General features: G+C 69.7%; 52 protein-coding genes and 1 pseudogene (1 of these 53 running past the window's edge). 33 read left to right on the top strand and 20 right to left on the bottom strand.

Features of this window, described 5'->3' with window-relative positions; all coding sequences use genetic code 11:
• The 3 genes in view from VFS34_03885 to VFS34_03875 are tightly spaced (at most 5 nt apart) and all read right to left on the bottom strand, a layout consistent with a single transcriptional unit that may run on beyond the window.
• A protein-coding gene (locus VFS34_03885) for an efflux RND transporter permease subunit (protein HET9793580.1) crosses the window boundary here: on the bottom strand, positions 1 to 1,193 show its 5' portion. Its footprint begins 1,999 nt before the window's first position; 1,193 of the gene's 3,192 nt are visible here — the first part of the coding sequence; its start codon is at positions 1,191 to 1,193; its stop codon lies beyond the left edge, outside the window.
• On the bottom strand, positions 1,190 to 2,212 hold the full coding sequence (locus VFS34_03880) for an efflux RND transporter periplasmic adaptor subunit (GenBank protein HET9793579.1): 1,023 nt from the start codon (positions 2,210 to 2,212) through the stop codon (positions 1,190 to 1,192). Before VFS34_03880 ends, VFS34_03885 begins: the two co-directional genes overlap by 4 nt.
• Positions 2,213 to 2,217: 5 nt before the next feature.
• Entirely contained in the window at positions 2,218 to 3,555 is a 1,338-nt protein-coding gene (locus tag VFS34_03875) for a TolC family protein (GenBank protein HET9793578.1), read from the bottom strand.
• 120 nt (positions 3,556 to 3,675) lie between these two features.
• Here VFS34_03875 and VFS34_03870 point away from each other — a divergent pair, with 120 nt between their 5' ends.
• A complete protein-coding gene (locus tag VFS34_03870; protein HET9793577.1) occupies positions 3,676 to 4,038 on the top strand; it encodes a metalloregulator ArsR/SmtB family transcription factor in 363 nt (120 codons plus the stop codon).
• 58 nt (positions 4,039 to 4,096) lie between these two features.
• On the opposite strand, the gene VFS34_03865 is transcribed toward VFS34_03870, so the two are convergent.
• Complete coding sequence (locus VFS34_03865; GenBank protein HET9793576.1) at positions 4,097 to 4,573, bottom strand: nuclear transport factor 2 family protein; 477 nt, start codon at positions 4,571 to 4,573, stop codon at positions 4,097 to 4,099.
• Positions 4,574 to 4,670: 97 nt separating this feature from the next.
• Between VFS34_03865 and VFS34_03860 the strand changes: the two genes are divergently transcribed.
• Positions 4,671 to 5,753, top strand: a complete 1,083-nt coding sequence (locus VFS34_03860; GenBank protein HET9793575.1) for a PQQ-dependent sugar dehydrogenase — start codon at positions 4,671 to 4,673, stop codon at positions 5,751 to 5,753.
• Here the strand turns inward: VFS34_03860 and VFS34_03855 are convergent.
• Genes VFS34_03855 through VFS34_03845 form a run of 3 tightly spaced genes read right to left on the bottom strand, consistent with a single transcriptional unit; the run spans position 5,725 to position 11,634 of the window.
• Positions 5,725 to 6,441, bottom strand: coding sequence for a hypothetical protein (locus VFS34_03855; GenBank protein HET9793574.1), 717 nt, complete (start codon positions 6,439 to 6,441; stop codon positions 5,725 to 5,727). The two genes, VFS34_03860 and VFS34_03855, sit on opposite strands and share 29 nt — an antisense overlap.
• On the bottom strand, positions 6,438 to 7,211 hold the full coding sequence (locus tag VFS34_03850) for a DNA-formamidopyrimidine glycosylase family protein (protein HET9793573.1): 774 nt from the start codon (positions 7,209 to 7,211) through the stop codon (positions 6,438 to 6,440). Before VFS34_03850 ends, VFS34_03855 begins: the two co-directional genes overlap by 4 nt.
• The gene (locus VFS34_03845; protein ID HET9793572.1) at positions 7,204 to 11,634 is read right to left on the bottom strand and encodes a DEAD/DEAH box helicase; all 4,431 of its coding nucleotides are present in this window, start codon (positions 11,632 to 11,634) and stop codon (positions 7,204 to 7,206) included. The genes VFS34_03850 and VFS34_03845 overlap by 8 nt, the downstream gene beginning before the upstream one ends.
• A gap of 54 nt (positions 11,635 to 11,688) precedes the next feature.
• Here VFS34_03845 and VFS34_03840 point away from each other — a divergent pair, with 54 nt between their 5' ends.
• Positions 11,689 to 12,984 carry an arylsulfotransferase family protein gene (locus VFS34_03840; GenBank protein ID HET9793571.1) on the top strand — a complete coding sequence of 432 codons (1,296 nt, stop codon included), beginning with the start codon at positions 11,689 to 11,691 and terminating at the stop codon, positions 12,982 to 12,984.
• Between the two features lie 57 nt (positions 12,985 to 13,041).
• Here VFS34_03840 and VFS34_03835 read toward each other — a convergent pair whose 3' ends face one another.
• The 5 genes from VFS34_03835 to VFS34_03815 all read right to left on the bottom strand — a co-directional run bounded on the left by VFS34_03835 (position 13,042) and on the right by VFS34_03815 (position 17,572).
• Positions 13,042 to 13,218 (bottom strand): hypothetical protein, encoded by a 177-nt coding sequence (locus tag VFS34_03835; protein ID HET9793570.1) that lies wholly within the window; start codon positions 13,216 to 13,218, stop codon positions 13,042 to 13,044.
• Positions 13,219 to 13,344: 126 nt separating this feature from the next.
• Positions 13,345 to 13,587 carry a carboxymuconolactone decarboxylase family protein gene (locus VFS34_03830; protein HET9793569.1) on the bottom strand — a complete coding sequence of 81 codons (243 nt, stop codon included), beginning with the start codon at positions 13,585 to 13,587 and terminating at the stop codon, positions 13,345 to 13,347.
• Between the two features lie 114 nt (positions 13,588 to 13,701).
• Positions 13,702 to 14,787 carry a VWA domain-containing protein gene (locus tag VFS34_03825; protein ID HET9793568.1) on the bottom strand — a complete coding sequence of 362 codons (1,086 nt, stop codon included), beginning with the start codon at positions 14,785 to 14,787 and terminating at the stop codon, positions 13,702 to 13,704.
• Between the two features lie 213 nt (positions 14,788 to 15,000).
• Positions 15,001 to 15,759 (bottom strand): aldolase/citrate lyase family protein, encoded by a 759-nt coding sequence (locus VFS34_03820; GenBank protein ID HET9793567.1) that lies wholly within the window; start codon positions 15,757 to 15,759, stop codon positions 15,001 to 15,003.
• 259 nt (positions 15,760 to 16,018) lie between these two features.
• A complete protein-coding gene (locus VFS34_03815) occupies positions 16,019 to 17,572 on the bottom strand; it encodes a magnesium chelatase (protein ID HET9793566.1) in 1,554 nt (517 codons plus the stop codon).
• Between the two features lie 152 nt (positions 17,573 to 17,724).
• Between VFS34_03815 and VFS34_03810 the strand changes: the two genes are divergently transcribed.
• The 27 genes and pseudogenes from VFS34_03810 (at position 17,725) to VFS34_03680 (ending at position 40,920) form a co-directional block, all read left to right on the top strand.
• Entirely contained in the window at positions 17,725 to 18,744 is a 1,020-nt protein-coding gene (locus tag VFS34_03810) for an N-acetylmuramoyl-L-alanine amidase (protein HET9793565.1), read from the top strand.
• A complete protein-coding gene (locus VFS34_03805; protein HET9793564.1) occupies positions 18,741 to 19,763 on the top strand; it encodes a rod shape-determining protein in 1,023 nt (340 codons plus the stop codon). The genes VFS34_03810 and VFS34_03805 overlap by 4 nt, the downstream gene beginning before the upstream one ends.
• 14 nt (positions 19,764 to 19,777) lie before the next feature.
• A complete protein-coding gene (locus tag VFS34_03800; GenBank protein HET9793563.1) occupies positions 19,778 to 20,875 on the top strand; it encodes an SPOR domain-containing protein in 1,098 nt (365 codons plus the stop codon).
• Between the two features lie 4 nt (positions 20,876 to 20,879).
• Positions 20,880 to 21,965, top strand: coding sequence for an SAM-dependent methyltransferase (locus VFS34_03795; GenBank protein HET9793562.1), 1,086 nt, complete (start codon positions 20,880 to 20,882; stop codon positions 21,963 to 21,965).
• Positions 21,966 to 21,988: 23 nt separating this feature from the next.
• Positions 21,989 to 22,345: an NADH-quinone oxidoreductase subunit A gene (ndhC, locus tag VFS34_03790; protein HET9793561.1), complete on the top strand. Its 357-nt coding sequence runs from the start codon at positions 21,989 to 21,991 to the stop codon at positions 22,343 to 22,345.
• A gap of 13 nt (positions 22,346 to 22,358) precedes the next feature.
• Entirely contained in the window at positions 22,359 to 22,844 is a 486-nt protein-coding gene (locus VFS34_03785; GenBank protein HET9793560.1) for an NADH-quinone oxidoreductase subunit B family protein, read from the top strand.
• Between the two features lies 1 nt (position 22,845).
• Positions 22,846 to 23,418 carry an NADH-quinone oxidoreductase subunit C gene (locus VFS34_03780; GenBank protein HET9793559.1) on the top strand — a complete coding sequence of 191 codons (573 nt, stop codon included), beginning with the start codon at positions 22,846 to 22,848 and terminating at the stop codon, positions 23,416 to 23,418.
• A 202-nt stretch (positions 23,419 to 23,620) separates the two neighbouring features.
• Positions 23,621 to 24,700, top strand: a pseudogene (locus VFS34_03775) (NADH-quinone oxidoreductase subunit D).
• Entirely contained in the window at positions 24,697 to 25,836 is a 1,140-nt protein-coding gene (gene nuoH, locus VFS34_03770) for an NADH-quinone oxidoreductase subunit NuoH (protein HET9793558.1), read from the top strand. Before VFS34_03775 ends, nuoH begins: the two are co-directional and overlap by 4 nt.
• Positions 25,833 to 26,312: an NADH-quinone oxidoreductase subunit I gene (locus VFS34_03765; protein ID HET9793557.1), complete on the top strand. Its 480-nt coding sequence runs from the start codon at positions 25,833 to 25,835 to the stop codon at positions 26,310 to 26,312. The genes nuoH and VFS34_03765 overlap by 4 nt, the downstream gene beginning before the upstream one ends.
• A gap of 4 nt (positions 26,313 to 26,316) precedes the next feature.
• Positions 26,317 to 26,871: an NADH-quinone oxidoreductase subunit J gene (locus tag VFS34_03760; protein ID HET9793556.1), complete on the top strand. Its 555-nt coding sequence runs from the start codon at positions 26,317 to 26,319 to the stop codon at positions 26,869 to 26,871.
• A 22-nt stretch (positions 26,872 to 26,893) separates the two neighbouring features.
• Positions 26,894 to 27,199 carry an NADH-quinone oxidoreductase subunit NuoK gene (gene nuoK / locus VFS34_03755; GenBank protein HET9793555.1) on the top strand — a complete coding sequence of 102 codons (306 nt, stop codon included), beginning with the start codon at positions 26,894 to 26,896 and terminating at the stop codon, positions 27,197 to 27,199.
• Positions 27,200 to 27,203: 4 nt separating this feature from the next.
• Complete coding sequence (nuoL, locus tag VFS34_03750) at positions 27,204 to 29,396, top strand: NADH-quinone oxidoreductase subunit L (protein ID HET9793554.1); 2,193 nt, start codon at positions 27,204 to 27,206, stop codon at positions 29,394 to 29,396.
• Positions 29,397 to 29,410: 14 nt separating this feature from the next.
• Positions 29,411 to 31,081 (top strand): NADH-quinone oxidoreductase subunit M, encoded by a 1,671-nt coding sequence (locus tag VFS34_03745; GenBank protein HET9793553.1) that lies wholly within the window; start codon positions 29,411 to 29,413, stop codon positions 31,079 to 31,081.
• Entirely contained in the window at positions 31,078 to 32,514 is a 1,437-nt protein-coding gene (locus tag VFS34_03740; protein HET9793552.1) for an NADH-quinone oxidoreductase subunit N, read from the top strand. The genes VFS34_03745 and VFS34_03740 overlap by 4 nt, the downstream gene beginning before the upstream one ends.
• A 226-nt stretch (positions 32,515 to 32,740) precedes the next feature.
• Positions 32,741 to 32,971 carry an AtpZ/AtpI family protein gene (locus VFS34_03735; protein ID HET9793551.1) on the top strand — a complete coding sequence of 77 codons (231 nt, stop codon included), beginning with the start codon at positions 32,741 to 32,743 and terminating at the stop codon, positions 32,969 to 32,971.
• A complete protein-coding gene (locus VFS34_03730; protein HET9793550.1) occupies positions 32,968 to 33,357 on the top strand; it encodes a hypothetical protein in 390 nt (129 codons plus the stop codon). Before VFS34_03735 ends, VFS34_03730 begins: the two co-directional genes overlap by 4 nt.
• Before the next feature lie 39 nt (positions 33,358 to 33,396).
• Positions 33,397 to 34,155 (top strand): F0F1 ATP synthase subunit A, encoded by a 759-nt coding sequence (gene atpB / locus VFS34_03725; GenBank protein HET9793549.1) that lies wholly within the window; start codon positions 33,397 to 33,399, stop codon positions 34,153 to 34,155.
• Positions 34,156 to 34,201: 46 nt separating this feature from the next.
• Positions 34,202 to 34,513 (top strand): ATP synthase F0 subunit C, encoded by a 312-nt coding sequence (locus VFS34_03720; protein ID HET9793548.1) that lies wholly within the window; start codon positions 34,202 to 34,204, stop codon positions 34,511 to 34,513.
• Between the two features lie 298 nt (positions 34,514 to 34,811).
• Positions 34,812 to 35,447 (top strand): sigma-70 family RNA polymerase sigma factor, encoded by a 636-nt coding sequence (locus VFS34_03715; GenBank protein HET9793547.1) that lies wholly within the window; start codon positions 34,812 to 34,814, stop codon positions 35,445 to 35,447.
• Between the two features lie 118 nt (positions 35,448 to 35,565).
• Entirely contained in the window at positions 35,566 to 36,150 is a 585-nt protein-coding gene (locus VFS34_03710) for a zf-HC2 domain-containing protein (GenBank protein ID HET9793546.1), read from the top strand.
• On the top strand, positions 36,060 to 37,139 hold the full coding sequence (locus VFS34_03705; protein HET9793545.1) for a hypothetical protein: 1,080 nt from the start codon (positions 36,060 to 36,062) through the stop codon (positions 37,137 to 37,139). Before VFS34_03710 ends, VFS34_03705 begins: the two co-directional genes overlap by 91 nt.
• A gap of 105 nt (positions 37,140 to 37,244) precedes the next feature.
• Positions 37,245 to 39,419, top strand: coding sequence for a HAMP domain-containing methyl-accepting chemotaxis protein (locus VFS34_03700; protein ID HET9793544.1), 2,175 nt, complete (start codon positions 37,245 to 37,247; stop codon positions 39,417 to 39,419).
• Positions 39,416 to 39,736: a hypothetical protein gene (locus VFS34_03695; protein ID HET9793543.1), complete on the top strand. Its 321-nt coding sequence runs from the start codon at positions 39,416 to 39,418 to the stop codon at positions 39,734 to 39,736. Before VFS34_03700 ends, VFS34_03695 begins: the two co-directional genes overlap by 4 nt.
• Positions 39,737 to 39,866: 130 nt before the next feature.
• A complete protein-coding gene (locus VFS34_03690; protein HET9793542.1) occupies positions 39,867 to 40,175 on the top strand; it encodes a hypothetical protein in 309 nt (102 codons plus the stop codon).
• A gap of 11 nt (positions 40,176 to 40,186) precedes the next feature.
• Positions 40,187 to 40,597 (top strand): phage holin family protein, encoded by a 411-nt coding sequence (locus VFS34_03685; protein ID HET9793541.1) that lies wholly within the window; start codon positions 40,187 to 40,189, stop codon positions 40,595 to 40,597.
• Positions 40,594 to 40,920: a hypothetical protein gene (locus tag VFS34_03680; GenBank protein ID HET9793540.1), complete on the top strand. Its 327-nt coding sequence runs from the start codon at positions 40,594 to 40,596 to the stop codon at positions 40,918 to 40,920. Before VFS34_03685 ends, VFS34_03680 begins: the two co-directional genes overlap by 4 nt.
• Here the strand turns inward: VFS34_03680 and argS are convergent.
• Positions 40,882 to 42,927: an arginine--tRNA ligase gene (argS, locus tag VFS34_03675; GenBank protein ID HET9793539.1), complete on the bottom strand. Its 2,046-nt coding sequence runs from the start codon at positions 42,925 to 42,927 to the stop codon at positions 40,882 to 40,884. The genes VFS34_03680 and argS overlap by 39 nt on opposite strands.
• A 55-nt stretch (positions 42,928 to 42,982) precedes the next feature.
• On the opposite strand from argS, the gene VFS34_03670 reads away from it, so the two are divergent.
• From VFS34_03670 to VFS34_03660, 3 genes are all read left to right on the top strand, one after another.
• Positions 42,983 to 43,450, top strand: coding sequence for a YraN family protein (locus tag VFS34_03670; protein ID HET9793538.1), 468 nt, complete (start codon positions 42,983 to 42,985; stop codon positions 43,448 to 43,450).
• Positions 43,451 to 43,517: 67 nt separating this feature from the next.
• Positions 43,518 to 43,733 (top strand): hypothetical protein, encoded by a 216-nt coding sequence (locus VFS34_03665; protein ID HET9793537.1) that lies wholly within the window; start codon positions 43,518 to 43,520, stop codon positions 43,731 to 43,733.
• Positions 43,730 to 45,010: a phospholipase D-like domain-containing protein gene (locus tag VFS34_03660; GenBank protein ID HET9793536.1), complete on the top strand. Its 1,281-nt coding sequence runs from the start codon at positions 43,730 to 43,732 to the stop codon at positions 45,008 to 45,010. The genes VFS34_03665 and VFS34_03660 overlap by 4 nt, the downstream gene beginning before the upstream one ends.
• A 238-nt stretch (positions 45,011 to 45,248) precedes the next feature.
• On the opposite strand, the gene VFS34_03655 is transcribed toward VFS34_03660, so the two are convergent.
• From VFS34_03655 to VFS34_03625, 7 genes are all read right to left on the bottom strand, one after another.
• Positions 45,249 to 46,586 (bottom strand): ATP-binding protein, encoded by a 1,338-nt coding sequence (locus VFS34_03655; protein ID HET9793535.1) that lies wholly within the window; start codon positions 46,584 to 46,586, stop codon positions 45,249 to 45,251.
• Positions 46,587 to 46,605: 19 nt separating this feature from the next.
• Positions 46,606 to 47,967 carry a sigma-54 dependent transcriptional regulator gene (locus tag VFS34_03650; GenBank protein ID HET9793534.1) on the bottom strand — a complete coding sequence of 454 codons (1,362 nt, stop codon included), beginning with the start codon at positions 47,965 to 47,967 and terminating at the stop codon, positions 46,606 to 46,608.
• Positions 47,968 to 48,100: 133 nt separating this feature from the next.
• Positions 48,101 to 48,763 carry an ABC transporter ATP-binding protein gene (locus VFS34_03645; protein HET9793533.1) on the bottom strand — a complete coding sequence of 221 codons (663 nt, stop codon included), beginning with the start codon at positions 48,761 to 48,763 and terminating at the stop codon, positions 48,101 to 48,103.
• Positions 48,764 to 48,792: 29 nt separating this feature from the next.
• The gene (locus VFS34_03640; protein ID HET9793532.1) at positions 48,793 to 51,195 is read right to left on the bottom strand and encodes an ABC transporter permease; all 2,403 of its coding nucleotides are present in this window, start codon (positions 51,193 to 51,195) and stop codon (positions 48,793 to 48,795) included.
• Entirely contained in the window at positions 51,188 to 53,629 is a 2,442-nt protein-coding gene (locus VFS34_03635) for an ABC transporter permease (protein ID HET9793531.1), read from the bottom strand. The genes VFS34_03640 and VFS34_03635 overlap by 8 nt, the downstream gene beginning before the upstream one ends.
• A gap of 73 nt (positions 53,630 to 53,702) precedes the next feature.
• Positions 53,703 to 56,195, bottom strand: a complete 2,493-nt coding sequence (locus VFS34_03630; protein ID HET9793530.1) for an ABC transporter permease — start codon at positions 56,193 to 56,195, stop codon at positions 53,703 to 53,705.
• Positions 56,196 to 56,197: 2 nt separating this feature from the next.
• On the bottom strand, positions 56,198 to 57,311 hold a 1,114-nt coding region (locus VFS34_03625; protein ID HET9793529.1), incomplete at its 5' end, for an FtsX-like permease family protein.

Here is a 57,311-nt window from a genome sequence, read left to right as displayed (position 1 = left end):
GTGACGCGGTTCAGCGTGTAGCCGAAGAGGTAATACACGAAAAGGGTCAGCGCCAGCGTGACGGGGACGGCGATCGCGACGACCACGGCGCTTCGCCACCCCATCGCGAGCGCGATCAGGATCGTGACCGAGAGCGTCGCGAGGAGCAGGTGCTGGACGAGCTCGTTCGCCTTCTCGTCCGCGGTCTTTCCGTAGTCGCGGGTGATCGAAACGCGGACGCCGGCGGGGAGGAGGCGCGACCGGAGCGCGTCGACCTTCGCGAGGACCCGGCGCGAGAGGAGGGTGGCGTTCGTGCCCGGCCGCTTCGCGACCGAAATCGTGACGGCGGGGGCGAGCGGCGTCTTCCGGTCCCCCGCGAGGACGTAGTCGGCCGTCTCGGCCGGGCCGTCGACGATCCGCGCCACCTCGGCGAGCGTGATGGGAGCCCGCCCCCGGACCCCCACGACCGCCCGCGCGACGTCGCGGCCGTCGGCGAAGAGCGCGCCGCTTTCGATCCGGACGACGCGTCCGTCCTCCGTGGCGGAGCCCGCGGGGAGCCTCGCCTGCGCCCCGGCGAGCGCCGCGCGCACGTCCTCCCACGTGAGGCCCGCGGCCGCCAGGCGCCCGGGGTCGGGCTCGACGCGGACGACGCGCGGCGCCCCTCCGGTGACCGCCACGCGGGTCGTGCTCTCGACTTCCGCGATCTCGTGCGCGAGCTCGTCCGCCAGGGGGCGCAGCGTCGCGGGCGTCTCGCGCTCGCCGGAGACGGTGAGCGTCAGGAAGGGCACGTCGTCGATCGACCTCAGCTCGACGACCGGCGCGGGGACGCCCGGGGGAAGCTCCGCGCGAAGGCGGCCGAGCCGTTCGAAGACCTTCACGAGGGACGTCTCGTTCGATTCGTTGACGCGGAATCGCACGGTGACGAGCGCTCCGTCCTCCCGCGCGGTCGAATAGACGTGGTCGACGCCGGCGATTCCCCACATCGCTTTCTCGATCGGCTCGACCACCCGCCGCGAAACCTCCTCCGGAGGAGCGCCGGGGTCCGCGGCGAAGACGTCGACCATCGGCACGCGGATCTGGGGCTCCTCCTCGCGCGGCGTGACGGCGAGCGACAGGAAACCGAGCCCGATGGCGCCCGCGATCAGGAGCGGCGTGACCTTGCTGTGCAGGAACGTCCGCGCCAGCGCCCCGGCGATGCCGCGCCGGTCGCTCATCGCGGAACGGCCTCCACGGGCGCCCCGTCGGTCAGCCCCTCGGGCGCGAGCGCGACGGTTTCGCCGGGGGCCAGCCCCGCGCGAACCGCGACGTCGCCCCCTTCGCGCGGCCCGGCGTCGATCCAGCGGAGCGTGGCCCGCCCCGCGGCGACGACGAAGACGCCCGTCAACCCGCCTCGCTCCACGATCGCGGACGCCGGAACGAGCCGGCGAGCCGGAGCGGCCGGATCGGGGATCTCGAGCGCGGCGAACAGGCCGGATTTCAGCCGTTCGTCCCGGGGGAGATCCGCGCGGACGAGAAAGCGATGGGTCTGGGGGTCCCCGGAGGGAGACACCGCGCGGACCGTCCCGGGGAGCGTGGCGAGGATCCCGTCGACGCGGACGGCCACCGGCGTCCCGGGCCGCAGCCTCCCGGCCGCGTCGGCCTCCACGGAAGCCTGAGCCTCGAAACCGGCGTCCGACTCGACGACGAGGAGCGGCTGGCCGGGGGAGACCCGGTCTCCCGCGTGGATCGGCACGGCCGCGACGGTCCCGGAGAACGGCGCCTCCACGTGCAGGTAAGGCCCGGCCGCTTCGGCCTCGGCGAGCGAAGCTCTCGCCGCGGCCTCGCCGGAATCGGCGATCTCCTTTTCCCGGGCGGTCGCCGCGCCGGTCGCGGCGAGGCGGTCGGTGCGCGATTTCTCGGCGGCGGCGGCGGTGAGCGCCGCCCGCGCGGCGTCGATCCGGGCGGACAGCTCGCGCGCGTCGAGCTCGGCGAGCCGCTCGCCCCGGCGCACGCGCGAGCCCTCGGTGACGAGGACGCGGAGGACTTCGGCCGACGAGCGGGAGGCGATCTCCGCGCGTTCCTTCGCGGCGACGACGCCGGGCACCGAGCGCGCGCCTCCCCGGGTCTCGCGCACCGCCGCGACGGGAACCGGGACGGCGGCCCGGGCGGCTTCGGGGGGAGAGGTGGCCCTGCGGCACGCGGGGATCGCGGCCCCGATCCCCAGGAGAAAGAGGACTCCGGCCAGACGCGGCATGTTCTTCACTTCTTTCCGGCCGCCCGCTCGAGGACGGCCTGGGCGAGCGCGACGCGAATCGAGGCGCGCGCCTCGTCCGCTTCCGCGGCCGCGGCGGCGCTTTCGGCATCGAGCAGGTCGACGAGGGCGGCGCGGCCCGCTTCCCATCTCTCGCGCGACACGCGGTAGACCTCGGCGGCCTCGCGGCGGCCGTCGGCGGCGGCCTGCGCCTCCAGGCGAGCGACGTCGAGATCGCGCCAGCGCGCTTCGACGTCGAGGCGGACGGCGTCGGCCGCCCCGCGGCGGCTCTCGCGGGCGGCGCGCGCCGCGTCCGCGGCCGCGGCGTTTCGCGCGCTCCGGGCCGGATCCCAGACCGCCCAATGGAATCGAAGCTCGACCGTGGCGCTGCCCTGCCCGTGGGAGAGCGAATTGCGGTCGTCCTGCCAGCCGCCGAAGAGCTGGAGCGCCGGGCGACCCGCCGCGCGTTCGCGGCGTTCCATCGCGGCGGGAACCGCGGCCGCGGCCGTGGCCGCGGCCAGATCCGGGTTTCCGGCGGCGGCGCGCGCGAGCCACTCCTCGAGCGGAACGTGCGGCGGCTCGGCGTCGGGTTCCGACGAGAGCACGACCGGAGCGTCCCCGCCCCAGCCGAGGTGGACGCGAAGGCGCGACCGCGCGAGCTCCACCTGCGTCCGGGCGCGCGCGGTCTCGACTTCCCTCTGGCGCCGCCGCGTCCGGACCCGGAGCACGTCGGCTTCGAGGGCGGAGCCGGATTCCTTCCGGGCGGTCACCGACCGCTCGAGCTCCCGGGCGGCGTCCAGAGAGGCCGCCGCCGCGGTGGCCGTCCGGTCCGCCTCCCGGACCCCGAAGTAGGCCCGGATGGTCTCGAGATCGACGTCCGCGTCGACCGCGTCGGCCCGCGAGGCGTCGGCCCGGGCGGCGGCCTGCGCGGCGGCCTTTCCCGAGCGCCCGGCGCCGAAGAGATCCAGCGGGAGCCGCAGGCCGAACGTCGTCTCGAGGTTCGCGTCGAAGCCGGGAGAGTTCAGATGGTCGAGGGCGAAGTCGTCCGCGGTGAACTCGCCGCGGTTGAGCTTCTGCGCGAAAGCGCGGGCGGGCACTTCCGTGCGGTCCCAGACGGAGTCGATCGCGAGGTCCGGCGCCCAGAAGAGGGAGGCGGCGCGGGACTGATCCTCGGACGAACGGGCCCGCGCGTGCGCCGCCGCGGCCGCCGGGGAAGCCTGCCGGGCGATCGCGATCGCGTCGGACAGGGAAAGGGGCGATCCCGCCGGGGGCTCGCCGGCGGCCGGCATCGCGAGTCCGGCGCTCGCGAGAGCGGCGAGAAGGCCGAGCTGTCGGAACCTCGTCATCGCCCCGGATCTTCCCGCGAAAGGCCGCTCCCGTCTTAATGCGAATGAATCAGCGTCTCGCATGGGTGGCTCTTATATTCAAATATAAGAATAAAGTAAATATGTGCTAGGATGGCGACGATGGGAAGAAACGGCATCGGGGCGCTGTCGCCGGACGCGCTCGCGCTCGTCGCGGCCCGATTCCGGACGCTCGCGGACCCGCTCCGCCTCCGGATCCTGCAGGCGCTCGAGCACGAGGAGAGGAACGTCGGGGATCTCACCGCGTCGCTCCGCGCGAGCCAGCCGAACGTGAGCAAGCAGCTGAAGGCCCTTCGCGAGGCGGGGTTCGTCCAGCGTCGGACGGAAGGGACGAGCGCTTACTGGTCGGTGTCCGACCCCGCCGTCTTCGCGCTGTGCGACGCGGTCTGCCGGGGATTGCAGGCCCGGGCATCGTCGCAGGCGCGACTGCTCGGTTCGCCGGCGGGCCCGCGTCGACGGCGCTGACGCGGAAGGCCGCCCGGGCCGGCGCGCGGCGTCGCGCCGCGCGCGCCGGCAGAGCGGGTCACTTCGAGGCGGGCGCCGGCGCCGGAGCGGGATCCGCCGACGCGTGGTCGGCGACGTAGAGCCACTTCCCGCCAAGTTTCTCGACGACTTCCGTGAACCGTCCGCGCATCACGATCGGGTCCCCGCCGGCCTTCGGGGCGAGCGTCAGCGTGAATTCTCCCCATCCCGCCGAGAAACCGGCCGCATCGCGATGATCGACGTGGGCGAGGGATACGTCCTTCACGACGCTCTCGGTGAGATATCCCCGGTACGCTTCCCGGATCGCGTTCGTGCCCCGGGCTTCCGCGCGCCCGGGCGCCCAGAGGATCGCGTCGGGCGCGTAGCACGCGACGATTGCTTCGAGGTCGTTCGCCTTCATCGCCCGGAGCCATTCCCCCTCGACCACCGACGCGCCCGAGGGGGCGGCGGCGAAGAGCGCCGGAGCGCCCAGCAGCGCGGCAAGGGAAAAGGTCCACATCCATCGGCCGATCTTCATGGTTCTCCTCCTTCCGGAATCATAGACGGCGCGCTTCGGTACGGCCGGATCGGCTATCCTCGCCGCGGTGGAGCGAAGGGTCCGGAGAATCGTTGCGCTGGCCGCCGCGGCCTTTCTCGGCGCGGCGGCCTCCGCGTCCGCGGCCCGACGTCTCCCGCTCGATCGGATCCGGCTTCCTCCCGGTTTCCACATCGACGTGTACGCCGATCCGGTGCCTCGGGCCCGGTCGATGGCGCTCGCGCCGTCGGGAACGGTGTTCGTCGGAACGAGCGACGGCAACGTCTACGCGTTGAGGAACCGCACGGGCGCCCCGAAGGCGGAGCAGATCGTGACCGTGGCGCGGGACCTCCATGCCCCGAACGGCGTCGCCGTCCGGGACGGTGCGCTGTACGTCGCCGAGATCAGCCGGATCTGGCGCTTCGACGACATCGAGAAGACGCTCGAGGCGCCGCGCCGCCCTTCTCTCGTGACGAAGGCGCTTCCGCCCGAAGAGGGGCACGGCCTGAAGGTGATCCGCTTCGGCCCCGACGGACAGCTCTATTTCGGGATCGGAGTCCCCTGCAACGTCTGCGAGAAGCCCGACCCGTATGGAACCATCATGCGGATGCATCCCGACGGTTCCGGGCTCGAGGTGTTCGCGCGGGGCATCCGGAACAGCGTGGGATTCGACTGGGATCCGGCGTCGAAAGAGCTCTGGTTCACCGACAACGGGCGGGACTGGCTCGGAGACGACGCGCCGCCCGACGAGCTGAACCGCGCCCCGCGGGCCGGAATGAACTTCGGCTTTCCCTACTGCCACGGGGGCTCGATTCCCGATCCCGATCTGGGCGGGAAGCATCCCTGTTCGCAGTTCACGCCGCCGGAGCAGAAGCTCGGCGCGCACGTGGCGTCTCTCGGGATGCGCTTCTACGCCGGCGCGATGTTCCCGCCCGAATACCGCGGCCGGATCTTCATCGCCGAGCACGGTTCGTGGAACCGCAGCCGGAAGGCGGGCTACCGCGTCACGACGGTGACCGTGAAGAACGGCCGCGCGGCGGCGTACGCGCCGTTCGCCGAAGGATGGCTCGAGGGAGAGCACGCCTGGGGACGGCCCGTCGACGTGCTCGTGATGCCGGACGGATCCCTTCTCGTTTCGGACGACCAGGCGGGCGCTATCTACCGGATCTCTTACTCGAAATAGGCGCGAACGGGAACCTTCCCGCCGCGACGGCGGGGAGAATCGTGGCGGCGTCTACGGGCAGCGCTTCTTCGGCCTGCGCGGTGCGGGCGATCTCCTCTTCCTCCGGCTCGTAGAGGGGAAGCGCGGCCGCCGCGATCGCGGCCGGAGAAGAGCCGCGAAAGTTCAGCCGGCACGGGTCCGAAACGATCTCTCCGCGGTCCGCGAGCGGCAGGCCGAACGTGCGGCAGGCATGCGGACGGTCGGCGTAGATCGCGCAGGCGAATCCCTGAGGCCAGCGACGCGCTCGCGCCGCCGACGCGGCGGTGGTGCGGGCGCGACCATCGACCGGCTCGAGGAAGGGACAGGCGATTCCGGTCGTCGTCTCGAAGAACGCGTCCCACGTCTCCTCGCGGCGGACGTCGAGGACCAGGGTGGCGGGATCGCCGGGAAAGGTCCCGGCGATCCGGCGGGCGATCGCCTCGCCGCGCCGCGCGATCGCCTCGCGGCGCGCTTTCGGCAGCTTCGCGAGACCGCGTGCCGCGAGCGCCGCGTCGAGCGAAGAGATCTCGAAGACACCGACGCAGCATCCGAAGCACCCGGCGCGGCACGAGACCTGTCCGCGGTTCCGGGCGGCGATCCGACCGAAGCGCTTCGCGACCTTCGCGAGGAGGAGGGCATAGCGGCGGGTGCCGGAGATTCGCCGCGTCACGGCGTCCCCTGGCAGCCCGGGCAGTAGTACGTGCTTCTCCGGTCCCGCCCCTGGCGGCGCATCGCGACCGCCGTCCCGCACCGGCGGCACGGCCGGCCGCTCCGTCGATACACGGCCCACCCCGCGAGCGTCGTCCGCCGGGGATCGCTCGCCGCGCCCGCGCGCGCCGCCATCAGCCGTCGCGCCGTCGACACGATCTCCGAAAGGGCGCGGTCGGGGAGCGAGGCGACCCGGGCGAAGGGATCGACCCGACAGCGAAAGAGCGTCTCCGACTTCCAGATGTTTCCGATTCCCGAGATCGCGTCCTGCCGCAGGAGCACGTCGCCGATCTCGAGCTCGGGATGGCGCCGCAGCCGCGCGATCGCCTCGTCCGCGTCGAAGGCGCCGCCGACGATGTCGGGTCCCAGACGCGAGAGAGCGGGATGGGAACGTTCCTCTCCGGCGCGCAGGATCTCGACGACGGGAGCCGAGAAACAGACGGCCGTCCAGTCGTCCGTCTCGAGAACGACGCGCGCAAAGCCGGCGGGTTTCCGCCACGCCTCGCCCGGGCGATAGAGATGCCACGAACCGTGCATCCGCATGTGCGTTCGAAGCATCCGGCCGTCGTCGAATCGCACGAGGAGATTCTTGCCCGCCGACTCGACGGCTTCGATGCGGCGGCCGGCCAGCGCTCCGTTCCCGGCGACCGAACGGAAGCTCCGGACGGTCTGTCCGGCGAGCGCGCGGCGGAGGGTGAAGGCGGCGCGGGAGATCGTGTCGCCCTCAGGCATCTTCGCCCTCCGACGACTTCGACGGCCGGCGGAGAAGGCCCGATCGGCTGGCCGAGAAGCCGTGTTTCCGGAACGCCTCGGCGGCGGGGGACGAGGCCGCTTCCTCGCCGCCGATCCGGGTGATCAGGAGCCCGCGCCGGCCCGGCATCGAGGCGCGGGCCGCCAGCGCTTCGGCGACCGCCGCGGCCGGCGCCTCGCCGAACAGCGTCACTTCCCTTTCCCCGCGGGGAAGAAAGGCGAGGAGCTCTCCGTCGCGGACGACGACGAGAGCCCCCGGCGTCCGCTGAGGGCGAGGACCGGCGGCGTCGGGCCAGGGGAGGGATGCCCCGTAGAGGTTCGCCGGGTCGGTCGCGGCGAGGACGACCGTCTTCGGCTCCCGGTCGGGAACCCGAAGGCGTTCTTCCGCGCCGGGAACGGCGAACTGCGCCGCGCCCATCCCTTCGACGAAATACCCCCGCCGGATCCGCCCCGCTTCCTCCATCTGCCGGAGGACCCGGTAGAGCGACGAAAATCCGCCGGGAACCCCCTCCGCGCGCACCGCCTCTCGCGTCAGGACGCCATACCGCTCGAGCAGCTGCCGCGCGAGCGCGAGGGCGGACTCGGCGTCGCGGCGCGCCGGCGCGGGAACGAGCGACCATCTTCCCTCGGTGCCGGGCGGGGAGAGCCGCGGCCGGCGGAGGTTTCCGGTACCTTCTTTCCGGGCCTGCCGCGTCGATTTTCCGATCCGGCTCCGAAGGGGAGCGAGAGTGTCGTTCGTGATGCGGCCCGCCCACACGAGATCCCAGAGCGCCTCGGCCAGATCCCCGGTGAACGCGCCGAGTTCCCGCTGCACGTCGGCGAAGAACGAGGCGCCCCGCCGACCGAGGACCTCGAGCACGCGCCGCGGCAGCTCGTCGCCGGCCGACCGGGGGAGCGGGGCCAGCGTCGAGGCTCGGTCCGCGAGGAAGAGCGCCACGCGTCCGTCGCGGTCGCCGATCGGCTCGATGCCGCACCACACGACTTCCCCGGTTGCGCACAACAGATCGAGGTCGGCGGGCCGATAGCCCTCGACGCGCGCCGGAAGAATCTCCGTTTCGAGAACCGAGGCCGGCAGCGCGCACCCCTGCAGCTGCTCGATCGCGCTCCAGAGCGCTTCAGGCCCGCGCCGGCGCTCTCCGATGGCGTTCCAGGCGACGGCGAGCCGCGCGAGAGCGCTGCGGGGCTGCGGCTCGGCCTGGCGGCGGAGCCTCGCCATCGACTTCTGCTTGATCGCGCGGAGCGCCTCGACGTCGCACCATTCCCGCTCGGGGGCGGCGGCGCGGAAGCTCCCGGGCGCGACCCGTCCCCGCTCGGCGAGACGATCGAGCGCGGCTCGCACGGCCGATTCCGCCATCCCGAGCCGCCGCGCGGCGTCTCCCGGGAGGAACGGCCCGTGCGTGCGCGCAAAGCGGCCGACGAGATCGCCCGCCGCGTCGGCGACCGGCGCGAGGAGCGCCTCCGGATAGCCGCGGGGCGGCACGACTCCGGCCGCGTCGCGGTATCGGCCGAGGTCCTCCGCCGCGATCCAGCGCTCCTCCCCGGCGACGGCGACCCGCGCGATGCGGCGTTCGTCCTCGAGCTGCCGGAGCCATTCCTCCACCGGCGCCGCCGGGTCGGCCCGCCGCGCGATCTCCGGAGAGGCGAGGTCTCCCACCCGGAGCAGGAGGCCGTGCAGCGAGTCGGCCGACGACACTCGGCGCCCTTCGCCGAGCCCCTGCGCCCGGCGCTCGACCTCCTCGATCGCGCCGCCGTCGAGGAGGTCGCGCAGGTCGGCCTCGCCGAGGAGCTCCTTGAGTTGAGCGAGATCGACCGACAGCACCTGCGCCCGGCGCTCGGCGAGCGGAGCGTCGCCGTCGTAGATGAAGTTCGCGACGTACGAGAAGAGGAGCGAGGCGGCGAAGGGAGAGGGCGCGTCGGTGTCGACGGCCGCGATCCGGATCTTCCGGGCCCGCGCGTCGCCGAGGATCCCGGCGAGCCCGGGCAGGTCGAAGACGTCCTTCAGGCATTCGCGGTACGTCTCGAGGATGATCGGGAACGAAGGGAAGCGCGAGGCGACCGAGAGCAGGTCGGCGGAGCGCTTCCGCTGCCGCCAGAGGGGCTGGCGCATTCCCGGCCGCCGGCGCGGCAGGAGGAGCGCGCGGCCGGCGGCCTCCCGGAAATGCGCGGCGAAGAGCGAGGTCTCGGGAAGCCTTTCGGTCACGAGCGACTCCGCCTCGGCGGGGTCGGGGAAGAAGAGTCCCGTTTCCGGGGGCGCGTCGGATTCGGGGAACCGGAAGACCATCCCGTCGTCGCTCCAGAGCGTCTCCACCTCGAGTCCCGTCTCCCTCCGGATCTTGGCCTCGACGGCCATCGACCAGGGGGCGTGGACCTTTCCGCCGAACGGCGAATGGACGCAGACGCGCCAGTCGCCGACCTCGTCGCGATTGCGTTCGACGACGATCGTGCGGTCGCTCGGAACCTCGCCGGTCGCTTCCTTCTGATCGGCGAGATAGGCGAGGAGGTTCTTCGCGGCTTTCGCGTCGAGCCCTTCCGCCCGCAGGCGTCGCGCCGCTTCCGCGGGCGCGGTGCCGGCGAGCTCGCGCGCGAGCGCGCCGATCGCGCGGCCGAGCTCGACGGGACGCCCCGCGCGGTCCCCGTGCCAGAAGGGCATCTTCCCCGGCTCGCCGGGAGCGGGGGAGACGACGACGCGGTCGTGCGTGATCTCCTCGATTCGCCACGAGGATGCCCCGAGCAGGAAGACGTCCCCCTCGCGGCTCTCGAACACCATCTCTTCGTCGAGCTCGCCGACCCGCGCGCTCTTCCCCTTCTCCTGCCCGGCGAGGAAGACCCCGTAGAGCCCGCGGTCGGGAATCGTCCCGGCGTTGGCGACGGCGACGCTGCGGACGCCTTCCCGGCCGCGCACCGTTCCCTTCGCGCGGTTCCAGACGAGTCGCGGCCGGAGCTCGGCGAACTCGTCGGACGGATACCGGCCGGAGAGCATGTCGAGCACGCCTTCGAACGCGGAGCGGGGAAGATCGGAGAAGGCGGCCGCCCGCCGGACCATCGCGAAGAGCTCGTCGACGTCGTGCGTTCCGTCGCTCGCGATCGCGACGACCTGCTGGGCGAGGACGTCGAGGGGATTCCTCGGCGCGAACGACTCTTCGACGAGCCCCTCTTCCATTCGCCGCGCGACGGCGGCCGAGGCGAGGAGGTCGCCGCGATACTTCGGCAGGATGATTCCCTTCGACGGCGCGCCGACGCGGTGGCCGGCGCGGCCGATTCTCTGCATTCCACTCGCGACCGAGGGAGGAGCCTCGATCTGGACGACGAGATCGACCGCGCCCATGTCGATCCCGAGCTCGAGCGACGACGTCGCGACGATCGCCGGCAGGTCGCCGCGCTTCAGCCGGTCCTCGATCACCAGGCGGCGCTCGCGGGAGACCGATCCGTGGTGCGCGAGCGCCACTTCCTCGCCGGCCAGGTCGTTCAGCGCCCCGGCCAGCCGTTCGGCGAGCCGCCGGCTGTTGACGAAGATCATCGTGGACCGGTGCGCGCGAACGAGCTCGAGGAGACGAGGGTGGATCGAGGGCCAGATCGACCTCTTCGGCCGGGCCGCGGCGGGTCCGCTCGGGATCGGCTCCTCGTCGCCGAGCCGCGTCATGTCCTCGACCGGCACTTCGACCGAGAGCTCGAACGGCTTCCGGCTGCGCGCGTCGATCACCTCGACCGGGCGCATCCGCCATCGGCCGGCGCGATCGATCGTTCCTCCGGCGAGCAGGCGCGCGGCTTCCGATTCGGGACGCACGGTCGCCGACAGGCCGACGCGCTGGAGAGGGGGAGCGTCGCCGCGGAGAGCTTCCAGACGCTCGAGCGAGACGGCCAGGTGTGCGCCTCGCTTGCCCGGAACGAGCGAGTGGATCTCGTCGACGATCACCGTCTCGACGAAGGCGAGCACTTCCCGCGCCTGCGACGTCAGGATCAGATAGAGCGATTCCGGGGTCGTGATGAGGATGTCCGGCGGGTGCCGGCGCATCGCGGCGCGGTCGGCGGCCGGCGTGTCGCCGCTCCGGACGAAGATCGAGGGAACGCGGTACGCGGTTCCGGAGCGCTCCGCCGCCGCGGAAATCCCCGCGATCGGCGCGCGCAGGTTCCGCTCGACGTCGACGGCGAGCGCCTTGAGCGGAGACACGTAGAGGATCCGGCACCGGCGCTCGCGCGGCGGCTCGGGAGAGAACATCAGCCGGTCGAGGCCGGCGAGGAAGGCGGCGAGCGTCTTGCCGGAGCCGGTCGGCGCGAGGACGAGCGCCGACCGGCCCACGACGATGGAGGGCCAGCCGAGCCGCTGCGCCGGCGTCGGCGCCTCGAACGACGATCGAAACCAGTCCGCGACGGGGGCGTGGAAGGGGACGTCGGCGCCGGAACCCATGGGCCGACGATTCTATTTCTTGACGCCCTCGGGGTCTTTGTCCAGAATGAAGAGATGTTCCGGACAAGGTCGAGGGGAGGAGTCTATCTGGCCGTCGGACTCTGGACGGTTCCGCTCGCGTTCTTCGGCTGGCGGGCGCGTCTCGCCGCCCGGCCGGCGGCTCTGACGACCGGGGCTCCCGCCCCGGCCCGCCGGCCGCCGCCCCCGCCCGGCACCGAACAGGAAGTCCGCGGCCAGTCCGCCCAGAACTTCGCGGCTCTGCAGAACCTCCCGTACATCCTGCAGTCGTACGATCCGAATCCGGCGACCGGGATCATCAAGTGGGACCGGGCGCGCACGTCGCCCGGCGTGAACTTCATCGCTCCCTGGTGCCGGGGCGCTCCGCGGGCTTACCTGATGGACATGGACGGAAAGGTCCTCTGGAGATGGCAGATCGACGCGGCGGTGTTCCGGAAGGAAAACCCGTGGCTCGAGCACGCCGAGCTGCTGCCGGACGGATCCGTCGTCTTCACGTTGAAGGACCTGGCCGTCGTCAAGGTCGATCGCGACTCGAAGATCGTCTGGAGGATTTCGCTTCGCGCGCATCACGACGTCTGGCCCGCGGGGAACGGCGACCTCCTCGTCCTGAGCCGGACTCCCGAGATCGTCCCGGCGATCCACCCGACGCTGCCGATCGAAGCGGACGCGATCACGTTCCTCGACCCGAACGGGTCGATCCTGCGCAAGATCCCGATCCTCCCGCTCCTCGAGCGCTCCGGATACCGCTTTCTCCTCCCGCGTCTCGAGCAGGCGCCGATCCCGGCGTCGATCCATGCGCTCGACGTCTTCCACACCAATCACGTCGAGTCGTTCGACGGGCGCCTCGCCGCGCGCTCACCGATCTACGCGCGCGGCAATCTCCTCGTCTCCATCCGGAACCTGAACGCCATCGCGATCGTCGATCCCCGCGTGCCGGACGCGGAGAAGATCGTCTGGCTGTGGGGGCCGGGGAACCTCACGTACCAGCACGACCCGCGCCTCCTCCCGGACGGGCACATCCTCGTCTTCGACAACGGCACGGAGCGTTCGCAGCTCATCGAGGTCGACCCGCTGACCGATCGCGTGGTGTGGCGGTACGCGCCGTCGAAGGGATTCTTTTCGAAGGCGTCGGGTGCCGCCCAGCGCCTCGCCAACGGGAACACGCTCGTGACCGAGTCGATGACGGGGCACGTCTTCGAGATCTCGCCGACCGGCGACATCGTCTGGAAATACGCCGGCCCCGACATCAATCACGACGGCATCCGCGACGGGATCATCCGGATGACCCGCTTCGACCCGGCGCAATTGAGCTTCCTGCCCGCGACCGGTTAGGGGCCGAGCGGCGGCGGGCCGTCCCGGAGGGTTTCCGTTCCGGCGCGCGCCCGGCGCTCAGCTGTCGATTCCTTCTCCGGGCCCGGTGGGCTCCACGCCGAACGCGTCGTTGAAGCGGTTGAAGTAGTTGAAGGTCCCGACGACGGCGGCGATCTCGACGGCTTCCCCCTCCGACCAGTGCGCGCGGAGGGCCGCGACGTCCCCGTCGGTCATGTTCGGGGCGTCCTTCGTCATCCGGAGTCCGAACCGGAGTGCCGCCTTCTCCCGTTCGTCGTACGGCCCGTTCTCGAAATCGAGGACCGATTCGATCTGCTCTTTCGTCGCTCCGAACCGCTCTGCCAGAGCGGTGTGGGAGCGCAGTCAATAGGCGCAGGAGTTCGCGAGCGAGGTCTGGACCGCCAGCAGCTCCTTCAGGCGGACCGGCACGGTCGTGTCCTTCATCACCTCGGCGAAGTGGGCGAGCATCGTCGTCATCAGCTCCGGCCGGTGCGCCACGATCCGGAACATGTTCGGGACGTTCCCGCGCTGCTCCGCCATCCGGTCGAGCGCCGCGCGAACGGGGCCCGCCGTTTTGGATCGGCCGATCTTCGTGATTCTGCTCATCCGCTAATCCTAGCGAAGTCGCGAGTCGCGAGTCGCGAGTCCGGGAACCGGGGGGCGCCCGACTCTGGACCCGCCGACTCGCGACTCGAGTCTCCACTGATCGCGCCGAGGCGATCAGTGGAGGAATTTCTTCCGGTTCCGGATGTAGTCCGAGAAGAGGAATTCCGCGAGGTTGTAGGGCGACGCGTAGTAGGCCCGCCCGCGGTTGATCTTCGTGAGCTTCTCGACGAACTCGACGAGATACTGGTCGGTCGCGATCATGAACGTCGTGATCGTGATGCCGTCGCGGCGGCAGGCGTCCGCTTCCTCGAGCGTGCGGTTGACGATCTTGAGATCCAGCCCGAACGGGTTCTTGTAGAGCTTGCCGCGATCGAAGATGGCGGACGGTTTGCCGTCCGTGATCATGAAGATCTGCTTGTTCGGGTTCTTCTTGTGCTGCAGGATCTTCCGCGAGAGCGCGAGTCCCGCCTTCGTGTTCGTGTGGAAGGGGCCGACCTGCGTCTTCGAGATCTCGGAGATCGGGATCCGCTTCGCATCGTCGCCGAAGAGAACGACGTCGATCGTGTCCTTCGGGTACTTCGCCTGGATGAGCTCGACCATCGCGAGCGCGACCTTCTTCGCCGGCGTGAACCGGTCTTCCCCGTAGAGGACCATCGAATGCGAGATGTCGATCGCGATCACGGTCGCGCACGACGTCTGATGCTCGGTCGAATAAACCTCGAAATCCTCCTCGCGCAGGTCGATCTCCGTGGCGTCGCGCCGGACGGCGTTGCCGATCGTCCGGACGCCGTCGATCGCGGTCGGGTTGTCGCCGAATTCGTAGGGCCGGGTCTCGGGGACGAGGTCGCCTCCCGTCCCCGTCTTCGGGGTCGCGTGATAGCCGGCCCCCGATTTCTTGAGCGACGAGAAGACTTCCTCGAGCGCCTGCCGGCGGATCTGGCGTTCCGCGGCGCCGGTCAGCACCGCCGCGCCGCCCCGGTTCTCGATCAGCTCGCGCTTCTCCAGCTCCTCGCGGAACTTCCCGAGGTCGATCGAGGGATCGATGAGACCGCGCTCCTGCAGGTATTCCATCCACCGAAGCGCCTCCTCGACGTCTCCGCCCGTCTGGAGCACGAGCTGCCAGAAGAGCTTCGTGAGCTCGTCCTGGGTGAGGAGCTGACGGAGGAGGTCGACCGGGTAGTCCTGGTAGCGGTACCGCATCCCGCTCTATTGTAGCGGCGCGCCGATGCATCGAGCCAGACGGGCGGCCTCGCGCCTCGACGCGCCTTATCTCTCAGCGATTGCATCCGCGCCACCGCTTTGGGTGCCATCCGGAGCCCTGAAGCTATCCCCGGGGCTCTTGCGGCGAGAAGCAGAACGGAGACGGCGGAGAGACTCCGGCCTCCGACTCTGGGAGAAGGAGAATCGGCGCGCCTATAGCGCGCTGCGCCACGCGCGCGCCGACTCCAGCATGAGTGTCCGGTCGCTCGTCGTGAAGAAGCGGTAGCCGGTCTCGGCGAGCGCGGGGATCTGCTCGCGGCGGCCGAGCATGATTCCCGCCGCCTTGCCGTGGTCCGCGGCGGCCTGCGCGACCCGGCTCAGGGCGTCGAGGTAGCGCCGGTCGTCGACCCGCCCGGGAATGCCGAGCGCCTGCGTCAGGTCGTTCGGGCCGACGAAAAGGACGTCCACTCCCGGGAGCGCGGCGATCGCCCCGACTTCGTCCAGCGCTCCCGGCGTCTCGATCTGGACGGCGACGACCGTCCGGTCGTTCGATTCGCGGACGAACTCGGCGAGGGGCTGCGTGCCGTACCGGTTGGCGCGGACGCCGCCGAGACCGCGGCGCCCTTCGGGGGCGAACTTGATGTTCTCGACGGTGGTCTTCGCGTCCGTCGCGCTTCCGACCCGGGGCGCGAGGATGCCCGCCGCGCCGGCATCGAGGGCGCGGCACACGACGTCCGAGTCGAAGCGCGGCGGCCGGACGATCGCGCCGATCCCGGCGACGTCGGCCGCCCTCACGAGGTTCTCGACCGATTCGATGTCGTGGAATCCGTGCTCGACGTCGACGACGACAAAATCGAAATCGGCGAGCCCGAGGAGCTCGACCGCTCCGCCGACCGGCCAGGTCAGGAAGCACCCGAGGAGCTTTCCGCCCGATCGGATGCGAACGCGGAGGTTGGTCTTCGTGTCGGTCATGAGCAGCCGATTCTATGGCGGAGGCTGCGCTCCACGAGCCAAACAACCTCTTTCGGACGGCAAGCCGCAAGACTGGAGATTGCTTCGCTGCGCTGGCAATGACGACGCATCTCCTGGGGCAATGGCAGTAAGGCGCGGCCAGACGTGCTGGAAGACGGGTCCGGCGGGATCGGCCGGCGGGCGCGGCGTACCGGGGCGTACGCTAAGCCCGCCGGCGGTTCCGACGGGCCCGTATAACGGCGCGTATGGTCCGTGCCTGCTAGCTGACGGGTGTGCGCTGCCGGACCAGGTTGAACTTCAACATTTCTTTGTAGCTGATCTTCGAGTCCAGGTCCTCGCGGGCGATCTTCAGGTTCTGCGTGAGTCCCTCGAGGACGAGCTCCATCGCGAGCGCCGCCTCCTCGCGGGAGGCCGTCTTGAAGTGCTCCTCGGCGACGCGGCGGAGCCCGGGGACGGACTCGAGCGCTTTCACGTGGTCCGCGAACGAGGACTCGTCGGAGATGTCGATGCGGTTGCCGGCGGCGAACCAGTCGACGATTTCCCGGTACACGGGATTCAGCTTGTCCGGTTCCTCGGCGGGGAAGCGCGAACGGGCCCGGGGCTGCGGCTCGTCGGACTCTTCGGGCGGTGGCGTCCGGGCGCGCTCGGTGCGCCGCCCCGAATCGACGGAGGGGAACTTTTCCTTGAAGAGATCGGCGATCGGGCCGGAAATGAGCTTCTTCGCGATGACTTCCGTTCCCTGCTGCTCTCCCTCGTAGACGACCTCGACTTTCCCGGTGATCGCCGGCAGGCAGGCGAGGAGATCGCAAAGGCGCGGGAACACCCGCTTCTCGCCGCGCAGGATGCCGCGACGCTCGAGGTTCGAATAGAGGATTTCGAGAGCCGAGATCGGCATGCGGGCGGAGACGCCGGAGGACTGGTCGACGAACTCGGACTGCCTCGCCGCGAAGGCGATCTTCTCGACGAGCTCTTTGAAGTATTCGGGCACCTCGAGCTCGACTTCGCCGCGGCGCTCGGTCCACGCTTCCTGGTCGGTGATCGCGCGCGCCGTCTTCACCTCGTCGGGATAGTGGGTGAGGATCTGCGACGAGATCCGGTCCTTCAGGGGGGTGATGATGTTCCCGCGATTCGTGTAGTCCTCCGGGTTGGCGGAGAAGACGAGCAGGATGTCGAGCGGGATCCGCACGGGAAAACCCCGGATCTGCAGATCGCGCTCTTCGAGGATGTTGAGCAACCCGACCTGGATGCGCGGCTGCAGGTCCGGGAGCTCGTTGATCGCGAAGATCCCGCGGTTCGTGCGGGGCACGATCCCGTAATGGATGATCTCCTCGTCGGAGTAGGTCCGCTTCTGGGTCGCGGCCTTGATCGGATCGATGTCGCCGATCAGGTCCGCGATCGTGACGTCGGGAGTCGCGAGCTTCTCCCGGTAGCGCTCGCTGCGGGGAATCCAGACGATCGGCGTCTCGTCGCCCCGTTCCCCGACGATCCGCCGCCCGAACGCGGTGATCGGCTCGAACGGACTCTCGTTGACCTCGCTTCCCGCGACCGCCGGGAGCCACTCGTCGAGGAGATTGACGAGCGAGCGCAGGAGCCGGGTCTTCGCCTGGCCGCGCAGACCGAGGAGGATGATGTCGTGGCGCGCGAGGATCGCGTTGTGGAGCATCGGCAGGACGGTGTGGCGATAGCCGAAGATCCCCGGAAACGGATCCTCTCCCCGCCGGAGCCGGGCGATCAGGTTCTCGCGGAGCTCGTCCTTGACGCTCCGCGCGCGATATCCGCTTTCCTTCAGTTCCCCGAGAGTCTGAGGTCTCACGTCTTCCCCCGTCCCGCCGTTCGCCGCCGGCGCGCCGCGGTTCCGTCGCGGCCCGGCCATTATAGGTTGCGCTCTTTCGGTCGCCTCCCGCTGCGCATGCAAGAACGGCTCCCCATCGATCCCATCCTGTTACACTTGACGGTCAGCGACCCATGGGAAAAGACCGCCTCAAGCAGCAGATGATCCGCGCTCTGGTCCGGGAGAACCTGGCCACGGTGCGCGGCGAGATTCCGGCCGGCCTCCGGCGGCGGCGCCGGGGGGTCAACGGATGGCTCCTCGGCGGGCTCGCGGCGACGCTCCTGGTCGCCTTCTCCGGCGCCATCGCGACCCCCGGCGTCCGGGCATCCGTTTCCCGGCGGCGAACGGCCGATGCCGGAGCGGCGGCGTCGCCGGTCCCCCGGACCGCCGCGCTTCCGGCGCCGCAGGCGATCGACCCGTCTCTCTTCCGGCTCGCCGTCCGGAAGATCGTGATCGACCCCGGCCACGGGGGAGGCGACCCCGGCGCGATGACGCGGCAGGGTCTCGAGGAGAAGACGATCACGCTCGACGTCGCCGAGCGGCTCCGCGCGCTGCTGAAGGACGCTCCGGTCACGGTCGTCCTGACGCGCGCCGACGATCGCGCGCTCTCGCTCGAGCGGCGCGTCGAGATCGCGAACGCCGAGAACGCCGATCTCTTCCTCTCCATCCACATCAATTCGATGCCGGTCCCGGATCGCGTCGGGATCGAGACGTTCTACCTCGGCGGCACGAACGATCCCGAAACGGCGAAGTTCGCGCGCGGGGAGAACGCCGGCTCCGGCTACTCGCTGGCGGACTTCAGGACGCTGCTCGAAGGAGTCTACGTGGGCGTCCGTCAGGAGGAGTCGCGCCGGATCGCCGAGACGCTCCAGTCCGCGTATTTCCACGCTCTCCGGGACGTCAACGACCGCGTTCAGAATCGCGGCGTGAAGACCGCGCCGCTCGTCGTCCTCGTCGGGACCCGCATGCCCGCGGTGCTCGCGGAGATCTCGTGCATTTCGAACGCCGACGAGGCGCGGCGGCTCGCCACGCCGGAATACCGTTCCGAGCTCGCCCGCGCGCTCCACGCCGGCATCCGTCGCATCGTCGATCCGGAAACGTCCGCCGAACGGCTCGCGCGGGACGCGGCTCCCGCGGGGAAAGGGGTTTCATGACCAAACCGAAAACCGAGGTGCTGCAGGTCGGAATCGATCTCGGCACCTCCCGAAGCTCCATTTCCGCCTCGAACGGGGCGCGCCACGTCGTCGACAGCTACGTGGGGTGGCCCGTCGACATGGTCGCCCGGAAGGTCGTCAAGAAGGCGGTGCTCTTCGGGAAGGAAGCGCTCGACAACCGCCCCATGCTCGACCTCCACCGCCCGCTCGAGCGGGGCCTCATCAAGGAAGGCTCGCAGAAGGACGAGCAGGCCGTCCGCGAGCTGCTCGGGCACCTCATCTCGCTCGCCGGCGCCCGGGAAGGGCAGAAGGTCTTCGCCGTCGTCGGCGTTCCGGCCGAGGCGCTCCGCGTGTCCAAGCAGCACCTGAGGAACGCGGTCACCGGCATGGCCGACTCCCTGATGATCGTCTCGGAGCCATTCGCGGTCGCCTACGGGATGGATTCGCTCCTCCACACGATGATCATCGACATCGGCGCCGGAACGACCGATTTCTGCGTGATGAACGGGCGCTACCCGACCGAGGAGGACCAGCGGACGCTCACGAACGCGGGCGACGCCGTCGACGAGCACCTCGCGACCCTCGTCCGCAACAAGATGCCCGACGGCCGCTTCTCGGTCTACATGGTGCGCGACTGGAAGGAAAAGGGGAGCTTCGTCGGAGAGCCGAAGCAGCCGGTCGTCGTGAAGGTGCCCGTCCACGGAAAGCCCACGGACCTCGACATCACCGCCGAGATGAGGCGCGCGTGCGAGAGCCTGCTCGGCCCGATCTCGGAGACGATGCTCGACCTGATCTCGCGCGTCGAGCCGGAATACCAGGAAGACGTCCGGAACAACGTCATTCTCGCCGGCGGCGGGTCGCAGATTCCCGGCCTCGCGGCCGCCCTCGAGAAGACGCTCGACGAAATGGGGGGCGGCCGCGTCCGCGCCGTCGAAGACCCGGTCTTCGCCGGGTCCAACGGCGGCCTCGCGATCGCGCTCGACGCGCCCGAGACCGACTGGGAGAGCCTCGCGGATTGAGCGGAGAGGAGCCCTTGCCGGAGCCCGGTCCGCGGGACCGCCGGAAAGTTCCGACGGTCACCGAAGTCGTCGAGTCGATCGTCCGGGGCCTCGGGATCGCGCCGGAGCGGCGCGGCGAGGTCTTCCGGGCGGCCCAGCAGGTCTGCGCCGAAGAGCTGCGGCTGACGCGGACCGGTTTCGCACCCGCCCCCCTCTCCGAGCTCGCGGAGCGCGCGGTGCGCCTCCTTCCGGCGGACATGGGCGGCGAACGGATTGCGTCGCGCGGGTGGAACGAGGATGCGCCCTTCCCGGAGGAGGCGCTCGTCGAGACCGCCTTTTCCGCCGGGCCGGACGATCCTTTCGGAAGCGAACCGGACGCGGCGCCGGGCCTCGAGGTTTTTCCGGCCGAACGGGAGGGCCGCGTCGTCCTCCATCCTTCGGCGGGCTCGGTTCCCCCCCCGGAGGAGCCGGAGGCGGCGGAGGAAGAGGGCGACGAGGAGATCGCGTTCGAAACCGTGGATCGGCCGGCGGCAGCGCCGCGCGGCGGGAAGCTCGTCGCGTTCCTCCTCGTGGTCGCGATCGCCGGTGGCGTCTGGTTCTTCGCGAAGACCCGGCGGGTTCCGCCGGTCCCGCCCGCCGGCGCGACGTCGGAGGACGGCCGGCCGGCCGCGCCCGGCGTCCCGGTCCCGGTATCGGGCGGGGCCGTGGTCCCGGCTTCGGACGGGGGCTCGTCCGGATCCGGCGCGCGGACGACGCCGGAAGCCCTCCGGTCCTCTCCGGCGGCTCCCCCCGCCGCCCCGGTTCCCGCGATTCCCGAATCCCGCGGCTCGACGATGGTCTCGCCGGACTGGACGGGAGCTCCCGTCTGGATGATCCACTTCTCTTCCTACCAGCGCCGGGAGAACGCGGAACGCGATGCGGGGCGCCTCTCGAAGGTCCTCGCCCGCCCGCTGCGCGTGATCGGGATCAATCTCGGCGCGCCGGGTCTCTGGTATCGGGTGATGCTCGGCGACTACGGTTCCCGCGAAGAAGCGCAGGCCGCGCGCGACGCGCTCGCGGCGAAGGGAACCCCGGGGCTGGGCCTCGTCTATCGCGTGGAACGCGTGCCCGCGCCGCGCGCCCCGGCGCCCTGACCGGTTGAGCGGCGTTTCTCCGCTCGCCCGCCGATTGATCGACCGCATCGGGCGAGAGGGATCGATCTCTTTCCGCGACTTCATGGAGGCCGCGCTCTACGACCCGGACGAGGGGTACTACGCGCGCCGGGCGGCGATCGGCGACGGGGGCGATTTCGTCACGTCGCCGACGATCTCGCCCCTCTTCGCGCGGGCCGTCGCCCGCGTCTTCGCGCGGGACGCGCTCGCGTTGCCGGGCGAGATCGTCTTCTGCGAGGCGGCGGCGGGCGCGGGGACGTTCCTGCGGGATTTTCGGTCGGCGCTCGACGAGGTCGCTCCCGCGGTGTCGCGCCGGACGCGGCTGCGCGCGATCGAGCGTGCCGCGGCGGGGCGCGAGGCGATCGCGGCCGCGGGGGCCGCCGAGCGCGTGGCGGCGGATCCCCGCGAGTGGGAAAGCGAGCCGTTCGAGGGATGGGTCTTCTCGAACGAGCTCTACGACGCGCTCCCCGTCCACCGGGTACGGCGCTCGGAAGGGAGGCTCGTCGAGCTGGGCGTCACGACGTCCCCGGGCGGCTTCGCGTTCGCGTGGACGGGGGGCCCGGCGCCGGTCGAGCTCGGCGAATATCTCGCGCGGTTCGCGATCGAGCTCGCCGAAGGGCAGGTGGCCGAGATCAATCTCGCGGCGGCGCCGCTGCATCGCTCGCTCGCCCGCCTCGTTTCCCGCGGCCGGCTCGTCGCGTTCGATTACGGGCATCGCGCGCCGGTTCTCTACCATTCCGCGGCGCGGCCGGGGGGGACGCTCGCTGTGCATTCGCGGGGACGCCGCGGCGGCGATCCGCTCGAACGTCCCGGCGAGGTCGACCTGACCGCCCACGTGAACTGGGACGATCTCGTCCGGGCGGGGGAGGCGGAAGGATTCGCGACCGAGGCGCGGATGCGCCAATCCGAGTTCCTCATGCGCGCGGGCCTCTTCGAAGACGCCGGCGGCCGGCGCCTCGAAGCGCTCCGCCTCTTCGATCCGGAAGGAATCGGCGACGATCTTTCCGTTCTTCTGCAGTCAAAGGGGATCGGCCCGCTTGTGAACTCCTTCACATTGACATCCCGCACCTGAATCGAGAGAATCCCGGGGCTCGCATGGAATCGTATTTCTTCATCCTGGTGTTCGCGATCCTCGCGGCAGCGCTGCCGATCGGGACGATCGTCGTCGCGAGGCTCCTCCAGCACGGCGTCCCGAATCCCGCCAAGGGAGAGCCGTACGAATGCGGCATCGAAGCCCCGACGACCGCCTTCGATTACCGATTTTCCGCGAGGTATTTCCTGATCGCCGTCCTCTTCGTCGTCTTCGACGTCGAGACGATCTTCCTCTTCCCGTGGGCGATCCTCCTCGACAAGCTCGCGATCTTCGGGTTCGTCGAGATGCTCGTGTTCCTGGCGATCCTCGTCGTCGGCTACTTCTACGCCTGGAAGCGCGGCGCGCTCCAGTGGGCATGAGGGACGCCGCCGCATGAGCCTCCTCGCCAACCGGTTCGAAGAAAACGTTCTCACCACCACCGTCGATTCGGTCATCAACTGGGCGCGGCGGAGCGCGATCTGGCCGATGCAGTTCGGGCTCGCCTGCTGCGCGATCGAGATGATGGCGGTCATGGACGCGCGGCACGATCTCGCGCGCTTCGGCGCGGAAGTGTTCCGCGGAACGCCGCGGCAGTCGGATCTCATGATCGTCGCCGGAACGGTCGTCGAGAAGATGGCGCCGGTCGTCAAACGCCTCTACGACCAGATGCCCGACCCGAAGTGGGTGATCGCCATGGGCTCCTGCGCGACGTGCGGCGGACCGTACCGGACGTACGCGGTCACCCAGGGCGTGGACCGGATCGTTCCGGTCGACGTTTACGTCCCCGGCTGCCCTCCCCGGCCGGAGGCGCTGCTTTACGGAATCATCCAGCTCCAGAAGAAGATCGACCGGATGAAGGTCATCCGCAAGGCGTCCTGACATGGCCGAGAAGCCCGCGCCGAAACCGGCCGCGACCGACGCTTCGGGGCACCCCTGGGTCGCCGCGCTCGCGCAGGCGGTTCCGGGCGCGGTGGTCGCCGCGAAGGAATTCGCGCGACAGGTGACGGTCACGGTCCCGCGGGAGAAGATCGTCGACGTCGCGCGGCATCTCAAGGACGTCCAGGACTTCAAATACTGCGTCGACGTGACGGCCGTCGACTGGCGCGACCGCCAGCCGCGGTTCGACGTCGTGTACCACTTCTATTCCTTCTCGAAGAACGACCGCATCCGGGTGAAGCTCGGGTGCGCCGAGGGGGAGGAGGTCCCGTCGATCGCGACGACCTTCCTCGCCGCGAACTGGTCGGAGCGCGAGGTGTGGGATCTCTTCGGCATCCGGTTCTCGGGGCACCCGGACCTGCGCCGGCTCGTCACCTGGGACGGCTTCGAAGGACATCCGCTGCGCAAGGACTTCCCGGTCGAGGGGATCGACACGGGGGCCGCGATCTACCCGGAGGAATGGCCGGCCGGCGCCGGTCCCGCGCCCGACGACCCGAATCGGAAAGTGCTTTCGTGAGCGACGGACCCGATGGGAGGCTCGTGGAAGCGCGCGAACGGAGCCGTCGCGTCGAAAAGACGCGCGAAATGAACGGATGAGCCGGACCCCCGAGCAGGACGAAGCCGATTACTTCGCCGCCCGCGCGAAGGCGGCCGCCGGGCTGCACCATCCTCCCGCGCGCACGGTGGCGGCGCCGAAGACGCTCTTCGACGTCACCGAGATGGAGCTCAACTTCGGGCCGCAGCACCCGTCGACGCACGGCGTGCTCCGGATCGTGCTGAAAGTCGACGGCGAGAAGATCGTCGACGCGATCCCGGACATCGGCTATCTCCACCGCGGGACCGAGAAGCTCTTCGAGACCGAGACCTACCCGATGGCCATCCCGCACACCGACCGCATGGACTACGTCGCGGCGGCGACGAGCAACCACGCGTACTGCCTGACGGTCGAAAAGCTCCTCGGCGTCGAGGTGCCCCGGCGAGCCCAGCTGATCCGCGTGATCCTGGACGAGCTGCAGCGGCTCTCCTCGCATCTCGTTTGGCTGGGCACTTCGGGAATCGACCTCGGCGCGGTGACGCCGTTCTGGTACTGCTTCCGCGAGCGGGAGCAGATCCTCGACTTCTTCGAGGAGTACTGCGGCGCGCGCCTGACGCTCAACTGAATGCGCATCGGCGGCCTGCCGTTCGATCTCACGCCCGGCTGGGTCGAGGCCGTCGGAGCGTTCATCGACGACTTCCCGGGCAAGATCGACGATTACGAGACCCTGCTCACGGACAACCGGATCTGGAAGAAGCGGACCGTCGGGATCGGCGTGATCTCGGCCGAGGAATGCATCGAGTGGGGCCTCACCGGCCCGGTGATCCGCGGCTCGGGCGTGGAATGGGACCTCCGGCGGGCGCAGCCCTACGAGTGCTACGACGAGCTCGACTTCGTCGTGCCCACCGGGAAGAACGGGGACACGTACGACCGCTACCTCGTGCGCATCGCCGAGATGCGGCAGTCGGCGAAGATCATCCGGCAGTGCCTCGACCGTCTCGAGCCGGGCGAGATCAAGGGAAAGGTCCCGCGCGTCATCAAGCCGGTCGCCGAAGAGGTGTACGCCTCCATCGAATCCCCGAAGGGAGAGATCGGCTTCTACCTCGTCTCGAACGGGACGAACAAGCCCTACCGGCTGCACGTGCGGCCTCCGTCGCTCATCAACCTGCAGGCGCTTCCGCGCCTCGCGCGCGGCCATCTCGTCTCCGACCTCGTCGCGCTGATCGGAACGGTGGACATCGTGCTCGGAGAGGTGGACCGGTGAGCCCGGCCACTCTCCAGACCGTTCTCACGGCGGTGAAGATCCTCCTGATCGTCCTCGTCGTGCCGGCGATCGTCGGATTCGTGATCGTGTACGCGGAGCGCCGGATCATGGGATTCATGCAGGGGCGGCTCGGGCCCAACCGCGTCGGCCCGCAGGGTCTCCTCCAGGGGCTCGCCGACCTGCTGAAGCTCGTGACGAAGGAAGACCTGACGCCGACCCGCGCCGAGAAAGTGAGCCATTTCCTCGGGCCGGTGCTCTCGGTCATCCCGGCCCTGACCGCGCTCGCCCTCATCCCGTTCGGCGAGAGCATCCGGATCGCCGGGGTCGAGACGCCGCTCTGGGTCGCCGACGTGAACGTCGGGCTCCTCTTCCTCCTCGGGATCACCTCGATCGGGGTGTACGGGATCATCCTCGGAGGCTGGGCGTCCAACAACAAGTTCTCGCTCCTCGGCGGACTCCGCTCCGCCGCGCAGCTCGTTTCCTACGAGGTTCCGATGGGCCTCGCGATCGTCGCCGTGCTCCTCATGTCGCGGTCGCTCTCCCTCGTCGAGATCGTTCGCGTGCAGGACCGGCTGCACCTCTGGTTCGTCTTTCCGGGACTCCTCTCCTTCTTCCTCTACTTCGTCTCGGGCGTCGCGGAGACGAACCGCAATCCGTTCGACCTGCCGGAGGCGGAGTCCGAGCTCGTCTCCGGCTTCAACACGGAGTATTCCGGGATCAAGTTCGCGTTCTATTTCCTCGGCGAGTACACGGCCATGATCGTGGTGTCCTCGGTCGCCGTCACGCTGTTCTTCGGGGGATGGCTCCCGCCGTTCCCGCATCTCCTCCCGGGTCTGCGAGCGGTGCCGGGGATCGTCTGGTTCCTCCTGAAGGTCGGCTTCTTCATCTTCTGCTACATCTGGTTCCGCTCGACCTTCCCGCGCTACCGCTTCGACCAGCTGATGAACCTCGGATGGAAATGGCTGATCCCGATGGCGCTGGTCAACATCATGGTCGTCGCCGGCTGCGTGCTCGCCGACACCGTCCACGGCCGCGGACTGCGGGTTCTGGGCGGGGTGTTCACCGCGTTCTTCGTCGTCCTCTTCCTGCTCGCGAAGCTCCGGCGAAAGCTCGCCGTGGCGGAGGCCCGCCCGTGAAGCTCAAGAAATGGCTCGACCGGCTCACTCTCCTCGACCTCTTCGACGGGCTCGGCGTCACGGGGCGGCATCTCGTCACGAAGAAGACGACGATCCAGTACCCCGAGGAGAAGAAGGAGCCCTCCGACCGATTCCGCGGCATGTTCCGCCTCGACGAGGAGCGGTGCATCAAGTGCACGCTGTGCGCGATCGAATGCCCGATCAACATCATCTACATCGACTGGCACAACGAGAAGAACGAGGCGGGGAAATCGGTCAAGGTGCTCGACCGGTTCGACGTGGATCTCAAGCGCTGCATGTTCTGCCAGCTCTGCGAGGAAGCCTGCCCCACCGTTCCCAAGTCGATCTGGCTCACGACGAAGACGTACGAGCTCGCGACGTACGAGCGGAACGAGGCGCTCTACCTGGGAATCGACAAGCTCACCGAGTGGGACGAGAACGTGAAGCCGTTCACGATCACCGAGCAGGGGAAGTGAAGAAGTGACCGACGCGCTCCTCACCGGGCTCTCCGGCGGGATCTTCGCGATCTTCGCCCTCGTCGCGGTCGTTTGCGCGATCTCGGTGGTGCTCGCCCGGAACCCGATCCATTCGGCGCTCTTCCTCCTGGCGACCTTCCTGATGGTCGCCGGGATCTTCTTCCTCGAGAGCGCCGAGTTCGTGGGCGCCGTCCAGATCCTCGTCTACGCGGGCGGGATCATGGTGCTCTTCCTCTTCGTGATCATGCTCGTCAACGTCCAGCGGCTGCCGCAGACGGAGCCCTACCAGAAGCAGATCGTCGCCGCGGTCGTCCTCGGATTCGTCCTGAACGTCCTCTTCGACGCGCAGCTCGTGCTCGACCCGATCGGCGGAGCGGCGCCGTTCTCCCCCGACGCGTTCCGCACGGTCGCGGGACGGGTCCTCGGCAACAGCCAGGCGGTCGCCTGGGGCCTCTACCGCGAGTACCTCCTGCCGTTCGAGATCGCCTCCGTGTTCCTCCTGGTCGCGATCGTCGGCGCGGTCGTGCTCGGGCGCCGGTCCGTCGAGAAGATGGACTGATGGGGGCCGGGAGGATTCGCCGATGAACGTCACGATCAACGACTACCTCGCTCTGTCGTTCCTGATCTTCACGATCGGGTTCGTGGGAGTGCTCGTGCGGCGGAATTTCCTGACGGTCCTGATGTCGATCGAGCTGATGCTGAACGCGGTGAACCTGAACCTGATCGCGTTCTCGAGACGGCTCAGCGACCTGACCGGGCAGATCTTCTCCGTCTTCGTGATCACGATCGCGGCGGGCGAGGCGGCGATCGGCCTCGCGATCATCATCTCCCTCTACCGGCAGCGGAAGACGTTGAACGTCGACGAAGCCGACACGATGGAGGGCTGACGCGGTGCGCGACCTGCTCTGGCTGATCCCGGTCCTCCCGCTCGCCGGGGTCCTCGTCAACGGGATCCTCTATCTCGTTTCGCATCGCACGCACGGCGAGCCGCAGCACGGCCACGAGGCGCACTCGACGGAAGCGAAAGCGGCGCCGTCTCCGGCAACGGGCGACGACGCCCCGCCGCACGCGTCCGCGCCGTCGGCGCACGTCGACCAGCACCCGCACGTTCCGTTCAAGGGCGCGCACGTGTTCGTCTCGCTCGCGACGACGGGCCTCTCGTGCCTCCTCGCGTTCGCGGCGATCCTGGACTGGGTGAAGACGGAAGGTCTCGCCCACGCGCACGTCGTGAGGATCGCGACGTGGATCCCGCAGGGGGTCAACGCGCTGCGGGGAGGGGGAACGGCCGCGTTCTCGGTCGACTGGGCCTTCCGGCTCGATCCGCTCTCGGCGCTGATGATCTCCTTCGTCACCTTCGTCGGCTTCCTCATCCACGTCTATTCGGTCGGGTACATGGGGCACGAGGAGGGCTTCGGCCGCTTCTTCGCGTACCTGAACCTGTTCATGTTCTCGATGCTCCTCCTCGTGCTCGGCGCGAACTTCGTCGTGATGTTCACCGGGTGGGAGGGCGTGGGACTCTGTTCCTACCTGCTCATCGGCTACTACTACGAGAAAGACTTCGCCGCCGACGCGGGGAAGAAGGCCTTCGTCGTGAACCGCATCGGCGATCTCGGTTTCGCGCTCGGGATCTTCGGGATCTTCGCGATCTTCGGCTCGCTCGATTTCGGGAGCGTCTTCCCGGCGGCCGCGGCGCATCCCGAGCGGTTCGCGCCCTGGGCGACCGTGATCTGCCTCTGCCTCTTCGTCGGGGCGATGGGGAAGTCCGCGCAGGTGCCCCTCTACGTCTGGCTGCCGGACGCGATGGCGGGGCCGACGCCCGTGTCCGCCCTGATCCACGCGGCGACGATGGTCACGGCCGGCATCTACATGGTCGTCCGGTGCAACGTGCTCTTCCGGATTGCGCCCGCGGCGATGAACGTCGTCGCGATCGTCGGCTGCGTCACGGCGATCCTCGCCGCGTCGATGGCGCTCGTCCAGAACGACATCAAGAAAGTGCTGGCCTACTCGACGATCTCCCAGCTCGGCTACATGTTCCTCGGATGCGGCGTCGGCGCGTTCGTCGGCGGCATCTTCCACGTCTTCACCCACGCGTTCTTCAAGGCGTGTCTCTTCCTCGGATCGGGCTCCGTGATCCACGCGATGGCGGGGGAGCAGGACATGCGGAAGATGGGCGGGCTGAAGGAGGCGTTGCCGACCACGCGCTGGACGTACCTCGTCTCGACGCTGGCGATCGCGGGCATCTTCCCCTTCGCCGGATTCTTCTCGAAGGACGAGATCCTCGGCGAGACGTTCGGCCACCACCGCGTCTTCCTGTGGGGGATCGCGATCGTCGCGGCGGTGATGACCGCCTTCTACATGTTCCGCAGCTACTTCATGACGTTCACCGGGACGTTCCGGGGAACGGAGGAGCAGAGGCACCATCTGCACGAATCCCCGGGCACGATGACGTGGCCCCTCCGGATCCTCGCCGTCGGCGCGGTCCTCGCCGGCTTCGTCGGGCTCCCCGAGGTGCTCTCCGGGATCGTGGGCGTTCCCCACGCGCTCGCGCGCTGGCTGTCGCCGATCTTCCTCGAGATTCCGGGCGAGGCGGTCGAGGCGCACCTGTCGCACGGCACCGAAGCCGCGCTCATGGTCTTCTCGGTCACCGTCGCCGTGATCGGGATCGGAATCGCGTGGCGCTTCTACACGGGGGAGAGCGCCTTCGAGCGGCCGCGGCGGCTCGCGGAGCGGTTCCCCGCGGCGTACCGGATCGTGTTCAACAAGTACTACGTCGACGAGGCGTACGACGCGCTCTTCGTCGAGGGGCTCGGGAAGGGCGGCGGGCGGTTCCTGTGGGACTTCGACGCGCGGGTCGTCGACGGCTTCTTCGTCCACGGCGTCCGCAACGTCGTGATGGCGCTCTCCTGGATCTCCTCGATCTTCGACCAGTACGTCGTGGACGGGATGGTCAACGGCGTCGCCGGCACGCTCCAGGCCGGTTACCGCGGGCTCCGGCGCGCGCAGACGGGGCGCGTGCAGAACTACGCGTTCGTGATGGGGGGAGGTTTCCTCCTCCTCGTCGCGGCGTACCTGATCTGGCGTTGAGAAGGAACTGACGCATGGCATTCTTTCAGCAGCACATCCTGTCGATCGTCGCCTACGTCCCGCTCGCGGGGGCGCTCCTCCTGATCTTCGCCGTCCCGAAGGAGAAGACCTCGGCGATCCGGCTCTGGGCGACCGTCGTCGCCGGCCTCGACTTCGTGATCTCCCTCCCGCTCTGGTTCTGGTTCGACCGCGGGAAGGACGGATTCCAGTTCCAGGAGATCGCGAGCTGGATCCCTTCGCTGGGGGTGAAATACCACTTCGGAATCGACGGGATCTCCCTTCTGCTGATCCTGCTGACGACGCTCCTCGGGTTCATCTCCGTCTACTCGTCGTTCACGGCCATCCACGAGCGGCAGAAGGAGTACTACGTCTTCCTCCTCCTGCTGCAGACGGGGATGCTCGGGACGTTCATGACGCTCGACTTCTTCCTCTTCTACGTCTTCTGGGAAGTGATGCTCGTCCCGATGTATTTCCTGATCGGCATCTGGGGCGGGCCCCGGAAGCTCTATGCCGCGATCAAGTTCTTCCTGTACACGCTCGCGGGCTCCGTGCTGATGCTCCTCGGGATCATCGCCGTCTACTTCTACAACACGACCGGCGTCCTCGGAATGAAAGGGCTCGGGAACGCTCCGACGTTCGACATTCCGACGCTGACGGCGCTCACGCCGTCGATGCCCGTCTACTTCCAGATCCTCCTCTTCTTCGCGTTCTTCTTCGGATTCGCGATCAAGGTGCCGATGTTCCCCTTCCACACGTGGCTCCCCGACGCCCACGTGGAGGCGCCGACGGCCGGCTCCGTGATCCTCGCGGGCGTCCTGCTGAAGATGGGGACGTACGGGTTCGTCCGCTTCTCGCTCCCCATGTTCCCCGGCGCGATCACGACTCACTGGGTGGCGATCCTGATGATCGCGATCTCGATCATCGGGATCATCTACGGCGCGATGGTTTCCCTGGTCCAGAAGGACATGAAAAAGCTCGTCGCGTACTCGTCGGTGTCGCACCTCGGTTTCGTGATGCTCGGCGTCTTCGCGCTCAATCCCGCGGGCCTGCGGGGCGGGATCCTCCAGATGATCAATCACGGCATCTCGACCGGCGCGCTCTTCCTCCTCGTCGGCATCGTCTACGAGCGCCGGCACACGCGCATGATCGCGGAGTACGGCGGCCTCGCGAAGCAGATGCCGATCTACGCGGTCTTCTTCCTCGTCATGGCGATGTCGTCGATGGGGCTCCCGCTGCTGAACGGTTTCGTCGGAGAGTTCACGATCCTGAACGGCGCCTACCTCCGCAACCCCTGGTTCGCGTTCTGGGCGCTCTGGGGCGTCGTCCTCGGGGCGGCGTACCTGCTGTGGCTGTACCAGCGGGTCTTCTTCGGCGAGCTCTCGAACCCCGCCAACCAGAAGCTCCCGGACATGAACGCCCGCGAACAGTGGACGCTGATCCCGCTCGTGGCCTGCGCGCTCTGGATCGGCCTCTACCCGCAGCCGTTCTTCGACGTGATCGCCCGGCCCGTCGACCGGATCGTCGCCGCGATCGACGGCGCCTCGAAGCCCGCCGCGCAGACGGCGTCGCTGGCCTCGCCGGCAGCATCTGCCGCCGCCTCGCCGGCGGCGGCCCTCGCCGCCTCGCCGGCAACGGTCCTCGTCGCCTCGCCGGCAACTCGGAAAGCGGCGGCGGCCGTCCGATGACGATCCGTCCCCACGACTGGCTGCTGCTGTCGCCGGAGCTGCTGCTCTCGGCGGTCGCTTCGCTCATCCTCTGCCTGGCGGTCTTCACGTCGAAGGCGCGGGAGAAGATGCTCGCCGCGGTGGCGCTCGCCGGAGTCGTCGGGACCGCGGGCCTGCTCGCGGTGCTCTGGAAGGATCCGTCCCGCTCCGCGCCCATCCTCGGCGGGATGTTCGTCGCCGACAACTTCTCGATCTTCTTCAAGCTCCTCGTGCTGCTTTCCGCCGCGCTCACGATCCTCTCGTCCGTGCGGTTCGTCGGAGAGGCGACGTATCCGGCGGGGGAGTACTACGGCCTCGTGCTCTTCGCGACCGTCGGAACGATGTTCATGGCGTCGGGGGACAGCCTGGCGTCGATCTACGTCAGCCTCGAGCTGATGGCGCTCTCCTCGTACGTGCTCGCCGGCTACTTCAAGGACCAGGTGAAATCGACGGAGGCGGCGACGAAGTACTTCATCCTCGGCGCCTTCTCTTCCGGCGTCCTCCTTTACGGGATCTCGCTCCTGTACGGGTTCTCGGGAAAGATGGGGCTCCTGGACCTCGCGACCGCGTTTTCGGCGGCGCCGGCGAACCGGATCCTCACGATCGGCGTGCTCCTGCTCCTCTTCGGGATCCTGTTCAAGATCGCCGCGGTGCCCTTCCACGTCTGGGCGCCGGACGTGTACGAGGGCGCGCCGACGCCGATCACGGCGTTCCTGTCGGTCGGACCCAAGGCGGGCGCGTACGCGATCCTCGCGCGGATCTTCTACGTGGCGCTGCCGCACTTCGCCACGGACTGGAAGCTCGTCGTCGCGATTTCGGCCGCGGCGACGCTGGTCGTGGGGAACGTCGCGGCGCTGCTCCAGACGAACGTCAAGCGGCTCCTCGCCTACTCCTCGATCGCCAACGCCGGCTATGCGCTCCTCGGCGTGCTCGGCTTCGAGCACGGCGGCGTCGCGGCGATCCAGATCTACCTCCTCGTGTACACCTTCATGAACTTCGGCGCGTTCGCGCTCGTCATCTTCCTCGAGTCGCGGGGCTATGCAGGGGAATCGATCGACGACTGGAAGGGCCTCGCGCGCCGAAATCCGCTCCTCGCGGGCGTGATGCTGATCTTCCTCCTGTCGCTGGCGGGAATTCCGACGACCGGCGGGTTCATCGGGAAGTACTACCTCTTCGCCGTGGCGGTCAACGCCGGATACCCGGGTCTCGCCGTCCTCGCGGTGCTCGCGTCCGCCGTGTCGCTCTTCTATTACTTCCGCATCGTGATGGCGATGTACCTCGCGGAAGGGGAGCCGGCGCCGCTCCGGAGCTCGCCCGGGGTGACCCTGTCCGCGGGCGTGTGCGCCGTGATGACGATGGTGATCGGCCTCGCCCCCCAGCCGTTCATCGCGATCATTCAGCGCTGCGGCCTCTAGGATCGGCGGCGCGCCATGCATCGAGCGAATGCGGGCGCGTGCGCCCGCCCGCGGCGCTCGCCGTACGCCGCCGCCGGTACGGCTCGGCCGCGGGCCGGGCGACCCGCCTCCCGTCTCGCTCGCGCCTGACGCGCGGCGCCGCGAATATCGCCGTGTATTAGGGCCGTGGGCCGGTCAGCCGGATGAATCGCCGCAGCGACCATGCGGACAGTGAAAGAATCCGCACATGAGCCCGACGCCCCGTTTCCGCGCCGCCGCCGACGCGATCACGCTCGGGATCGCTTTCCCCGCGTGCATCGTCGCCGGATACTTTCTCGGAAAGGGCGCGGACCGTCTGTTCGGATGGGCTCCCTGGGGCTCGTATGCGGGCGGTGCCCTCGGGATCGCGGCCGGATTCTGGAACCTGTTCAAGATCTCGCGCGAGGCCGACGAGGAAGACCGCCGGGGGCCTTCGTGACGGCCGCGGATTCGGTGCTCCGGCGGGTCAAACGGACGGCGTTGCTGCTCTCCGGAATCGGCGCGGCCGGCGCGTTCGCCGCGTTCGGGCCGCGCGCCGGCGTCTCCTTGACGATCGGAGCGGCCATCGTTATATTCAACTTTTTCGTTCTGGAAAAGGTGATGGGAGGGTTCCTCGCCCCCAGAACCGGAATGCGATTCTCGGACGTGGCCGTTCCGGCGATGGGGTTTCTCGGAATCCTCCTGCTGCTGACCCTGGTCCTGAGGTGGAAGGAATTCGATATCCTCGCGGGCCTCGCGGGGCTTTCGGTGATCGTCCTGGCGATCGGCTGGGAGGGAATCCGGGGGCTGCGGCCTCGCGAATCGAAAGGGGAGATTCCGAAGTGACCGAGGCGCGAAGAGCGTGAACTTCAAAGGCGACGTCTGATGGAGCACTCGTTTCTGTACGGGCCGGTGAACCGGCTCCTCGTTTCCCTGCTCGGCGCGCCGCCGGTCGACCGGCTTTCGCCGGGCTGGCGCACTTTCCTCTTTCCGGACGGCGGCAGGATCTGGCTCCAGGACAACGTGATCATGGCGTTCCTCCTCTTCGCCGCGCTCGCGCTGGTCCTGCCGCTGGCCAGCCGCAGGTTTCGCAAGAAGAGTCCGGGATGGTTCCAGAATCTGAACGAGATGATCATCCTCGCGCTCCGCGACCTCATCGACGACATCGTGGGGCACGGAGCGGCGAAGAGGTATCTGCCCCTTCTCGGAGCGTTCACCTATTTCATCCTGATCTCGAACCTGATGGGGTTCTTTTTCTTCCTCACGCCTCCCACCGGCTCCTTCCAGACGACGCTCGCGCTCGCGATCACGTCGTTCGTCTATTTCAACACGCAGGGCATCCGCGAGCACGGCCTGGGCGGGTATCTCCGGCACTTCATGGGGCCGATTCTCGCCCTCGGTCCCGTGCTGTTCATCATCGAAATGGTCAGCGTGTTCGTCCGGATCGGTTCGCTCTCGCTGCGTCTGGTCGGCAACATCGGCGGCGAGCACCTCGCGACGGGAATCTTCTTCGGGATGGTTCCGATCATCGTTCCCTGGCCCATGATGCTGCTCGGGCTGATCGGCGCGCTCCTCCAGACCTTCATCTTCGTGATCCTCTCGACGATCTACATCGCGGGCGCGGTCGCCCACGAGGAACATTGAAAACGCCCCGCGCGGGGAAAACAGGGAGAGAAAGGAGATTCGTTCGATGTCGAAAAAGGCTTTCTACGGAATCCTGACGACGATGGCGCTCACCGCGGCGCCCGCGTTCGCGCAGGGGACCGCGCCGGAGACCGGTGGAGTCAAGTGGGGTGTCGTCGGTGCCGCGTTCGCCATCGCCGTCGCGGCGGCGGCCGGCGCGTTCGCCCAGGGCAAGGCCACGGCGGCCGCGTGCGAGGGCATGGCTCGAAATCCGGGCGCCGCGGGTGCGATCCGGACGATGGCGATCCTCGGCCTGGCGCTCATCGAGTCGCTCGTCATCTACGCGCTCGTGATCGCTTTCACCATCCAGGGCCGGTAGACCCCCACCCCCCTCTCCACGCGGAGAGGGGGCGCCCGGGAGCTCGCCCCCGCCGCGGCGGGGGCTTTTCTTTGCCCGCCGGAGAGAGCGCCTTCTTGTCCCTTCCGGATGACTTTTTGTCGCCGAAAGTTTCGGTGAAACGTTTTTTCCCTGTTTTTCGTAATACAGGTGAGGCCCGGAAGAACGCCTAACTGATTGATTAAAAAGAGAGGGGCCGCGGTGGCCTCGGGAGATGCTCCCGGGCAGGGCGCTTGCACCAGGATCCGGTCAGGGTTTGGAGGAAAACATGTTGAATCTCGTGAAAACTTCTGACTCGCCAAGAGGGGACGTTCCGAAGCTCGAGACGACCGCCTGGGATTTCGATTCCCAGACGATGCCCTATGTCGATTCGCTCTACAACACGGCGTACCGGATGACCGGCAACTCCCAGGATGCCGAAGATCTCGTCCAGGAGACGTTCTTCAAGGCGTACAAGTACTACGACAAGTTCGAGGAAGGCACGAACCTCAAGGCTTGGCTTTTCAAGATCTTGAAGAACACTTTCATCAATAATTACCGGAAGAAGAAGCTGGAGCCGAGAAGCGTCGAGTTCTCCGACATCGAGGACTCGTTCGAGAAGATCGTTCGCCACGATCCCGACGAACAGCCGCGGGACCCGGAGTCCCGGTACCTGGCGAGCGTCATGGACGAGGGCGTCAAAAAGGCGCTCGAGGGGCTGCCCGCCGACTACCGGATGGTGGTGATCCTCGCGGACCTCGAGGACTTCTCGTACAAGGAGATCGCCGAGATCCTGGAATGCCCCGTCGGAACCGTCATGTCGCGGCTCTACCGGGGACGGAAGCTCCTGGAAAAAGCTCTATTGCGGTTCGCCCGGACGCACGGTTACATGCGCGGCGCCACCCCTGCCCGGACGAGGCTCAAAAGCCGGAAGTAGCGCCCGGAAGCAGCCTGCCGGCAGCGGATTCCCGCCCTCCCGGCGGAATACCCCTCCATTTTTCCGGGTTGTTGAGGGAGAATGTCGCGACGCGGGCGCCGCGAGATTCTCATCGAATATGGACTGCGCGAGAACCCGATTTTTCCTGAATGCCTACCTGGACGGCGAGCTCTCGGAGTGTGACCGCTTCGAGGTCGCCGGGCATCTCGCGCGCTGCGAGCGCTGCGCGCTCCGCCTGGAGAGCTTCCGGCGGATCCGGTCGCTCCTCAAGGATCGCAGTCCCCGCGACTGCGCCCCCGTCGAGCTTCGGAAGAGGATCGCCCAGCGCAGGGGACCGGCGCGGGCATGGCGGCGTGTCTGGCGTCCGGTCGTCGGCGCGACCGCCCTTTGTCTCCTGGTCATTCCCGTCGTCGCCGATTCGCTGACGAAGCCCGCTCCGGGAGCGCCGGTGCTCGCCGAGCAGCCGGTGGAACGGGTCGTCCGGGGCAAAATTTTCTGCCTTCGCTGCGCGCTCCAGCCGAAGCTCGCGATTCCCGAGACGAAGGGTTCACCGCACCTCGCGGCGTTCCGCGCCGAGGACGGCCAGGTCTGGATCCTCCTCAATCGCGAAGCGTGCCCCGATTCTTTCCCGGAGGGGGACGTCGCGATGACCGGCGAGTTCTTCCCCGCGAGCCACCTCGTCGCCGCCGAGAGCATCCGCTGAGCGTTTGCGTTTCCGCGCCGGCGCGCATCGATCTCGCCGGCGGCACTCTCGATCTCTGGCCGCTCTATCTCTTCCACTCTCCCGCGATCACCGTCAATCTCGCGATCGACCGACGGGCGCGCGTCCGCGTCTCGCGGGTCGCCTCGGGTTTCGAGGTCGTGTCGCGCGACCTGGGCACCGAGGAACGGTTCGCCTCCGCCGCGGACGCGCGCGGTTCCGCGGCGGCGCTCTCGGCCGAGGCGGCGCTCGCCCTCGGAATGTCGGACGGAATCCGGATCGAGACGGAATCGTCCGTCCCGTTCGGATCGGGGCTGGGCGGCTCGTCGGCGCTCCTCGTCGCCGCCGTCTCCGCGCTCGGCGCGCTCGCCGGCGCCGAGCTCGAGGCGGAGCGGGCGATCGATCTTTGCCGCGACGTGGAGACCCGGGTGCTGGGCCGGCCGGCGGGGACCCAGGACTACGTCCCCGCGCTCCGCGGCGGTTTCCACGCGATCCGGTACGGCCCGGGCTCGCGATCGATGCGGAGCGTTCCCGCCGACGTCGGCCGCTTCGCGCGGTCCCTCGTCCTCTTCGACTCGGGACGACCGCACTCCTCCGGCCTCAACAACTGGGAAATCTACAAGGCCCGGATCGACGGTGATCCCGAGGTGACGGGTCTTCTCGCCGGCATCCGCGACGCCGCCGACGAGATGGCCGCCGCGCTCGACGCCGGAGACCCGGAGGCGATGGGGCGGGCGCTCGGAAGGGAATGGTCGTTCCGGAAGCGCCTCTCTCCGCGCGTTTCGACCCCGCTCCTCGAGGAGGCGGAACGCCGCGCGGCGGCCGCGGGGGCCTGGGGAGCCAAGGCGTGCGGCGCGGGGGGCGGCGGCGTGATGATCGTCCTCGGGCCCGAAACGGCGCGCGAGCGGATCGCCCGGGCGCTCGGCGAAATTCCGGGCGGCGCGCTCTTCGCGGCGTCCCCCGACCTCCAGGGGGCGCGCGTCGAACTCTGATATCCTCGGCCCCAAGAGCCCGGGCGAAATGACCGTGAACCGACTCTCGCCGATCCGGCGGCTTCGCCGCGACCGCCCGAACCGGGCCGCCCGGAAGCGCTCCGCGTGAGCCCGGTCGACCCGTTCGCCCGCCGCGGCCGGAGCGCGTCGATGACGACGGAGCTCGTCGCGGGAGTGACGCTCCTCCTCTTCCTCTCCGCGATCGCCTACCTGGTCTTCTTCAACCTCATCGCGCGGCGCGCCTTTCTCGGGCGGCTTCGGCGCGAGGGGACCTCGCTCGTGAAGACCGCCGCCGCCGGCAGCGGCTACTACCTCGACTTCCGGCTCGAAGCGAATCTGCGCGACATCGCCCAGTCGCTCCTCCTGAACCCGGCGGTCGACTACGCGGAGTTCCTCGACGCCGACGGGAAGCTCCTCGGCCAGAGCGATCCCGCCCGGCGGCCGGCCGCGCTCGTCCGGCCGGGAAGACTCCCCGAAGGAGAGTTCCTGTTCTCGGCGCCGGTCGCGGACACGCCGACCGCCGCGCGGGTGCTCGATCGCCTCGGCGTGACGAGCCGGGGCGAGCTCGGGCGCATCGGCACCGACGCTCTGGTCGCGGCCGGGGTGGATCGCGGCGAAGCGGACAACTTCCGGCGGACGGCGATCGTGGGCACGCTGCGGGTCGTCCTGAACTCCCACGACTGGAACGAGGTGAAACGGACGCTCTGGGGAGGAGGGATCCTCCTCACGCTCCTCGTGCTCGCCGTCGGCGTCGCGGCGATCGTCGTCGCGACCCGCGTGATGATCCGGCCCCTCACGCTGATCGCCCGGTCGGCCGAGCATCTGGCTTCGGGGGATCTCAGCCGTCGGATCGAGACGCCGCACCGAAACGAGATCGGAGTGCTCGCCGCATCCTTCAACACGATGGCGGAGGGGCTCGCCGGAATCGCCCGGAAGATCCTCTCGGGCCAGCGCCGTGTGCGCGAGGTGGCCGGCGGGATCCGCCGCGATTCGCAGGCGGTCGCGGTCCGCGCCGAGGCGCAGAACGAGATCGTCGACCAGGCCTCGGCCTCGATCGAGAAGTCGGACGGCGACACGCGCGTGATCGGGGAGCGGATGGAGGACCTCTCCGCCTCCGCGGAGGAGACCGGTTCGTCGATCCTCGAGATGGCCGCGTCCCTGGAGGAGGTCTCCCAGCACATGGACGCCCTGCACGCGTCGATCGAAGAAACCTCGACGGCGGCGGTGGAGATGGCCCAGTCGATCGCGTCGATCGATCAGTCGGTCGAGAGCCTGAGCGCCTTCGCCGGGGAGACGGCGGCGTCGATGACGCTGATCGACGCCTCGATCCGGCAGGTTCGCGAGAGCGCCCGCAAGAGCGCCCAGCTCTCCGAGGGCGCGGCCCACGACGCGCAGGGGGGACAGGAGGCGGTGATGCAGACGGTCTCCGCGATGTCGGCCGTCCGCGAGGCGGTCCGGGCCGACTCCGCGCGGATGACGACCCTCGGCGAACGGTCCCGCGAAGTGGGGAAGATCGTCCGGATGATCGAGGAAGTGGCGGGGGAGACCCATCTCCTGGCCTTGAACGCCGCGATCCTCGCGGCGCAGGCGGGCGAGGAGGGCAAGGGTTTCGCGGTCGTCGCCGCCGAGATCCGCGCGCTCTCGGAGCGCGCCTCCGCCGGGGCGTCGGAGATCGGCGAGCTGCTCTCCGGAATGCAGAACGAGGTCTCGGTTCTCTCCGATTCGACCAAGGAGCTGGTCCGCCGCGTGGAGGACGGATCCGCGCGCTCCCAGAGCGCCGGCGAGCGCCTCGGGAAGATTCTCGAGCGGTCGCGGCAGGCGAGCGAGGCCGCCGCCGAGATCGCGCGCGCGACGGCGGAACAGAGCGACGGCTCGCACCGCGTCGCGACCGCGATCGACCGGGTCCGCGAGCAGATCGGGCAGATCGCGTCCGCGATCTCCCAGCAGAAGGCGGGAGGGCGGCACGTCGAGAACGCGGTGGCGTCGATGCGGGAACGCTCCGCGTCGATCAAGGGAGCTCTTCGCGAGCAGAAGAATGCCGGCGACTCGATCGCGCAGGCGGCGGAGAGCACGCTCGCGCGGATCCGCGAGGTCCTTTCCTCGACGGAGCGCCAGAAGGCCGAATCGGCCCGTCTCGTGGAGCTGATCTCGGGCGTCCGCCGCCAGAGCGGAGAGAACACGCAGACCGCGTCCGCGGTGAGCGCGGCGGTCGAGGAGCTCCAGACCGAGATCGACGCGCTCGAGCGGGAGATCTCGCGGTTCCGCCTGGCCGACGCGTGAGCGCCGCCGGCCTCGTCGTTCGCGTCGACGGGACCGAATACTTCATTCCGGCGGAGCGAGTCGGCTTCGTCGCCCCCGTCCGCGAGGTTCGGGAGGGTGAGCTCGTGATGCCCCGGGGCCGCCTCGCGCTGGTCGACCCCGGCCGACGAGACCCGTCGACGCGGCAGGCCGCCGTCGCGATCCGGAGGGGAACGGATTTCGTCGCGCTCGCGGTCGATTCCGTCGATCTCGCCGATGCGGCCGCGGCCGAGCGCGCGATCCCGATCTCCGTCCTGGACGCCGTCCTCGGCGCCGGAGAACCCCCGGCCCGGTCTTGATCCCGATCGAATCGGGCGAGGGGCGCCCCGGGGGCGGGGGAGCAGCCGACGCGCCCGCTCCCGTGGCGCTCTTTTTGCTCCCTGCCCGGCCGGAGTAGGATAGAAGCCGGTTGCGACCGGGGAGGCCACGATGAACACCTGGCAGGCGGTCCTGAGCGAAGCGTCGAAATCGCTGAAGGATGGAAACGAGGACTTCGCCGAGTCCTGGGGAGTTCTCCGGGAGGAGGCGGTGTCGCGCGGAGAACAGCTCCTGGACGACGCGAAACGGCACGCGGCCGCCCTCCTGGCGCTCGCCGCGGAGCGCGGCGTGCACCTCGCAAAGGAGTACGGCGTTCCGCTGGTCGCCGGCAGGCCGCACCGCCGGCGGTCGGCGTGGAAATGGGTGATCGGCGCGGCCGCGATCGCGGTGATCGCGGCCGGGATCGCGTCGCGCGACTGATCGACGCCGCCGTGGAAGAACCGGAGACGCCGGAACCGGCGTCCGGAAGCTGGGGTCACTGGAAACGCGCCGCTGCGGCATTCGCCCGCTCGGCCCGATCGCTCGCCTCCCTCCGATGGCAGATGTTCCGCCGCGAGGCGGGGGCGTGGGCGAAGGGAACCGCCCTCCGCGTCGTGATGCTCGTCGTCGCGCTGACGCTGACGGTGCTCGCGTCCGCCCTGCTCGTCGCGGGACTCGTGGCCGCGCTCTATGCCTGGTGGGGAACGCTCGTCGGGGCCATCTTCGCCGTGTTCGGCGTGTGCGTGCTGGCGGCCGCCGGTCTGGCCGTCGTGGCGTGGCGGGGAATGGCGGGTCCTTCGTTCCCTCGCACCGCGGAGGAGCTCCGCCGGGATTTCGACGCTTTCACGGGGCCGGAATCGTGAAGGCCGATCTCGAAGATCTCGTCGCGGCCGGCGATCGCGAACGCGTCCGCCTCGGCGCTTCGTGGCGGGAGCTCGAGAGCGCGACCGCCCGGATCTCCTCGGAAACCGTCGCGGGGGTCGAAACGGCGGGCGCCTCCCTCAAGTGGGGAGGGCTCTTCCTGCTCGGCGCCGCGGTCCTGATGCGCTGGACGAAGGTCCGGAGCGGCTGGAAGATCGGAAAAGTGCTGCTCGCGACGGCCCCGATGCTCGCCCGCTTCGCATCCCCGCGGGCGCCGGGCGTGCTGTCACATCTTTTCCGGCGACGGAATTCCGAGAAGGGATAACAGGCGCGCGAGCCCGGCCCGGAACGCGAGGGCCGCGGCGAGCCGGCGGTTCCGCACCCGGGCGTCCTCTTCCGACGCGATCGGATGCCGGTGGTAGAAGCGCGAGAACGCCTGGGCGAGCGCGTAGGCGTGGCGCGCGACGGCCGCGATCTCGAGGGTTTCGACCGCGCGCGCGACGACCTCGTCGATCCGCGCGGTCTCGACGAAAATCTCCCAGAGATCGTCCTCCCACGCCTCCTCGCCGAGCGCCGCGGCGTCGACGTCCGCGGGAAGTCTGCGGTCGCGGAGCTTCCGCAGGATGTTCTCGACGCGGACGGACGAGTACTGGAGATAGGGGCCGCTGTCCCCCTCAAAATTGAGCGCCTCGTCGAAGTCGAAGGCGATCACCTTGTTGCGGCCGAACTTGAGCATGAAGTAACGAAGCGCGCCCACCGCGATCGCCTCGGGAATGGACAACCAGGCGCCGTCTGATGGAGGCGCTTCGAGTTCGTTCCCGACGGCGCGTTTCCGCGCTTCGCGGACCAGCAGCTCGAGCAGGTCGTTCGCCTTGACGCCGAGGCCCTTTCGGCCCGACATCTCGACGAACGCCTTTCCGCGATCGTCGTCCGTGAGACGGTACTCGTCCCCGAACTCCTCCGCGAGCCGCGCGACCGACTTCGGCGTCATCGCGACCATCTCGTAGGCGAAATGGATCGACCGGTTCGCCTCGGCCTCGAAGCCGAGCGCGAGGAGCCCTTCGCGGACGACCTTCTGGGGATACGACTGCCGCTGGTCGATCACATTGACCACCCGCGTCGCGCCGCCGAATGAGGGATGCTCGCCCGACGCGCCGGTTTCCGTCCGCCAGACGGGGTGGGAACGCACGTCGGCCGGGATCGATTCCCCCGCGCCGCGCCCCGCGTTCCAGTCGGGAGCGAACGGCGCGTAGTCGAAATCGAGGCCGAGCTTCCCGAATTTCCAGAGCTGGTAGGCGATGTCCTTCCCGGTGTAGGTGACGGTCCCGTTGCTCCGGACCAGGATCTTGTCCGGTTCCTCGAGGCCCGCGAATTCCTCCGAGTGCGTGAGCCGCATCACCCAGCACCCCGCGTGCTTCCCCTCGGTTTCGAGCGCGATGGCGGCGCGTCCTTTGAGGAGATCGAATGCCCGGGTCCAGAAGTGCTTCGCGAGGATGTCGGACTCGCGGGGGAGGAGATCGTAGGCGACGCCGAGGCGCCCCATGGTCGCGACGTGCTCCCGCACGACCGCCTCCGAGATCATCGCGGCGGCGGCGGAGCGCGCGTTGCCGCCCTCCTCCATCGCGTGGAGGGTTTCGTTCCGAAGGCCCTTCGTCGAGACGTCCGACTCGTACCAGCGGCCGACCTCCGCGTAGACGTCCCAGCAGACGTCGCCGAACGCGCGATAGTGCGCCCCCGCGCTCGCCGGGTCCGCGATCGCCGCGCGGATCCGGTCGAGGCTCCACTGGCGGAGGTCCCAGAAGCCGACGACCACGTCGGCGACCTGGACGCCGGTGTCGTCGATGTAGTTCTGGACTTCGACGGGAGTCCCGGAGGCGCGGAGGCATCGGACGAGCGTGTCGCCGAGGATCGCGTTGCGCAGGTGGCCGATGTGGGCCGCCTTGTTCGGATTGATGTTCGTGTGCTCGACGATCACCTTGTCGCCGGCTCCCGTTCCGGCGGCGTCCTCCGGAGCTTCGGCGAGGAAGCGCGCGATGAAGCTCGGACGGTCGAGGCGGAAGTTCACGTAGCCCGCGCCCTCCACCCGCGCCTGCGCGACTCCGGGCGGGAGCACGATCGTTTCCGCGAGCCGGGCCGCGATCTCGCGCGGCGGCCGGCGCAGCGCCTTCGCCAGATCGAAGGCGACGGTCGTCGAGTAATCGCCGTGGGCGGCATTGGCCGGCCGTTCGAGCTCGACCGCGGCCGGGGGTGTTCCGAAGGCCTCCGCAACGGCCCGGGAAACGGCCTCCGCGAGCGCGCGCCGCGAGGCGCCGAAGAGGGAGAACGGTGTCAAGCGCGCGCAGTTTATCCCGGAAGCTCCGGGAGAATGGGCGGGGGATAATCGGGCCGTGACGCTCCGTGGAACGTGGGCTTCGCTCGCCGCCCGGCTGCGCCGGGCGCTCGCGCCGGGGCCGGCGGCCGAACGGAAGCCCGTCGCGACCCGCGCGTCGGGAGAGCGGGGCGAGTCCCTCGCCGTCTCGTTCCTCCGGCGGAACGGTTTTCGAATCCGCGAACGGAACTTCCGCACTCCGGCCGGCGAGCTCGACGTGATCGCGGAGGAGGCGGACCTGCTCTGCTTCGTCGAGGTGAAATGGCGGCGCGGGCCGGTCGCGGGACATCCGGCGGCGGCCGTCACTCCCGAGAAACAGAGACGGATCGCCCGGGCGGCGGAGTGGTACCTCGCTCGCCGCCGCCTGCACGGACGCGCTTGCCGCTTCGACGTCGTCGCGATCGTCGGGAACGAAGACGACGTCCCGTCGGCGACGCTCTACCGCGACGCCTTTCGCGGTCCCTTCCCGCCGCGCCGCCCATCCTGACCGCCGATCTCGTCTCCTCGATCCGTGGCACCGTTCCTGCATTCCGTAGCGGTGTCAGGAGACAACCGTGAAGACCCTCTGCGCGCTCATCGGAGCTTTTTTCCTCGTCGGTGGCATCGCCGTGCTCGTCAGCGGCGCGCCGAAGAGCTCACGACGCGCCGGACTGGCCCGCTCCGAAACTCGCGTCGCCCGCGACGCCGGCCCGCGCCCGCTCCTCTGGGAAGCGGACGGAGCCTCTCGCGGCGCCCGCGCGACGGCCGAAGCGGTGTCCCGCCGGCCGTGACGCTTTCCGCCCGCCGCCGGGTTCTGGCCGCGACCGTCGTCCTCGCGGCGGCGCTCCAGCTTCGCTGCACGGTGACGCACAGCGTGCTCGCTTCCGAAAAGCGGGAAATCTACCATTTCGTTCCCGACTTCGGCGTCTCGGACCCGCAGTTCCGTCGATCGCTCGACACGCTGAGCAGCAACATGGTCGGCGGGAATGCGGCCCGGATCCTGAAGAACGGCGACCAGATCTTTCCCGCGATGACCGGCGACATCCGGAACGCGAAAGTGAGCGTCGATCTCGAGACCTACATTTTCCAGCCGGACGATGCGGGACGGCAGTTCGCCGCCGCGATGATCGACGCCGCGAAACGCGGGGTCGAGGTCCGGTTCCTGATCGACGATTACGGGAGCAAGCTCGGCGATCTCGAGGAGCCGCTCAAGCAGGCGGGCGTCAAGGTCCGCGTCTACAGGCCGATCCGGCTCTTTTCGATCTACAAGATCGGAAAACGCACTCATCGCAAGCTCCTCATCGTCGACGGCGACGTCGGCTACACCGGCGGCCTCGGGATCGACGAGCGCTGGCTCGGCGACGCGCGGAACACGAAGGAATGGCGCGACACCCAGGTTCGCGTGGAGGGGCCGGTGGTCCCGCAGATGCAGGCGATCTTCGCCGAGGACTGGACGTACACGACCGGGGAGATCCTCGCGGGGGACAAGTTCTACCCGAAGGTCGCGCCTCGCGGGAACATCGAGGTCGAGGCGATCAAGGCGTCTCGCGGCGACGCGTCCTCGGTCCCGAAAGAGCTCTATTACATGGCGATCCAGGCGGCGCGGCGGTCCATCCTCATTCAGAACGCCTATTTCCTGCCGGACAAGCAGACCCGCAACGCCCTGATCCGCGCCAAAAAGCGGGGCGTCGACGTCCGCGTGATGGTTCCGGGAACGAACATCGACCTTCCGATGGTGCGTCTCGCCTCGCGGCTGCATTACGGGCCCCTGCTGGATGCGGGAATCCAGATCTACGAATACCAGCCGACCATGATGCACAACAAGACCTTCGTGGTCGACGGCGTCTTCTCGACGATCGGCTCGATCAATTTCGACCAGCGCTCGATGGGGAAGAACGCCGAGGAGAGCCTCGCCTTCTACGACCGGGGCTTCGCCGCCGAAGTCACGGCGATGTTCGAGGACGACTGGAAGCGCTGCCGGCAGGTGACGCGCCAGAAGTGGGAGCACCGGGGACTGGCGGCCCGGATCAGCGAGATGATTTTCTGGATCTGGGAACCTTACTACTAAGGCGGGTGCGGCCCGCGAGAGCCGGCGACACACGCGCGGGTAGGCCTCGGGCGACCCGCATCTCACCGCCTTCGCCGGGGCTGCGGCGGATCGACGTCGAAGGCGGTTCGTAGCCGAACGACGCGATCGGGCTCACGCCTCGCCGTACCTCGAAGCCGGGGGCCGCTGACGGCCCAGTCGCCCGAGCGCGAGGGTTCTCCCTCGGACAATACACGAATCCAGGAGCACGAAGGCCGCGTCAGTCGCCCGCGGCGCCCCTCAGCGGCAGGACCAGCCTCGCCACGCATCCTTTCGCGTCGCGCCGGTTCTCGAGAGACAGCGATCCGCCGTGCGCCTCGGCGATCTGGCGCGAGAGCGAGAGGCCGATCCCGGAGCCCCCCGGCTTCGTGGTGAAGAAAGGGACGAAGAGGTTGGCGGTGTTCGCGAGACCGGGTCCGCCGTCGGTCACCGTGATCTCGACCTCGTCGGGGTGGTCGCGCCACGAGAGCACGACGCCCCCCCCGGTTTCGAGGGCGGCGTCCGCCGCGTTCCGGATCACGTTGATGAGGAGCTGCTCGATCTGATCGGCGTCGGCGTCGAGGACGACGGGCGGCCCGCTGCGGATTTCCACCCGCACGCGCGTTTCGAGGCCGGCAACCCGGCGCGCGAGCTCCTCCAGGACGACCGGACGCGGCTGCGGCGCGGGAAGACGGGCGAGCTGCCGGTAGCCGTCCATGAACCGGGAGAGCGCGGCGGCGCGCGCGCCGATCACCTGGAGGCCGCGGCGAAGGTCCGATTCCCAGTCCTCGGGCCGGTCGCCGTGCGCGACGATTCCCTGGAGGCTCTCCGCGATCGACTGGATCGGCGCGAGCGAGTTGTTGAGCTCGTGCCCGAGGACGCGGATGATCCGCTGCCAGGCCTGGCGCTCCTCCTCCCGGAGCGCCTGCTGGAGATCGGCCACGACGACGAGCTGCTGGGGGCGTCCTCGTTCCCGGAACACCGAGCGCCGGACGGCCCAGCGCCCCGACCGGCCGGCGATCGGCCCCTGGATGGTCTTCGCGGGCGCCCCGGTGAGCCAGTCGGCGACGCCGAGATCGGCCGCCGTCCGCCCGAGCAGGCGGTCCATCGGCGCGCCGAGGAGCCGCTCGCCGGCGCGGTTGGCGATGCGCACGCGTTCCTCGTCGTCGAACGCGAAGATCGCGATCTCGATCTTCGTCATGACCGCCTTCAGCAGCGCCGCGGACTCGATCGCGCCGAATCTCTGCTGCTGCAGGATCTCCGTCAGCTGGTTGATCTCCCAGACGACGTCTCCCATCGCGTCGTCCCCGCCGAGCTCCCTCCCGCGGAGGGAATAGTCGCTCTCCCGGAGGCCGCCGATCAGGTTCGCGACGGTCTGGAGCGACCGGACGACCCGCTCGCGGACCGCGAACGCGAACCCGAGCCAGAGCGCCGTCAGGATCGCGATCAGCGGAATCGAGAGCCGCGGGTCCGTCCGGTCGAGCCAGAGGAGCACGACGCACGCGAGGAGCGCGGGGAGCCCCGCCGCGAGCGCCAGCCGGAGGACCTGCGATTCGTGGCTGAGTTTCCGGCGGCTCACGGCGCGGCGGCGCCTCCGGTCACAGACCGTACCGCTGGAGGCGGCGGTACAACGCGCTGCGGGAAAGGCCGAGGAATTCCGCCGCCCGGCTCACGTTCCCGTCGAAGCGCGCGAGCGCCTTCCGGATGAGGAGCGTCTCCACCTCTTCGAGGCTCATTTCCTCGACGGCCGTCGCGGGCGCGCTCGCCGGAGAGAGCCCGAGATCCGCGGCGCGGATCTCCCGTCCCTCCGCCATGAGCACGGCGCGTTCCACGACGTGCTCGAGCTCGCGGACGTTGCCGGGCCAGGCGTAGGCGCGCATCGTCTCGAGCGCGGCCGGGCCGAAACCGACGGCCGGCTTCCGGTGCTTGCCGGCGTGCTGCCGCAGGAACTGCTCCGCCAGCGCCGGAAGGTCGTCTCGTCTTTCCCGGAGCGGGGGAAGGGGAATCTCGACGGTGTTCAGCCGGAAGAGGAGGTCCTGCCGGAACCGTCCGGCCGCGACTTCCGTCCGCAGGTCGGCGTTGGTCGCCGAGATGATCCGGACGTCGACCTTCCGGGTGCGCGAGGAACCGACCGCCTCGAATTCGCCGGTTTCGATCACCCGGAGGAGCCGCGCCTGCTGCGCGAGCGTCAGGTTCGCGATCTCGTCCTGGAACAGAGTCCCCCCGGCCGCGAGCTCGAACCGGCCGATGCGATCGGCTTTCGCGTCGGTGAAGGCGCCGCGTACGTGGCCGAAGAGCTCGCTCTCGAAGACGCCCTCCGGCAGGCCCCCCATGTTGATCGCGACGAACGGACCCGCGGCGCGCGGCGACGCGGCATGGAGCGCCTGCGCGACCAGGCCCTTCCCGGTGCCGCTCTCGCCCGTGACGAGGACGTTCGCGTCGGTCGGACCGACCCGGGCGATCATCTGAAGGACCGGCTGCATCGCGGGGGAGTCGGCGATGAACGACGGGGCGATCTCGCGGAGAACGCGGTTCTCCGCCTCCAGGCGCCGTCCGCGGCGGAGCGCGGCGCCGAGCTCCACCTGGGTTCGGACCGTCGCGAGGAGGCGCGCGTTGTCCCACGGCTTCTGGATGAAATCCCGGGCGCCGCGGCGCATCGCCTCGACGGCGAGGTCGATCGACCCCCACGCCGTCATGACGATCACCGGGAGATGGTCGTCGATCTCGCGCAGCCGGCTGAGGAGGTCCAGACCTTCCTGCCCGGAGGTCGTGTCCCGCGCGTAGTTCAGGTCCATCAGGAGCGCGTCGTACTCGCGCCGCCGGACCGCGTCGAGGACGGCGGCCGGAGAGGGAGCCGTCTCCGTCGCGTAGCGCTCCGTCTTCAGGAGGAGACGCAGGGCCTCCAGCACGTCCGGCTGGTCGTCGGCGACGAGGATTCGCGCGGGAGGCGATGGCCGCATGGGGCGCTAGCTTAGCAGCGGGGAGCGGTGACCCGGGACGCTCGCGCGGAGAGCCCGCGAAGCGGATCCTTCGACCGATGACGAAGGCCGGGCTTTCGCGTCCGCACGGCGGCGCGTCCGGTCCGCACCGGCCTCATTTGACGAGCCAGCCGTCCCTGAGCCTCACGATCCGGTTCCCGTACGCGGCGTTCGTCTCCGAGTGCGTGACCTGCACGATCGTCGTGCCCGCCGCATTCAGCCTCTTGAAGAGCTCCATGATCTCGCGCCCCTGGTCGGAGTGGAGGTTCCCCGTCGGCTCGTCGGCGAGAATCAGCTTCGGATTCGCGATCAGCGCCCGCGCGACGCCGACGAGCTGCTGCTGTCCCCCGGAGAGCTGCGTCGGGAAGAGGTCCTTTTTCCCGACGATCTGGAACCGGTCGAGCATGTCGGCGACCATCGCGGCCCGTTCCGAGCCCTTCACGTTCCGGTAGGAGAGGGGGACGTCCAGGTTCTCGCGGACGGTCAGGTTGTCCAGGAGGTGATACTGCTGAAAGACGAAGCCGACGTTCTTCTTGGCGATCTCCGCCCGTTGCTTCGGTTTCATCTCGTGGATCGGCTCGCCGAGGAACCGGTATTCCCCCGACCAGTCGGCGTCGAGCATCCCCATGATCGAAAGGAGCGTCGTCTTTCCGGAGCCGGACGGTCCCATGATCGAGACGAATTCGCCTTCGTCGATCCGGAGGTCGATCTGGCGGAGGACCCAGGTCTTCGACGGTCCCGTGGGATAGAACTTTTCGACGCGGGAGAGTTCGATCATCGTGTTCCTTTCGTGGCGATCGACGGAGTCTATTCCGTCCGAAGCGCTTCCATCGGATCGATTCGCGCCGCCCGGCGGGCGGGGACGAGGGCCGCGGCAAGACCGACGAGCGCGAGGAGTCCCGTGACCGACGCGAACGTCGCGCCGTCGCTCGGGGAGATGCCGAAGAGCGACCCGGGCACGCGGCGAGCCAGGACTTCGGCAGCCGCGGCGGAAGCGGGCGCGCCGACGGCGATCCCCGCCGCGAGACGCCGGCCGCCCCAGCGAAGGACGAGCCCCCGGATATCGGCCGCCCGGGCTCCGACGGCGACGCGCACGCCGATCTCGCGCGTGCGGGCGTTGACGGCGGAGGAGAGAAGCCCGAAGAGACCGAGCGCCGCGAGGAGGAGAGTCGCGCCGGCGAAGAAACCGGTCGCGACGGTATACGTGCGGCGCGGCGCGAGGACCTGCCGGATCCTCTCCTTCATCCAGGCGACGTCGTAGACCGCGATTCGCGGATCGACGGCGCGTACCGCGCGGACGACCGCCGCGACCGACGCCTCGGACCCGCGATCGACCCGGGCGACGAGCGACAACGTCTCCGTCGGCCGCTGCGTGAAGGGCTCGTAGGTCGCAAGCCGGACGCCGTCGGCGAGCCCGCCGTTGAGAACGTCTCCGACGACGCCGACGACCGTCAGCCACGGTTCGCGCTCCGCCGGCCCGACCTTGATGCGACGCCCGAGAGGGTCCATGCCCGGCCAGCAGCGGGCGGCGAGGGAGGCGTTGACGATCGCGACCATCGGCGTTCCGGCGTCCCGTCCGTCGAAGTCGCGCCCGCGGACGATCGGAATCCCCATGGTTCGGAAGTAGCCGGGAAGGATCCGCCGGAAGCTCGCGGGAGGCGGTGCACCCGAGACACTCCTCCCCTCGACGGTCAGATCTCCTTGGGAGTCTCCTCCGCTGACCGGGAGGCGGCTGGTCGCGCTCGCGGAGACGATTCCCGGGACGGTGCCGGTCCTCCGCTCGAGCTCGGAAGCGAAGGCGCGCAGCTCCGAGCGCGTGCGCCAGCCGGCGTCGCCGAGATCAAGCTTCATGGTCAGCAGGCGTTCTTCTCGAAAGCCGGGGTCGACGGAGGCGAGACGGAGAAAGCTGCGCCCGAGCAGCGCCGCGCCCGTCATCAGGACCATGCAGAGAGCGGTCTGCGTGATCACCAGCACGTCGACCAGGGATCGCTCCGGGCGGGCGGTGTCGGCATCCCGGCCAGGAAGAAGACGGCCGTGGCGCAGCAGGAGGATCGCGGGAGCGATGGCGAGGACGACTCCCGACGCGAGTCCGACGGCGAGCGAGAACGAGAGCGCCGCGGGTCCGCCGCTCACGACCGGGCCGTGAGGAAGTCCGGGCGGAAGCAGCGAGGAAACGGCGCGAGCGCTCCAGACGAACGCAAAGTACGCGGCGGTGCCGCCGAGCCCCCCGATCAACGTTCCTTCCGTCGCCATTGCGGCCGCGAGCCGCCAGCGACTCGCTCCCAACGCGCGCCGGATGGCGATTTCCCGCTTCCGGCGCGCGGCGCGCGTGAGGAGCATCGAAGCGAGATCGGCACAGGCGATCAGCCAGACGAGGAGAACCGCTCCGGCCAGGGCCCAGAGCCCCGAGCGGACCGGCCCGACGATGGCCTCGCGAAGAGACCGGACTGCCGCGCCGTGATCCGGGTCCGCGCCACGGTCGCGTTGCCGAACCTGCGCGGCTACGCGCGAAAGGTGGGCGTTCGCCCGCGTGGCCGCGACGCCCTCTTTCAGCCGCGCGATCGCGCGGAAAACGTGAACCGAGCGGTTGCGCATCCATGGTTCGACGACGAGCGGGGTCCAGAGGTCGGTGTTCTCGGAGGGGAAGTCGAAGGAAGCCGGCATCACGCCGACGATCGTCCGCGATTCGCCGCCGGCATGGAGGTCTCTTCCGACGACGTCGGTGCGCCCGGCGAGGCGATCCCGCCAGAATCGATGGCTCACGACGACCGTTCCCGAGGCGCCGGCTCCCCCCCGGAACGCGGAACCGATTTCCGGCGCGACTCCCAGTGTCCGGAAGAATTCCGCCGAGACTTCGGCGCTCGGCAGACGGAGTGCGCGATCCCCGGAAGGTACGGTGACTTCGTCTTCGACGTAATAGGCCATCGCTTCGAAATCGCGGTCGGCCGCCCGCCAGTCCTCGAGATTGGGAAGCGACACCTCGTATCGGTCGTTGTGTTCGCTCGGTGAGGTCTCCGACAGAGAGACGAGCCGGTCGGGATGGGCGAACGGCAGCGGCCGGAGGAGTTGCGCATGCACGATGGCGAAGACGGCCGTCGTCGTGCCGAGGCCGACAGCGAAGATCAGGAGAATCGTCGCCGTGAAACCCGGCGAGGATCGCAGTCGGCGGGCGGCGTCGCGAAGGTCGGCGGCGAGGGCGATCCTACTCATCCCGGAGCGCCTCCATCGGAGGGATGCGGGCGGCGCGGCGGGCGGGGAGAAAGCTCGCGAGGAGACCGGCGGCGCCGAGGGCCGCGGCGACGCCGCCGAAGGCGGCCGGATCGATCGCGGCGACCCCGAAGAGCAGGCTGGAAAGGAACCGGGTCAGGACGAAGGCGGCGACGAGACCTCCGGCGAGACCGGCGACGATCATTCTCGCGCTCTCCCGCAGGACCAGTCCGGCGATCGCGGAAGGAAGGGCTCCGAGCGCCATTCGCACTCCGATCTCGCGTTTCCGGCGCGCGACCGAGAATGCGAGCACCCCGTAGAGGCCGACGGCGGCGAGCAGCAGCGCGGCGAGCGCGAACGCGGCGAGGAGTGCCGCCGCGAGCCGGCGCTGCGAGACCGACTCCGACACGAGCTCCTCGAGCGGCGCGACGGTCCCGAGCGGCTGGTCGGGGTCGGCGGCGGCGACCGCGGCGCGGAGGGTCCCGGCGAAGGACGCGGGATTCCCCTCGACCCGCGCCACGAGCGTCAGGATCGGTTCGTGGGACTGCGAGAAAGGGACATAGAACGACGGGCGGGGCTCGTCGTCGAGCGATCGGGCGCGGACCGTGCGCACCACGCCGACCACGACGCGCCACTTCCTCTCCCGGTCGCCTCCTTCGAAGTCGATCCGGCGGCCGACCGGGTCTTCTGCGCCGAAATAGGTCCGAGCCAGGGCATCGTCGACGAGCGCGACCGGCAGGGATGACGCGGTGTCGCCGGCGTTGAAGAGGCGTCCCCTCAGGAGCGCGATCCGCATGGCGTCGAAGTATCCCGGCGTCGCGGCCCAGCTCTCCGCGTGGGCCTGCCGGTTCCCGGACAGATCCGGCCTCCCTTCGATGTCGAACGTGCCGCTGTTCTCGTTCCTCCCGAGCGGGAGGATCGAGACCGCTCCGGCCCGCCGGACGCCCGGGGTCGCCTCGAGGCGGGCGATCGCGGCGTTCCGGAAGATCTCGCGGCGGGACGCGTCCGGATACCGGGAACGGGGAAGGGAGAGGTCGCCCGTGATCACGTGCCGGGCCTCGAAGCCGGGATCGACGCGCAGGACGCGGGCGAGGCTGATCGCGAGGAGCGTCGCCCCGACGAGGAGGAGGCCGGCGAGGCCGAGCTGCGCGGCGACGAGGCCGCGCCGGAGACGGCCCTCGCTCCGCGAACCGGCGCCCCGGCCTTCGTCGATCTTCCTCCGCAGGTCGGCCCTTCCGGCGCCGGCGAGCGGGACGAGGCCGAAGACGACCGAGGTTACCGCCGCGACGGCGAGGACGAAGAGGAGGCCCCGGAAGTCGATCGCGACGGCGGAGACCCCGGGGAAGTCCTCCGGCAGACGGCGGGTGCCGAGGCGCAGGAGCGCCCATGCCCCCGCGACGCCGGCGCCGGCCGAGAGGAGGGTGACGACGACGCTTTCGGCCAGGAGCTGGACGAAGAGCCTGCCTCGCGAGGCGCCGAGCGAGACCCGGATCGCGATCTCGCCCTTCCGCTGCGCGGCGCGGGCGAGGAGGAGTCCAGCGGCGTTGGTGCAGGCGATCAGGAGAAGGAAGCCGACGGCCCCGAAGAGGATCCAGAGAGGCCTTCGGGTGTCGCCGACGAGGTCGCGCTGCAGCGGCACGAGCGTCGTGACGACGGAGCTGCCGGGGGGGAACTGCGCCGGATAGTCGCGCTGGAACCGGCGGATGAGAGCGTCCACCTGCGCCTGGGCGGCCGAGAGCGAGATGCCCGGGCGGATCCTCCCGACGAGGTCGAGATACTCGTCTCCCCGCTCGCCGGCGGCGAGGCGCTCCGGCGTGAGCGCGAACGGTGCCCAGACCTCGGAGGCGCCGTTCCGGCCGTAGGCTCTTCCCCAGCGGAACCCGGGCGGCGCGATCCCGATCACCGTGTAAGGATCGCCGTTCAGGAGAATCGAGTGCCCGACGAGGCGGGAGTCGGCGCCATAGCGCCTCCGCCAGAGCGCATCTCCGACGACGACGACCCGCTCCCGGCCCGGAGACTCCTCTCCGGGGTGGAAGGTGCGCCCTGTCGCGGCGCGGACGCCGAGCATCGAGAAGAAGTTCGCGGAGACGAGAAGACCGCGGAGCCTCTCCGGCTCCCCGCCTCCGGTCGCGGCCGGAGTCCACGGCATCGTCGCGGCGACGTCGGAGAGCGCGGGAACCGACGCCCGGAAGTCGACCAGATCGGGAGGCGACGACGCCCCGCGGAAGTGGTGAGCGCGGTCCGCGGAGACGACGGCGACGAGGCGGTCCGGCTCGAAGAACGGGAGGGGGCGCAGGATCGCGGCGTCGACGACCGAGAAGAGCGCGGCCGCGGCGGCGATCCCGAGGGCGAGGACGGCGATCACGGCCAGCGCGAAGCCGGGGGCTCGCCGGAGCAGGCGGAAAGCGAAACGGATGTTGCTGGCGAATGACCTCATCGGTTCACCTCGTTCGGGCGAAAACGCCCTTCGAACGGGAGACGCGACGCCCGCCGAAAGGTCACGTGGGCCCTCATTCGTCCCTCAGGGCCCGGACCGGGTCGGTTTTCGCCGCCCTCGCGGCCGGAAGGAGACTCGCGCCGATCGCGACCGCCGCGACGAAGCCGCCGACCACGGCGACGGTCGACGGGTCGCCGGGCCGGACGCCGAAGAGGAGGGCTCCGAGCGTCCTCGAGACGAGCGCGAAGAGGATGGCGCCTCCCGCGATCCCGGCGGCCGTGACCGCCGCCGACCAGCGAAGCATCATCGCGAGGACCGTCCGCGGCGTCGCCCCGAGAGCGAGACGAATGCCGATCTCCCGCGACCGTTCCGAAGCGGCCTGCGCGAGCAGCCCATAGATGCCGAGCGCGGCGAGAGCCGTCGCGAACAGCGCGAATCCCCCCAGCAGCGCGGCAGCGAATCGGGCGGAGGAGAGGGCGTCGGCGACGCGGGCGCCGAGCGTCCGGACGTCGTCGATGGGAAGATCGGGAGCGACCGATCGAACGGCGGCGCGAAGCGCCGGTACCGCGCCCGCGGGGTTTCCCGTGAACCGCACGAAGATCGTCGAGGCGCCGAAAGCGTACTGGAGATCGGGGATGTAGGCGTCGAGCGTCGGGGGCGCGTCGACCCCGCCGTAGCGGACGTCGGCGACGACGCCGACGACCTCCGCCTGCTCTCCGTCCTCGAATCCGCCCTGTCCGAGGCCGATCCGGCGGCCGACCGCGCGTCCGTCCGGCCAGAGACGGCGAGCCGCGGTCTCGTTGACGATGACGACGCGCGGCGCGCCCGCCCGATCCGCCGCGGTGAACGGCCGGCCGGCGCGAAGCGGGATCGACAGCGTCGAGAAGTATCCGGTGCTCACGAAGTGAATTCCGATCGGCGGAAGCGTCCCGGGCGCGTGGCGGGCGCCGTCGAGCTGGCGGATCCCGGTGCGGTTGCACCTTCCCGACAGGGGAGCGCACAGGTCGATGCCGGCGTCCCGGACGCCGGGGATCGCGGAGATCCTCGCGAGCAGCGCCGCATGGAAGGGAGGCGTGCTCTTCTCGTCCAGCGCGGTTTCCGGCGGCTTGATCGAGAACGCGATCACGTGCGCCGGTTCGAAACCGAGCGGGACCCGCGAAAGCGCGCCGAAGCTCCGGGCCAGGAGGCCCGCGCCGAGGACGAGAGTCAACGCGAGGCCGATTTCGGCCGCGACGACCGCCGACCGTCCCTTGCCGAAACGGCGCGAGCCGCGCGCCGAAGAATCGCGGAGAAATTCTCCGGGCATCCCTCGCGACGCTCTCCACGCCGGGACCAGACCGAAGAGGACCCCCGTCGCGAGCGCGAGCGCGGCGGTGAAGGCGACCACGCGCAGGTCGACGGCGGCGCGCGAGAGGTCGAGGAGCTCGCCTGCCGAGAGACCGGTCTCGCCGGGACGGGACGGGGCGAACGCGACGAGTGCGCGGCTTCCCCAGAGGGCGATTTCCAGGCCGAGCGCCCCGCCGGCGCCGGCGAGCAGCAGGCTCTCCGCGAGGAGCTGGCGGCGGATCCGGCCCGCGGTGGCACCGAGGGAGAGCCGGACGGCGATTTCGTGGCGCCGTGCCGCGCCCCGGGCGACGAGGAGCGCGGCGAGGTTGCCGCAGGCGAGGAGCAGAACGGCGCCGATGGCCGCGAGGAGGATCGTCAGCGCGCGGCGAACCCACGGGTCCTTCCGGGCCTCTCCGAGCGGTACGGCGCGCGCGCCCCACACGCTCCCGTCGTTGAATCGGGCGGGAACGGGGAACGCTTCGGCGATTCGGAGGCCGGCGGCGGAGATCTCGGCGAGCGCCGCGGAGTCCGTCACGCCGGCGCGCCGCCGCCCGACGACGTCGAGCCAGTGGTCGCCCGCCTCGGCGAGCGCGGAGGGATAGAGCAGGCGCGGAGCGAGCGCGAGAGGTACCCACAACGCGGCCGCGCCGCCCAAGCCGGAGAACCCGGGCGCGGCGACGCCGACAACGGTCACCGGAATCCCGTTCAGCGAAACGATCCGGCCGACGGCGGCGGCCGGCGATCCGAATCGCCGGCGCGCGAGCCCGTCCGCCAGCAGCGCCGCCGGAGCGGCCCCCGCCGAATCGTCCGTGGGAGAGAGGAGGCGCCCCGCCTGCGCGCGAACGCCCAGCATCGGAAAGTAGTCGCCGCTGGCATATTCGACGCGGACGCGCTCCGGCTCGCCCGTCCCGGCGAGGTTCAGCGCGTCCTCGCCGAACGCGGCGAGGCGCTCGAAATCGCGGTCGATCTCGCGAAGCATCCGGAACTTGGGAAACGACCAGGGGAGCGCGTCCGACGCCGCGAGGTTCTTCATCCCGCGCCCGCTCGCCGTCAGGGAAAGGGCCATCAGACGCTCCGGCTCGGGATAGGGAAGAGGCCGGAGCATCACGCGGTTGACGAGGGTGAAAATCGCGGCGTTCCCGCCGATGCCGAGAGCCAGAACGGCGATCGAGACCGCCGCGAAACCGGGACTCTTTCGCAGGAGGCGCGCAGCGAACCGGAAGTCCTGGGCGATTCCCATGATCACTCCTGTCTCAGGCTTCGGGACGGATCGAGGCGCGCGGCGCGCCGCGCGGGGAGCGCCGCCGCCGCGAGCGCCGTCGCCGCGAGCGCGGCGGCGACGGCGGCGAACGTGAGCGGATCGCGCGGCGAGACCGCATAGAGGAGCGGAGAGACGAGCCGCGTCGCCGCGATCGCGCCGACCAGCCCGAGGACGATGCCCACGGCAGCCGGGCGGGCGGCGTCGGCGACGACGAGGCGCACGATCGACGACGGCGATGCGCCGACGGCGATGCGCACGCCGATCTCCCGCGTCCGCTGGGCGGACGAGAAGCTGATCACGCCGTAGACGCCCACGCCCGCGAGCAGCACGGCGAGGAGCGCGAACGCCCCGAGGATCTCGAGCGCGATTCGGCGGGGCGCGGCGGATTCGCCGACGAGATCGTCCAGCCTCGCGACGTTGGTGATCGGGACCTCCCGGTCGAGCGCGGACACGGCCGCACGGATCTCTCCCGGAAGCGCGCGAGCGTCCCCTCCGGACCGCACGACGAACACGGGCCCCGTCGGCGGAGACGTGTCGACGTGGTAATAGACCTCGGGCCGCGGGGGAGTGGCGAGGCCCAGATGCCGCACGTCCCCCACGACCCCGACGATCGTCTGCCAGTCGCCCTCGCCGCTCGCGGTCGCGGTCGAGATCCTCCGGCCGACGGCGCTCTCCCCCGGGAAGAACCGGCGCGCAAAGGCTCCGTTGACGACGACGTTGCGCGCGCCCGCGGCGATCTCCGCCTCGGTCACGAGCCGGCCTTCGAGGATCGGGATGCGCATCGCGGCGAAATACCCCGTGCTGGCCCGGCGAAAGTCGATCTCGGGGCGCTCCGCGGGAGGAAGGGGCCGGCCTTCCACGGACAGGAACGTCGTGATGTTGTTGGCCGAGGCCATCAGCGGCAGCCGGGTGACTCTGCCGACCGCGACGACGTCCGGGATCGCGGCAATTCTCGATTCGAGCTCGCGCGCGAACGCGGTGCGCGCCGCCGGCTGCCGGTAGCGCGTTTCGGGAAGAGAGACCTGGAACGCGACGGCATGGCCGGGGGCGAAGCCGGGATCGACCGCCGTGAGGCGAACCAGGCTGCGGAGCAGG

This window comes from Thermoanaerobaculia bacterium, assembly GCA_035717485.1.
Lineage (GTDB): Bacteria > Acidobacteriota > Thermoanaerobaculia > UBA5066 > DATFVB01 > DATFVB01.
Note: the sequence above shows the minus strand (reverse complement) of the source record. Positions and strands in the feature narration are given on the sequence as shown.

What these genes read in the sequence shown, in the direction of transcription:
- VFS34_03805 (HET9793564.1), top strand. Translation starts at nt 18,741, where the DNA reads ATGACCAAACCGAAAACCGAGGTGCTGCAGGTCGGAATCGATCTCGGC.
- atpB (HET9793549.1), top strand. Translation starts at nt 33,397, where the DNA reads ATGGAGCACTCGTTTCTGTACGGGCCGGTGAACCGGCTCCTCGTTTCC.
- VFS34_03710 (HET9793546.1), top strand. Translation starts at nt 35,566, where the DNA reads ATGGACTGCGCGAGAACCCGATTTTTCCTGAATGCCTACCTGGACGGC.
- nuoK (HET9793555.1), top strand. Translation starts at nt 26,894, where the DNA reads ATGAACGTCACGATCAACGACTACCTCGCTCTGTCGTTCCTGATCTTC.
- VFS34_03845 (HET9793572.1), bottom strand. Translation starts at nt 11,634, where the DNA reads ATGGGTTCCGGCGCCGACGTCCCCTTCCACGCCCCCGTCGCGGACTGG.
- VFS34_03635 (HET9793531.1), bottom strand. Translation starts at nt 53,629, where the DNA reads ATGAGGTCATTCGCCAGCAACATCCGTTTCGCTTTCCGCCTGCTCCGG.
- VFS34_03870 (HET9793577.1), top strand. Translation starts at nt 3,676, where the DNA reads ATGGGAAGAAACGGCATCGGGGCGCTGTCGCCGGACGCGCTCGCGCTC.
- VFS34_03735 (HET9793551.1), top strand. Translation starts at nt 32,741, where the DNA reads ATGAGCCCGACGCCCCGTTTCCGCGCCGCCGCCGACGCGATCACGCTC.
- VFS34_03740 (HET9793552.1), top strand. Translation starts at nt 31,078, where the DNA reads ATGACGATCCGTCCCCACGACTGGCTGCTGCTGTCGCCGGAGCTGCTG.
- VFS34_03830 (HET9793569.1), bottom strand. Translation starts at nt 13,587, where the DNA reads ATGAGCAGAATCACGAAGATCGGCCGATCCAAAACGGCGGGCCCCGTT.
- VFS34_03630 (HET9793530.1), bottom strand. Translation starts at nt 56,195, where the DNA reads ATGGGAATCGCCCAGGACTTCCGGTTCGCTGCGCGCCTCCTGCGAAAG.
- VFS34_03825 (HET9793568.1), bottom strand. Translation starts at nt 14,787, where the DNA reads ATGCGGTACCGCTACCAGGACTACCCGGTCGACCTCCTCCGTCAGCTC.
- VFS34_03780 (HET9793559.1), top strand. Translation starts at nt 22,846, where the DNA reads ATGGCCGAGAAGCCCGCGCCGAAACCGGCCGCGACCGACGCTTCGGGG.
- VFS34_03720 (HET9793548.1), top strand. Translation starts at nt 34,202, where the DNA reads ATGTCGAAAAAGGCTTTCTACGGAATCCTGACGACGATGGCGCTCACC.
- VFS34_03835 (HET9793570.1), bottom strand. Translation starts at nt 13,218, where the DNA reads ATGACGAAGGACGCCCCGAACATGACCGACGGGGACGTCGCGGCCCTC.
- ndhC (HET9793561.1), top strand. Translation starts at nt 21,989, where the DNA reads ATGGAATCGTATTTCTTCATCCTGGTGTTCGCGATCCTCGCGGCAGCG.
- VFS34_03640 (HET9793532.1), bottom strand. Translation starts at nt 51,195, where the DNA reads ATGAGTAGGATCGCCCTCGCCGCCGACCTTCGCGACGCCGCCCGCCGA.
- VFS34_03865 (HET9793576.1), bottom strand. Translation starts at nt 4,573, where the DNA reads ATGAAGATCGGCCGATGGATGTGGACCTTTTCCCTTGCCGCGCTGCTG.
- VFS34_03745 (HET9793553.1), top strand. Translation starts at nt 29,411, where the DNA reads ATGGCATTCTTTCAGCAGCACATCCTGTCGATCGTCGCCTACGTCCCG.
- VFS34_03810 (HET9793565.1), top strand. Translation starts at nt 17,725, where the DNA reads ATGGGAAAAGACCGCCTCAAGCAGCAGATGATCCGCGCTCTGGTCCGG.
- VFS34_03880 (HET9793579.1), bottom strand. Translation starts at nt 2,212, where the DNA reads ATGCCGCGTCTGGCCGGAGTCCTCTTTCTCCTGGGGATCGGGGCCGCG.
- VFS34_03840 (HET9793571.1), top strand. Translation starts at nt 11,689, where the DNA reads ATGTTCCGGACAAGGTCGAGGGGAGGAGTCTATCTGGCCGTCGGACTC.
- VFS34_03690 (HET9793542.1), top strand. Translation starts at nt 39,867, where the DNA reads ATGAACACCTGGCAGGCGGTCCTGAGCGAAGCGTCGAAATCGCTGAAG.
- VFS34_03645 (HET9793533.1), bottom strand. Translation starts at nt 48,763, where the DNA reads ATGATCGAACTCTCCCGCGTCGAAAAGTTCTATCCCACGGGACCGTCG.
- VFS34_03820 (HET9793567.1), bottom strand. Translation starts at nt 15,759, where the DNA reads ATGACCGACACGAAGACCAACCTCCGCGTTCGCATCCGATCGGGCGGA.
- VFS34_03875 (HET9793578.1), bottom strand. Translation starts at nt 3,555, where the DNA reads ATGACGAGGTTCCGACAGCTCGGCCTTCTCGCCGCTCTCGCGAGCGCC.
- VFS34_03650 (HET9793534.1), bottom strand. Translation starts at nt 47,967, where the DNA reads ATGCGGCCATCGCCTCCCGCGCGAATCCTCGTCGCCGACGACCAGCCG.
- VFS34_03785 (HET9793560.1), top strand. Translation starts at nt 22,359, where the DNA reads ATGAGCCTCCTCGCCAACCGGTTCGAAGAAAACGTTCTCACCACCACC.
- VFS34_03850 (HET9793573.1), bottom strand. Translation starts at nt 7,211, where the DNA reads ATGCCTGAGGGCGACACGATCTCCCGCGCCGCCTTCACCCTCCGCCGC.